General features: G+C 38.3%; 49 protein-coding genes, 2 tRNA genes and 1 pseudogene (1 of these 52 running past the window's edge). 29 read left to right on the top strand and 23 right to left on the bottom strand.

The genetic code is table 11. The features are described 5' to 3' along the window. Both CWC11_RS11965 and CWC11_RS11960 read left to right on the top strand, forming a co-directional pair. Positions 1-992, top strand: partial view of a hypothetical protein gene (locus tag CWC11_RS11965; protein ID WP_138682875.1) — the 3' portion only. 55 nt of this gene lie to the left of the window's left edge; the window shows 992 of its 1,047 coding nt (coding positions 56-1,047); its start codon lies beyond the left edge, outside the window; it ends in the stop codon at positions 990-992. Between the two features lie 104 nt (positions 993-1,096). Next, on the top strand, positions 1,097-1,486 hold the full coding sequence (locus CWC11_RS11960) for a hypothetical protein (protein ID WP_138682874.1): 390 nt from the start codon (positions 1,097-1,099) through the stop codon (positions 1,484-1,486). Positions 1,487-1,544: 58 nt separating this feature from the next. Here CWC11_RS11960 and CWC11_RS11955 read toward each other — a convergent pair. Continuing rightward, positions 1,545-1,973, bottom strand: a pseudogene (locus CWC11_RS11955) (phosphatase domain-containing putative toxin); the annotation flags it as partial. Between the two features lie 459 nt (positions 1,974-2,432). Between CWC11_RS11955 and CWC11_RS11945 the strand changes: the two are divergent. From CWC11_RS11945 to CWC11_RS11935, 3 genes are all read left to right on the top strand, one after another. After that, positions 2,433-4,631, top strand: a complete 2,199-nt coding sequence (locus tag CWC11_RS11945) for an exonuclease domain-containing protein (protein ID WP_249330736.1) — start codon at positions 2,433-2,435, stop codon at positions 4,629-4,631. A 135-nt stretch (positions 4,632-4,766) separates the two neighbouring features. Next, on the top strand, positions 4,767-5,648 hold the full coding sequence (locus CWC11_RS11940; RefSeq protein ID WP_138682873.1) for a hypothetical protein: 882 nt from the start codon (positions 4,767-4,769) through the stop codon (positions 5,646-5,648). Positions 5,649-5,705: 57 nt separating this feature from the next. Continuing rightward, a complete protein-coding gene (locus CWC11_RS11935; RefSeq protein WP_138682872.1) occupies positions 5,706-6,659 on the top strand; it encodes a hypothetical protein in 954 nt (317 codons plus the stop codon). On the opposite strand, the gene CWC11_RS11930 is transcribed toward CWC11_RS11935, so the two are convergent. After that, positions 6,643-7,989, bottom strand: coding sequence for a S8 family serine peptidase (locus CWC11_RS11930; RefSeq protein ID WP_138682871.1), 1,347 nt, complete (start codon positions 7,987-7,989; stop codon positions 6,643-6,645). The two genes, CWC11_RS11935 and CWC11_RS11930, sit on opposite strands and share 17 nt — an antisense overlap. A gap of 135 nt (positions 7,990-8,124) precedes the next feature. Between CWC11_RS11930 and CWC11_RS11925 the strand changes: the two genes are divergently transcribed. Genes CWC11_RS11925 through CWC11_RS11915 form a run of 3 tightly spaced genes read left to right on the top strand, consistent with a single transcriptional unit; the run spans position 8,125 to position 9,891 of the window. Beyond that, entirely contained in the window at positions 8,125-8,616 is a 492-nt protein-coding gene (locus tag CWC11_RS11925; protein WP_006793586.1) for an RNA polymerase sigma factor, read from the top strand. Then, complete coding sequence (locus tag CWC11_RS11920) at positions 8,613-9,353, top strand: anti-sigma factor family protein (protein ID WP_138682870.1); 741 nt, start codon at positions 8,613-8,615, stop codon at positions 9,351-9,353. The genes CWC11_RS11925 and CWC11_RS11920 overlap by 4 nt, the downstream gene beginning before the upstream one ends. 25 nt (positions 9,354-9,378) lie before the next feature. After that, on the top strand, positions 9,379-9,891 hold the full coding sequence (locus CWC11_RS11915) for a CC0125/CC1285 family lipoprotein (protein WP_138682869.1): 513 nt from the start codon (positions 9,379-9,381) through the stop codon (positions 9,889-9,891). A 30-nt stretch (positions 9,892-9,921) separates the two neighbouring features. Here the strand turns inward: CWC11_RS11915 and CWC11_RS11910 are convergent, their stop codons facing one another. Continuing rightward, entirely contained in the window at positions 9,922-10,806 is an 885-nt protein-coding gene (locus CWC11_RS11910; protein ID WP_138682868.1) for a DMT family transporter, read from the bottom strand. Positions 10,807-10,909: 103 nt separating this feature from the next. Between CWC11_RS11910 and CWC11_RS11905 the strand changes: the two genes are divergently transcribed. After that, positions 10,910-11,434, top strand: coding sequence for an SEL1-like repeat protein (locus tag CWC11_RS11905; protein ID WP_138682867.1), 525 nt, complete (start codon positions 10,910-10,912; stop codon positions 11,432-11,434). A gap of 2 nt (positions 11,435-11,436) precedes the next feature. Here the strand turns inward: CWC11_RS11905 and rsmS are convergent, their stop codons facing one another. From rsmS to CWC11_RS11870, 7 genes are all read right to left on the bottom strand, one after another. Next, positions 11,437-11,589, bottom strand: a complete 153-nt coding sequence (gene rsmS, locus CWC11_RS11900) for a pleiotropic regulatory protein RsmS (protein ID WP_138682866.1) — start codon at positions 11,587-11,589, stop codon at positions 11,437-11,439. Beyond that, positions 11,573-11,854 carry a late competence development ComFB family protein gene (locus CWC11_RS11895; protein ID WP_058548337.1) on the bottom strand — a complete coding sequence of 94 codons (282 nt, stop codon included), beginning with the start codon at positions 11,852-11,854 and terminating at the stop codon, positions 11,573-11,575. The genes rsmS and CWC11_RS11895 overlap by 17 nt, the downstream gene beginning before the upstream one ends. A 35-nt stretch (positions 11,855-11,889) precedes the next feature. Further along, positions 11,890-12,798 carry a histone deacetylase family protein gene (locus tag CWC11_RS11890; protein ID WP_138682865.1) on the bottom strand — a complete coding sequence of 303 codons (909 nt, stop codon included), beginning with the start codon at positions 12,796-12,798 and terminating at the stop codon, positions 11,890-11,892. After that, positions 12,798-13,406 (bottom strand): primosomal replication protein, encoded by a 609-nt coding sequence (locus CWC11_RS11885; RefSeq protein ID WP_058548335.1) that lies wholly within the window; start codon positions 13,404-13,406, stop codon positions 12,798-12,800. Before CWC11_RS11885 ends, CWC11_RS11890 begins: the two co-directional genes overlap by 1 nt. A 1-nt stretch (position 13,407) precedes the next feature. Beyond that, complete coding sequence (locus tag CWC11_RS11880; protein ID WP_138682864.1) at positions 13,408-14,184, bottom strand: sulfite exporter TauE/SafE family protein; 777 nt, start codon at positions 14,182-14,184, stop codon at positions 13,408-13,410. Next, a complete protein-coding gene (gene dinG / locus CWC11_RS11875) occupies positions 14,184-16,259 on the bottom strand; it encodes an ATP-dependent DNA helicase DinG (RefSeq protein WP_138682863.1) in 2,076 nt (691 codons plus the stop codon). The genes CWC11_RS11880 and dinG overlap by 1 nt, the downstream gene beginning before the upstream one ends. 84 nt (positions 16,260-16,343) lie before the next feature. After that, entirely contained in the window at positions 16,344-18,071 is a 1,728-nt protein-coding gene (locus tag CWC11_RS11870; protein WP_138682862.1) for a sulfotransferase family protein, read from the bottom strand. A gap of 60 nt (positions 18,072-18,131) precedes the next feature. On the opposite strand from CWC11_RS11870, the gene CWC11_RS11865 reads away from it, so the two are divergent. From CWC11_RS11865 to CWC11_RS11855, 3 genes are all read left to right on the top strand, one after another. Beyond that, entirely contained in the window at positions 18,132-20,474 is a 2,343-nt protein-coding gene (locus tag CWC11_RS11865; RefSeq protein ID WP_138682861.1) for a DNA polymerase II, read from the top strand. Between the two features lie 243 nt (positions 20,475-20,717). Then, positions 20,718-23,576, top strand: coding sequence for a TonB-dependent receptor domain-containing protein (locus CWC11_RS11860; RefSeq protein WP_138682860.1), 2,859 nt, complete (start codon positions 20,718-20,720; stop codon positions 23,574-23,576). 59 nt (positions 23,577-23,635) lie between these two features. After that, complete coding sequence (locus tag CWC11_RS11855) at positions 23,636-25,285, top strand: tetratricopeptide repeat-containing sulfotransferase family protein (protein WP_138682859.1); 1,650 nt, start codon at positions 23,636-23,638, stop codon at positions 25,283-25,285. A gap of 160 nt (positions 25,286-25,445) precedes the next feature. On the opposite strand, the gene CWC11_RS23610 is transcribed toward CWC11_RS11855, so the two are convergent. The 3 genes from CWC11_RS23610 to CWC11_RS11840 all read right to left on the bottom strand — a co-directional run bounded on the left by CWC11_RS23610 (position 25,446) and on the right by CWC11_RS11840 (position 28,916). Continuing rightward, the gene (locus CWC11_RS23610) at positions 25,446-25,592 is read right to left on the bottom strand and encodes a DUF547 domain-containing protein (RefSeq protein ID WP_502704799.1); all 147 of its coding nucleotides are present in this window, start codon (positions 25,590-25,592) and stop codon (positions 25,446-25,448) included. Positions 25,593-25,893: 301 nt separating this feature from the next. Further along, positions 25,894-27,681, bottom strand: a complete 1,788-nt coding sequence (locus tag CWC11_RS11845; RefSeq protein WP_138682858.1) for a putative 2OG-Fe(II) oxygenase — start codon at positions 27,679-27,681, stop codon at positions 25,894-25,896. A 56-nt stretch (positions 27,682-27,737) separates the two neighbouring features. Beyond that, positions 27,738-28,916 (bottom strand): DUF547 domain-containing protein, encoded by a 1,179-nt coding sequence (locus tag CWC11_RS11840; RefSeq protein ID WP_138682857.1) that lies wholly within the window; start codon positions 28,914-28,916, stop codon positions 27,738-27,740. A gap of 382 nt (positions 28,917-29,298) precedes the next feature. Between CWC11_RS11840 and CWC11_RS11835 the strand changes: the two genes are divergently transcribed. The 4 genes from CWC11_RS11835 to radD all read left to right on the top strand — a co-directional run bounded on the left by CWC11_RS11835 (position 29,299) and on the right by radD (position 36,589). Beyond that, entirely contained in the window at positions 29,299-31,953 is a 2,655-nt protein-coding gene (locus CWC11_RS11835; RefSeq protein ID WP_138682856.1) for a TonB-dependent receptor, read from the top strand. Positions 31,954-32,269: 316 nt separating this feature from the next. Continuing rightward, on the top strand, positions 32,270-34,210 hold the full coding sequence (locus tag CWC11_RS11830) for an alpha/beta hydrolase family protein (RefSeq protein WP_138682855.1): 1,941 nt from the start codon (positions 32,270-32,272) through the stop codon (positions 34,208-34,210). A gap of 204 nt (positions 34,211-34,414) precedes the next feature. Continuing rightward, a complete protein-coding gene (locus CWC11_RS11825) occupies positions 34,415-34,717 on the top strand; it encodes an H-NS histone family protein (RefSeq protein WP_058548324.1) in 303 nt (100 codons plus the stop codon). A 120-nt stretch (positions 34,718-34,837) separates the two neighbouring features. Then, the gene (gene radD / locus CWC11_RS11820) at positions 34,838-36,589 is read left to right on the top strand and encodes a DNA repair helicase RadD (RefSeq protein WP_138682854.1); all 1,752 of its coding nucleotides are present in this window, start codon (positions 34,838-34,840) and stop codon (positions 36,587-36,589) included. Positions 36,590-36,609: 20 nt separating this feature from the next. On the opposite strand, the gene CWC11_RS11815 is transcribed toward radD, so the two are convergent. Next, positions 36,610-36,945 (bottom strand): ribonuclease E inhibitor RraB, encoded by a 336-nt coding sequence (locus tag CWC11_RS11815; protein ID WP_138682853.1) that lies wholly within the window; start codon positions 36,943-36,945, stop codon positions 36,610-36,612. 213 nt (positions 36,946-37,158) lie between these two features. Between CWC11_RS11815 and CWC11_RS11810 the strand changes: the two genes are divergently transcribed. Genes CWC11_RS11810 through CWC11_RS11800 form a run of 3 tightly spaced genes read left to right on the top strand, consistent with a single transcriptional unit; the run spans position 37,159 to position 43,478 of the window. After that, on the top strand, positions 37,159-38,886 hold the full coding sequence (locus CWC11_RS11810; RefSeq protein WP_138682852.1) for an autotransporter assembly complex protein TamA: 1,728 nt from the start codon (positions 37,159-37,161) through the stop codon (positions 38,884-38,886). Further along, on the top strand, positions 38,886-42,575 hold the full coding sequence (gene tamB, locus CWC11_RS11805) for an autotransporter assembly complex protein TamB (protein WP_138682851.1): 3,690 nt from the start codon (positions 38,886-38,888) through the stop codon (positions 42,573-42,575). Before CWC11_RS11810 ends, tamB begins: the two co-directional genes overlap by 1 nt. Positions 42,576-42,602: 27 nt before the next feature. Beyond that, positions 42,603-43,478 carry a peptidylprolyl isomerase gene (locus CWC11_RS11800; RefSeq protein ID WP_138682850.1) on the top strand — a complete coding sequence of 292 codons (876 nt, stop codon included), beginning with the start codon at positions 42,603-42,605 and terminating at the stop codon, positions 43,476-43,478. 220 nt (positions 43,479-43,698) lie between these two features. On the opposite strand, the gene queF is transcribed toward CWC11_RS11800, so the two are convergent. Continuing rightward, positions 43,699-44,544 carry an NADPH-dependent 7-cyano-7-deazaguanine reductase QueF gene (queF, locus tag CWC11_RS11790; RefSeq protein ID WP_138682849.1) on the bottom strand — a complete coding sequence of 282 codons (846 nt, stop codon included), beginning with the start codon at positions 44,542-44,544 and terminating at the stop codon, positions 43,699-43,701. Positions 44,545-44,603: 59 nt separating this feature from the next. Here queF and syd point away from each other — a divergent pair, with 59 nt between their 5' ends. Then, positions 44,604-45,143: a SecY-interacting protein gene (gene syd, locus CWC11_RS11785; RefSeq protein ID WP_138682848.1), complete on the top strand. Its 540-nt coding sequence runs from the start codon at positions 44,604-44,606 to the stop codon at positions 45,141-45,143. A gap of 64 nt (positions 45,144-45,207) precedes the next feature. Here the strand turns inward: syd and CWC11_RS11780 are convergent, their stop codons facing one another. The 3 genes from CWC11_RS11780 to CWC11_RS11770 all read right to left on the bottom strand — a co-directional run bounded on the left by CWC11_RS11780 (position 45,208) and on the right by CWC11_RS11770 (position 46,603). Then, on the bottom strand, positions 45,208-45,981 hold the full coding sequence (locus CWC11_RS11780) for a Zn-ribbon-containing protein (protein ID WP_104642929.1): 774 nt from the start codon (positions 45,979-45,981) through the stop codon (positions 45,208-45,210). A 13-nt stretch (positions 45,982-45,994) separates the two neighbouring features. After that, positions 45,995-46,261: a hypothetical protein gene (locus CWC11_RS11775; protein ID WP_058548316.1), complete on the bottom strand. Its 267-nt coding sequence runs from the start codon at positions 46,259-46,261 to the stop codon at positions 45,995-45,997. Between the two features lie 105 nt (positions 46,262-46,366). After that, positions 46,367-46,603 (bottom strand): DUF2789 domain-containing protein, encoded by a 237-nt coding sequence (locus CWC11_RS11770; protein WP_058548315.1) that lies wholly within the window; start codon positions 46,601-46,603, stop codon positions 46,367-46,369. Between the two features lie 257 nt (positions 46,604-46,860). Between CWC11_RS11770 and CWC11_RS11765 the strand changes: the two genes are divergently transcribed. Next, the gene (locus tag CWC11_RS11765; protein WP_138682847.1) at positions 46,861-47,493 is read left to right on the top strand and encodes a GNAT family N-acetyltransferase; all 633 of its coding nucleotides are present in this window, start codon (positions 46,861-46,863) and stop codon (positions 47,491-47,493) included. Positions 47,494-48,270: 777 nt separating this feature from the next. On the opposite strand, the gene CWC11_RS11760 is transcribed toward CWC11_RS11765, so the two are convergent. Both CWC11_RS11760 and CWC11_RS11755 read right to left on the bottom strand, forming a co-directional pair. After that, positions 48,271-48,570, bottom strand: a complete 300-nt coding sequence (locus tag CWC11_RS11760; protein ID WP_138682846.1) for a DUF3301 domain-containing protein — start codon at positions 48,568-48,570, stop codon at positions 48,271-48,273. Next, entirely contained in the window at positions 48,570-49,598 is a 1,029-nt protein-coding gene (locus CWC11_RS11755) for a DUF3549 family protein (RefSeq protein ID WP_138682845.1), read from the bottom strand. The genes CWC11_RS11760 and CWC11_RS11755 overlap by 1 nt, the downstream gene beginning before the upstream one ends. A gap of 104 nt (positions 49,599-49,702) precedes the next feature. On the opposite strand from CWC11_RS11755, the gene CWC11_RS11750 reads away from it, so the two are divergent. Genes CWC11_RS11750 through CWC11_RS11740 form a run of 3 tightly spaced genes read left to right on the top strand, consistent with a single transcriptional unit; the run spans position 49,703 to position 51,229 of the window. Then, a complete protein-coding gene (locus CWC11_RS11750) occupies positions 49,703-50,023 on the top strand; it encodes a YqcC family protein (protein WP_138682844.1) in 321 nt (106 codons plus the stop codon). Next, positions 50,016-50,780, top strand: a complete 765-nt coding sequence (truC, locus tag CWC11_RS11745) for a tRNA pseudouridine(65) synthase TruC (RefSeq protein ID WP_138682843.1) — start codon at positions 50,016-50,018, stop codon at positions 50,778-50,780. Before CWC11_RS11750 ends, truC begins: the two co-directional genes overlap by 8 nt. Beyond that, a complete protein-coding gene (locus CWC11_RS11740) occupies positions 50,780-51,229 on the top strand; it encodes a flavodoxin (protein ID WP_138682842.1) in 450 nt (149 codons plus the stop codon). The genes truC and CWC11_RS11740 overlap by 1 nt, the downstream gene beginning before the upstream one ends. A gap of 143 nt (positions 51,230-51,372) precedes the next feature. Here CWC11_RS11740 and CWC11_RS11735 read toward each other — a convergent pair whose 3' ends face one another. Both CWC11_RS11735 and gloB read right to left on the bottom strand, forming a co-directional pair. Then, positions 51,373-52,953 (bottom strand): LysM peptidoglycan-binding domain-containing protein, encoded by a 1,581-nt coding sequence (locus tag CWC11_RS11735; RefSeq protein WP_138682841.1) that lies wholly within the window; start codon positions 52,951-52,953, stop codon positions 51,373-51,375. Positions 52,954-53,108: 155 nt separating this feature from the next. Continuing rightward, a complete protein-coding gene (gene gloB / locus CWC11_RS11730) occupies positions 53,109-53,882 on the bottom strand; it encodes a hydroxyacylglutathione hydrolase (protein WP_138682840.1) in 774 nt (257 codons plus the stop codon). A gap of 53 nt (positions 53,883-53,935) precedes the next feature. Here gloB and CWC11_RS11725 point away from each other — a divergent pair, with 53 nt between their 5' ends. Continuing rightward, positions 53,936-54,709: a class I SAM-dependent methyltransferase gene (locus CWC11_RS11725; RefSeq protein ID WP_058548306.1), complete on the top strand. Its 774-nt coding sequence runs from the start codon at positions 53,936-53,938 to the stop codon at positions 54,707-54,709. Here CWC11_RS11725 and rnhA read toward each other — a convergent pair. Continuing rightward, the gene (gene rnhA / locus CWC11_RS11720; RefSeq protein WP_058548305.1) at positions 54,706-55,170 is read right to left on the bottom strand and encodes a ribonuclease HI; all 465 of its coding nucleotides are present in this window, start codon (positions 55,168-55,170) and stop codon (positions 54,706-54,708) included. The genes CWC11_RS11725 and rnhA overlap by 4 nt on opposite strands. Positions 55,171-55,238: 68 nt before the next feature. Between rnhA and dnaQ the strand changes: the two genes are divergently transcribed. The 4 genes from dnaQ to CWC11_RS11700 all read left to right on the top strand — a co-directional run bounded on the left by dnaQ (position 55,239) and on the right by CWC11_RS11700 (position 57,611). Then, positions 55,239-55,952, top strand: a complete 714-nt coding sequence (gene dnaQ, locus CWC11_RS11715; protein WP_058548304.1) for a DNA polymerase III subunit epsilon — start codon at positions 55,239-55,241, stop codon at positions 55,950-55,952. Positions 55,953-55,961: 9 nt separating this feature from the next. Beyond that, entirely contained in the window at positions 55,962-57,332 is a 1,371-nt protein-coding gene (locus CWC11_RS11710) for a TIGR03503 family protein (RefSeq protein WP_138682839.1), read from the top strand. Positions 57,333-57,430: 98 nt separating this feature from the next. Next, positions 57,431-57,507 (top strand) — tRNA-Asp (locus CWC11_RS11705). 27 nt (positions 57,508-57,534) lie between these two features. Beyond that, a tRNA-Asp gene (locus CWC11_RS11700) sits at positions 57,535-57,611 on the top strand. The last annotated feature ends 60 nt before the right edge of the window (positions 57,612-57,671 follow it).

Genomic DNA, 57,671 nt, shown 5'->3' with positions numbered 1-57,671 from the left:
CGATGGGGAGGGAGCATGGCTATAAGTTATCTGTGGAAGAAGATTCCAATGATTTTATGGAAAGAATTGGTAAATCTCTAAAATCATCGCAAGAAAATCCGAATCTAATGCATGGTAAAAGGATAGAATCTCTGTTTGCTCATGTTGCAGGAGCTTTAGGGAAATGTCGCCTAATAAAACAAGAAGATAGCGGTGAGGTATTTACAACTGAAGAGAATATTCAAGCTCCAGATTATAAGGTTGTGCTTAACGATGGGAAACAGTATTTTATTGAAGTAAAAAACTGCCATTTCCCCAATGTAAAGTCACCTTACCCGTTAAACAAATCATATTTAGAAAAGCTAGAAAACTATGCTGATTTACATGCGACCCCATTATTAATTGCAATATATTTCTCTCGCAACAATAAATGGGTTTTATTATCTAAAGCATCTTTATCAGAACATAAAAAGAAATACACAATAGATTTTATAAACGCTATAGCTAAAAACGAGATGTGGTTATTAGGCGATAGGACAATTGCTACTGAGCCAGATCTGGGAATTGAATTTATTGCGGATTTATCTAAAGACGCCACAGTTACTGATGAAGGTGAAGCAAACTTTATAATTGGTGAAGTAAAATTATATTGTGCAGGACAAGAAATAACTGATGACTTAGAAAAATCTATAGCCTTCTATTTAATGCGTTTCGGTAACTGGAATGAAAATGAACCAGAGGGAATATTTGATAAAGGTATATTTGTTGGGGCACAATATACTTTCTCTCCAGATTTCCCACCTGAAGAGCAGAGGTTTTCTATGGTAGGAGAGCTAAGTTCAATGATCAGTTATTCATACTCTGAGCAAACGGTATATGAAAAAAGTGTTATTGCACTAGATACTAATTTAGACCCAAGCGTATTTGCAGTTGAAATACCAGAAGGTCACAAAGGTGACAAATTGCCATTGTGGCAATTTATTATGCAAGCAAATTACGAGTTTGAAGGCTAACAAACCTTTGCAAAGGACAAAAATACAATTGGCTGTTTTCGTTCCTCAATATTTTAGCCAACTAATTTTTTCCTCTGAATGAAGCCTTATAAGCATGGATGGATATGAGAGCACTTTATCTACTTTTTATTTTAGTTTCTATCAATGTAAGTGCTGATGCTTACTTTCCCAGTTGCTTTGAGTCCTCTACTTTTGAGAGGAATGGGAAAAAGCTATTTATTACACCAGATGACCTGTTAAACCGTCCTAATTGGGGCTTAGGTGATGGCGAACCACCAATATCAATTGGTAATGCAACAGAAAAAGTTATGTCATTTCTTCGTGATAAATACAGTGTTGAAGACGTGATATTTGCATTTGTTCACCTAAAGAGCCAAGTTTGTTTAATAGACCAGCAAATGCAAATAGTTTGGTTTTACGTTTTCGCTGCTGACACACCAATTAGTCTTGTTGGTATCTCAATGACTGGACGATTGATTGAGGCCGTAGAATGACATTTAAAAGAATATTCTTAGCACTATTTTTAGTGCTAAACCCTCCCCAGTCTCTGCCTTATATCTCGAAACTCTCAAAGTACTCTTTTTGCAGTTCTATATTGAGCGCTTTAGGGCGAATGCCTTGTACTAGGCTGTATACCTCTTCTTTTGTGTAACCTGCCGAATTTAAAATAAGTGCAGCCACCAACCCTGTGCGACCAGTGCCGCCTTTACAATGTATGGCGATGGTTTGTTTGTGTTGTATGGCTTGTAATATATCGGTTTTGTGTGTGTTCCAGCTTGATGTAAGAGGCTGTTTGGGTGCTTCATCGTCATTTATAGGTAAATGAAACCAGGTTATATCGTGCTTATTGCACTCACTATTGATGGCTTCTACGTTGTTTTTTTCAAGCTCCTTTTGCGGCATAAGCGAAAGCAGCATGTGAGTGCCAGCCGCCTTTAATGTAGCGATTGAATCCGCTAAGTTTTGTGTTTTTGTACTGGGGCCTGTTTATCTTTCGAGGTTAATTTTGTAGCAGTATGTTTGGTATTTAGGCAAGGCAGAGCTTATGTAGTGTGGTTGTTCCCCATAAATAGGCGATAACGCAGTATAAATGCTAAACATGCGCTGCCCGAAGGGTTCTGCCTAGGGGGGATTGACTCTTTGTTGCTCGGCTTTTACTTAGCCCACTAGGTTACAAGCCTCGCGCCGCGATTAAATCCCCCCCTAGATTGAACAAATTTAATCCTGAAAGGTCAGCAGGCCCTGAGCAAGGCGTAAAAATAATATTTGCGCCGTTATTAAGTGATAAAACATCGTATGGGTGCGCGCTCATGGTAAGTCCTTTATTTTTAATAAATTTACTTTTATATGCTCACTATAGCGTGTTTTAGTTACAAGTTTAAGATTGAAAAACAAGCACAAATACTAGATACTGTTTTTATATACAGTTGTGGCGATGTTATGAAAAAAGAATTACCAGCAAAATACTATTTAGCGCATTTTAGAGAGCTTGTTGAGTTTGTAACAAGTAAATGTATGCATTTACTTGAGCCCAAGCACAGCCAATTTATTAGTAAAATTAACCAGCTAGATGAGCAAAGCCAATGCATGTTGGCACGTGTGTATTCGCGCAAGCCTTATTTAGTGCAGGCGCAATCGCTCAATTATGAAGAAATAACCTCGCCGCATCAGGCTATTTATACCCTAAAAACAGCGGGTATTTTATATGAGCCAAACGCGCAGCATTACACGCTTCTTATAGCGCATTTAACTAAGCCCATGCTGGTGGAGTTACTCAGTAATTACAGTGAGCAAGTAAGCTTTAAAAAAAGCGCAGCCAAAGGAGAATTGGTCACTATTGCGTGCCAATTTTTTAGTGAGCGCGCAGATGATCTCGCCCCTTTATACAGCCAGTATGTCATTAATAACCGTGAAGATTATTACGAGTATTTTGAGTTTTTATTTGCAGGGCGCTTAAGTAGTGGCGATGTAAATCATCAAAACCGCTTTGTTATGCGAGATTTAGGATTAACCGCTACCCGCGAAGGGCACAGCGAGAGCTTGTCGCGCTTTAATACACTTGCTGAGGCGCAATCTAATTATGTTTTAAATCGTTACCGTTTAGCGTTTAAAAACATTGGCAAAACGGGTGGTAATACAAAAGCTGAAACCTTGGATGACAAAACACCTTACACCGAGCTTGCGCATTTAGTTTTAGCGCAACCGGCGCACGGTGCACAAGCGCACGATATTAAAAATAAACTGCTGGTTAGGCTGTATAAACAACTTAAAAATACCGATAGCGAACTTGCCTTTAGCTTACTTGAAGGGTGCACCGATTACGCCGAAGCCCAAGAAATTCAAATAAGAGAGCAATACCGCTTAGGTAATAAAGAATGGGTAAAAGCGCAGCTAGAGCAAATAATAGAAAACCCGCTCACCGACGATTTACTGTACTTTGCTGACGACTTTTTAATGCGTAAGTTTAATAAACAAACGCGTTCGCGCTTAAGCACTATGCTAGCCGACACCCAATGTGTACTTGAAATTGACGAAATTTACCGAGGCGATGTAGAGCAAGGCGTAAATGAGCATTACACCGCGAAAGGGTTAACGGTTTTTAATACCGAAAACTCCTTATGGCAAAGCTTATTTGGTTTAGTATTTTGGCACGAGTTGTTTATAGAGTCGCCATACCCGCCGTGTAATGAATTTGATATTTACCCGCAAGTTTTACAGCTTGGTAATTTTTATGAAGCACAAAGCACGCAAATTGATGCACGTTTAAAAAGCTGTAGCACTAATCAGGCGTTGCTTAATTTGGTATGTAAACATGCAGCGCAATACTTTGAGCAGCCCAATGGTTTATTTAGGTGGCGCAGCAATTTATTAGAGCCACTAGAGGCGCTTATTTTAAACAGCCCGCTTGAGGCGTTAATTGCGCATTTAACGGCCATGAGTAAACAGTATTTACAGTTAAAAGACGGCTACCCCGACTTAATGGTCATTAAAAATGGCCAAGTACATTTTGAAGAGGTAAAAGCCCCGGGCGATAAGCTTAGGCGCAACCAACTTACCACTATTGATAATTTAAAAAATGTAGGCTTTACGGTACATATTGCCGCAGTTAAATGGTTTGTAGACCCTAACCGTGTTTACAGCGTGGTTGATATAGAAACCACCGGCGGCTTAAAAGGTGGTAACCGCATTACCGAAATTGGCATAGTTAAAGTGCAGCACGGTAAAGTAATTGATACCTGGACGACACTTATTAACCCGCAGCGCCATATACCCGGCTTTATTACTAAGCTAACCGGCATAAGCGATGGCATGGTTTACAACGCACCTGTATTTGCCGAGATAGCACAGCCACTATTAGATAAACTCGCAGGCAGTATTTTTGTAGCCCATAACGTAAACTTTGATTACGGCTTTATAAAAAAAGAGTGCGAGGTTGCAGGGCACTTTTTTAAAATGCCAAAAATGTGCACCGTGGTTGAATCGCGCAGAGCGTTTAAAGGCTTAAAGTCGTATTCGCTTGGTAACCTTAGTGCGCATTTTAATTTAAATTTAACCAGCCATCACCGCGCATTGGCCGATGCAACTGCCACTGCTGAGCTGTTATTGCTGATACAAAATAGTGAAACGCTCACGCAGTAGCGTATTATCTTGTTTTTAAGTACATGAAATTTAAATAATAAGTAGTTTTATTATAAATTTTTAATTTATTTTGGAATAAAGTGTTTTTGTAAATCGTCTTCTTTATGTCAATCCGACAAACTAGAGGACAAAACAATGACTAAATTAAATAAAATTGTAAGCGTAATGATGTTAAGCGGTGTGTGTACTTTTACAGGTGTAGTGCACGCCGCTGATATTGAAATATCTCAGTCAACGTCGGCGCAGCAACAAACATCTACATCTATTACGCTTTCACAAAACGGTTTAACAACCAGTGGTAGCAATAACACAAACGTATCTAACGATACACAAGTAACGGCTGATGACTCGCAAGATACAGATTCAACGGCGAACAACACGCAAACTCCAGCGCAAGAAAGCAGCGAGGCCGCAGAGCCTGCAAATTCATTAGTTGCATCTGCCAGCTCATCTTTAAATAACTCATTGAACGCATCGGCTTCGTCTTTAAATGCTGCAAGTAATACCACAGTCAATACAGCGCTTGATACAACAACGCAGTTAACCTCATCGGCAGGTAATTTAACGACGGCTGTGAGTCAGTCGTCATTACTTTCTCTTACCTCTGAACAAGACGCTCAGACAGGCACTACCGATACACCAACAGATGCCTCTTTACTTTCAAATGTGAGTAGCGCTACCGATTCAGTAACGCAAGCTGATACAACAAATGCGCTTAATGCGGGAGAGCTTACAAACCTGTTAGCTATTACTAATACGGCTGCAAACTCAGTGAGTTCTGCACTGCAAGTAGGTGATGCAATTAATACCAGTAATGAAGTAGTAAGCAGCGTTCAGCAATCTTTAATTGCCAGTGTGCAAGATAGTACGGTTAGCAGTTTACAAAGCACGGTACAGCAAAGTGTTAGTGGGCAGGTGAGTGCAGCGGTCACTGATCAAATTAGTAACGATGTAGCACTTAGCACCGCAAGTGAAGTAGTAACCAACATTACTAACGATTTAGACCTAGGGCTTTAGAGCGTATTTGCACAAATGCCGAATAGGGAAAACTATTCGGCCTGTTGGAGAATAAATATGAAAGCAGTTATAACCGCCACATTGTGTGTTTTTAGTGCCCAAGCGGTCCTTGCACAAACTAACCACGTTAAAACATCTGAGCAAACTAAACCCTTTAAAAGTAGCTTTGAGCTAAATGCAGAAGCAGAAGTTGGGGTATTAAGTAACTCGGCGCTCTCTGTTCAGGAGCTTGACGATATTTCGTCGCAAAGTGACAGCGGCATAAAAACCGCAGCAGGTGTTAATGCAAAATGGCAACTAACTAAAAGCGCTAAATTAACATCAAGCTATAAGTTTGAACAACAAGACTACGATGAGTTTGATCAATACGATATAGACCTTCATCAATATGGTTTAGATGGCAGCTATAGCTTTAATAGCCATGAAATAGGGGGTCGTTACGATGGTGCAAAGGCAAATGTAGATGGCGATACATTTTTACATTTTAATCAAGCCAGTGCTTATTATGGCCATTTTTTAAACCCGCATACGTATTTGCGTATGAGCATAAAAACCAAAGCTAAACGTTTTGCTACTGCAAAAGCACGAAATGCCGACGGCGTAGGTGCCGATGTAGCGCTTTATCATTTTATAAATAATGGCCAAACCATGCTAATGGCATCGCTAAGTGCCGATAAAGAAAACGCCGACGACAACCAATACGACTTTAACGGCTACGGTTTTACTACTAAAGTTACGCACAAATTTACGGCCTTTAATGTGGCTAACAAAGTGGGGGTTGGCTGGCGTTATCAAAATAAAGATTACGATGAGCAAACAACGGATGATTTTTTTGAGCAAATACCGTCGCGAGATGAGCATCGAAATGTAGTAAATGCGTTTTATAACGTAGCTGTATTTGAGCACGTAACACTAATAGCCGAGGCTGAATATGGCGATTATCAATCAAAGCTTAGTAGTAATACCTATACGCAGTCGGTTTTATCGGCGTCAGTTAAAGTGCACTTTTAGGTGGGTAAATGGCGCCATAACCAAAGGTGGTGTCTTTGCCTTGCTCGCCTAAATCTTTGGCAAGTGATGTAAGCTCGTTAAGTGCTTTGGTTTTATTATTTCCATGCTTTACCAATAAACAACTTAATGCCGCGCTTACATGCGGCGCCGCCATTGATGTACCCGACTCCCTTCCAAATTTCCCATTGCCTTGGCTTGTAACAACATTTACACCAAAGGCTGTAAAGTCTATGTAATCACCTTTATTTGACCATCTATAAATTTGGTTTTTTGAATCAATAGCACTTACCGCTATCACGCTCTTATACGCGCCAGGGTATAACGGCTGAGACGCTGGCCCTTGGTTACCTGCAGCAGCCACAATTAACACGTTTTGCTTTATTGCAGCAGTAATACTTGCTTCTAAAATTGCGTTATTTGGCCCCGTTAGGCTCATATTTATTACGGGTATTTTATTACTAACTAGCCAGTTAAGTGCCTCTACTATGGCAAATAAAGTAGCCCCTTGTGCATATTCAGATTGCCTATAAAACACCTCTGCACTGTAGAGCTTGGCACTGCTTAAAAGCGGGCTAAGGTTTGCTCCTTTACCTGTAATTAAGCCCGCTATGGCGGTGCCGTGTAAATTTGGCGAGCTTAACCCTTTAGGTAAAAAGCTTTGTGTGATGATATTTGCGCCTTTAAAAGCACTGTGTTTGGTATTAATGGCGCTATCGATCATGCCGATTTTTACGCTTTGTGTGCAGTAGGGCGCAATAGGCTTATTTTGCGTTACTTTAATGGTAGGCTCGCCTGTTTGTGCTTGGTAAATGTGGTTTCGGTCAAATATTGCAGACTCATCTAAGTTAAGCGCTTTTAATAACTCACTTTTAGAATTAACACCTTGAGGGACGTTAAAGCGCACTAAGCTCATATTAAGTGCGTTGTAATTTTTTACCGATACAATCGTTACATTTTGCTGTTTTAGGGTATTAAGTTGTTGGCTATTTGCCATTAATAACCATTGGCGCTCTATTGCTCTAAAGCCGCTTTTTAGCTCTACTTCAACAAATGCGGTGTTTTGGCTATCTATATTAATGTTAAGCACATTAGGTAAATTGCTAATTGGCTCACTTATTTGCGCTTTTAGTTCATCAATCGATATTTGTGGAACAGGCACCGGAAGCGGCAGGCGTTGTGCACGCTCTATAGTTTGTTCAATACGCTGCTCTATTGGGTTTAGCTGCCCAAGCACCTGATCGACTTTTACTATATTGGCTGAGCTCGTTGCGCTAAATATGCAAAGCGAGGCGGCTATTATGTGTTTAACGCGGACTTTTTTCATGTTCATAGTGGGTTACTTATTTTTTATTACACTGTTAGTTAACGTTTAACACATAGAAATATTTCATTATTTAAATTATTTTGACTATTTGGGAATAAATGTTTTTTTGAATCGTCTTCTTTATAAAAGGGGTAAAAATCAATGAACGAAACATTAAAAACCTTATTGCCCATGCTTAGGCGTTTTGCCTATTCGCTAACGGGTAGTAAAGCAGATGCAGACGATGTAGTGCAAATAACAATTGAAAAACTATTAGTAAAAGGCATTCCAGATGACGTTGAGCCTGCTAAATGGGCGTTTAAAATTTGCCGCAATGTGTGGATAGACGAATACCGCTCACGCAAGGTGAGGCAAAATACGGCTCAGGCCGATATATTACCAGAGCCAATTACAAGTAATGAACATCAAACACTCGAAAACAAACAAATGCTTAAAAATGTAAATACAGCACTTGGGCAATTACCCGAAGAGCAACGCGCCATAGTATCGCTGGTGGCAGTGCAGGGCATGGCCTATAAAGAAGTCGCACATACGCTAGATATACCTATAGGCAGTGTAATGAGTAAATTATCGCGAGCACGCAGTACACTTTATAACTTAATAAAACCCGACTTTAAAAAGGAGCAAGTATGAACATTAACGACGAAACACTTAGCGCCTTTTTAGACTCAGAACTCAGCGTGCACGAAATGGAGCAAGTGCGTAAAGCCCTTGAAACCAATGATGAACTAGTAATGCGACTTGCAGAACTAAGCGAAGTAGACATGCTAGTAAAAGAGCACGCTACAAATATTGATGACGCGCCCCTTAGTGACTCATTAGCTAAAACGGTTGCAAAGCTTGATACAGCAACGACTAAAAACACGTCAAATAGCAATGTAGTAACGTTAACGCCTTGGCAAACCGTTAAGCAATCGGCTAATAAAAGCTTAGCAATAGCTGCAAGCATTGCCGTGGTATTTGGTATAGCAATGACTAGCTATTTACAGCCACATAATGCACAAAACTTAGTGGCTAGTAATATAGCCTCAGCGCTTAACACACAGCTAAGCAGTAGTGTGTTTGAGCAAAGTGATGGCTCACTATTTAGCGCGCAGCTTAGTTTTAAAAATCAGCAAGGTGAGCTTTGTAGGCAGTATGCACTAAGCTCAAACAATACAACGCAAACAAGCATTGCTTGTAAAACGCAAAGCGGTTGGCAAATTAAAGCGCAAACAGCAGCGCAGCAAAGCAATAATGGCGCGCAATATCAAACGGCGTCTAACAACAGTGAGTTAGATGCTGTTATAGATAGCATGATCAGCGGCGCACCACTAGATAGAGCGCAAGAGCAGCAAGCAATTAGCGCAAAGTGGCAGTTAAACAAATAATAATGTGTATAAAACGAGGTGAATTATGAAAACATCTATTTTAATTATCAGTATTTTACTTATGGCGGGTTGTGCATCTAAACCTGATTACCGCGCCGCGAATAATGGCTCAAAAGGTTACAGCGAGCAAAAAATTAGCGACGATCAATACCGAGTAGAGTTTAAAAGTGTGTCAAGCAATGTAGCCGATGCCGGTGATTATGCATTATTACGCGCAGCTGAGCTTACCCAAGCGCAAGGCTACGACTGGTTTGTTGTTACTAATAAAGAAACTTTTGTTGAGTCTAAATCGCAAGCCCCCACGTCATCTATTAGTGCATCACAAAGCCAGCAATATGAGCGAAGCTGCGGTTTATTAACCTGCGAAACACGCGCACGCCCAACAAGTAGTGTAGGCGTACAGGTAAGCAACAATGATAAACGCAAAGAAGTGCACACTCTGATTGATATTAAAATGGGCAAAGGCATAAAACCAAGCGACAACAGCTTTAGCGCCCAAGACTTAATTGAAAACTTAAGCAAAAAAGCACAAAAGTAAGCGCTTTGTAAAAGCACTTGATATAAGTACTTAGCTTGTTTTAGCTAAGTGCTTTTTTCGTGGTAAAAATCCAGTAACCAGCATAGTGCCCACAATAACAAATAATGCGCCTAATAACGTATTTGGCCCAATTTGCTCATCTAAAATTAAATGTCCCCAAAAAATGCCAAATAGCGGTATTAAAAACGTGACAGTGAGTGCTGAGGTTGGGCCTATATCTTCAATAAGTTTAAAAAATAAAATATAAGCAAGCGCGGTACACACTACGCCAAGGGCTAAAACGCCGAGCATAACGTTGGTGGTTGGCATTTCACGCATTGGCATAAATAAAATAAGGGGCAGTACCATAAAACTCGCTGCCCACATTGAGCCGTGTGCGTTATCGAACGGTGCAAGCTTTGGCGCATTTTTTGTGTAATGGGATGCAATGGCATAGCAAAGCGAAGCGCTCAATGCCGCTACTATGGCTATTATTGATTGACTACTTAATACAAAATGATTTTGCCCAACTAAAATTGCCACGCCTATTAAACCCAACAGCAAGCCTAAAACCATACTCTTAGTAGGCTTGGTTTTACTCCAAATAATACCCACAACAGCGCCCCAAATAGGGGTTGTTGAATTTAAAATAGATAACGTAGATGCGCTAATAGTTTGTGCGGCATAAGCAAAAAGTAAAAAAGGCAGAGCAGAGTTAAGTGCGCCAATTATAAAAAAGTGCCTTTTGTGTTGGGTAAACGCTAATCGGCGCTTTAAATACAGCGCAACTATAAATAGTGTGAGTGCCGCAAAGCCGACTCTAAACTCTATTAACACCGCGGGCCCTAAACTATTAGCAGCCATTCGCATAAATAAAAATGAGGCGCCCCAAATTGCAGCCAGAAAAAATAACCTAAGTAAACTTGCTAAGCTCATGATAGTATTTTAATTATACAAATTGAATTACAGAATAACAGGCTTTGCAAAGAGTGTAAGCCAGATTCGGTACTCGCATATAAAAATAATAAAAGGACTAGTTATGGCTAGGTGTTTACTGGTTACAGCAATTTTGGTTGTGGGTTTACTAAGTGGGTGTGGGTCGACCCCAGTTAACTTATACAGCGACAATACAATGAAGAAAAAAGAATACAATGGGATTAAAGCGTATAAAAAGGGGCTGTACGAACAAGCTTTTTATAATTTAAAAGAGCCCGCAGCACTTGGGTATAAAAGTGCTCAATATACGTTGGCGTTTATGTTTTTAAAAGGCCAATACTTAGAGCCGTCTATTAAGCTTGGAATGGGCTGGTTAGGTGTTGCAAAAGAAGCGGGGGTTGAAAATTGGTCTGCGCAATACGATGCATTTTACAGTGCAGCGACTACGCAGCAAAAACAACAAATAGACGAAACAGTGGCGTTGTATATAACGCAATTTGGCGTTAAAGCACAAAATATGACATGTCGACGCTCAACTTCGCCTAGGCGTACATTTGGCGAAGTTAAAATTGATTGCACTAAGCACGACGGTAGCGTTACCCAGCACGACATACAAACAATAGAATAGCGTTATTGCTTTTCTAGCTTTTTTTCAAAGTCGCTTTTTACAATATCGAGTGCTTTTAAAACCTCTTCTGGGGCAACGTCGTGTTGCTCCAAAAGCATAATTAAATCTACAGCAAGTTTTACATGTGTAGGGGCTTGATCAAGTGGATTGTTCATTTAGATCTTTCTTTTTAGATATTTGACTAATGGCGACATCAATAGCAGTTTGAACGCGCTCTTCCATATGAATTCGCTCACTTTGAGGCAAATAAAAGGCCATATCTACATCGTAGCGAATATAGCGAGGGGGAAGTTGATTGAGCACCGTACAACAAAAATCGGCCATAACATCTTCGTTGTAAACTTTATCTAGTTTACGTTTAAGGATTTCTTCAACCACTATTTTTTCGTAAAAGTTATGTATGTCTTCATGTAATCGCATCTTGCTTCCCTAAATATCCATTGCATTTTATGAGTTTATACTAAGGCTGGGTATAAATCGACAGCAGCTTTAAATAGTTGTTTATGAACATTAATTAACGAATTTACATTACGCTGATAGCCCCCGCCAAGTGCACACATGAGTGGGATGTTATTCATTTTACAATAATTGAGTATGTAATAGTCGCGATTGTAAACTCCCTCAAGGGATACATTAAATAGGCCAAGCTCGTCTTTTTGGTAAATATCTGCCCCTGCGTTATATAAAATAATATCGGGGCTGTGAATGCGAACGCAAAATTCGAGGGCTTGTTTAAGGGTAGTTAAGTAGTCGGCATCTGTTGTGTTGGTCGGCATTGCAAAGTCGTAATCGGATTGCTGCTTTAAGCGCGGAAAGTTTTGTTCACAATGTATAGAGCAAGTGATTATATTACTTTGGTTTTGCGTTATTTGTGCGGTGCCGTCGCCTTGATGTACATCGCAATCAAAAATTAAAACCGTGTCGGCTTGCTCTGTATTTATTAAATGTGTTGCTGCAATGGCAAGGTCGTTAAAAATACAAAAGCCGCTGCCGTAATCACTGTATGCATGATGATAGCCACCACTTAAATTAGCGCTAAAACCATGCTTTAGCGCGTGTTCGCTACCTTGAATACTTGCACCAACCGATAATAAAGTGCGCTCTACCAATTGATTTGAATAAGGAAAGCCCATTTTTTTAATGGCTTTATTACTAAGTGACCCGTTTAAAAAGTCATTAATATAAGCTTGATTATGGCAAACCGAAAGCTGAGCAGGCGTTGCTTTTATAGGCGACGTAAAATGATTAGCCGTTAAGCCTAGGCCTTCAATTTCTGCTTTGAGCAGTTGGTATTTTTGTATAGGAAAGCGATGGAGCTCAGGAAGTGTTAAAGCAGAATATAGTGGATGGTAAAAAAGCTGCATTAGCGTAATTGTTGTTTTTCGACTTGTTGAATTTTATCTTCGGTGGCCGAAATTGCTTTTCGGCATCTGCCTAATCGAGCATGTGTTGTTAAAATTTCCATATTAAGCTTTTGTGCTTGCGCTGGTGTGGCTTTTTCCATTTGCAGCTTACGCTCTTCAATCATTAATACCAGGCGGCGTTCAAATTCATGGTTTTGTTTAAGCTCGTCGTATAGCTCGTGCGACGATTGCATTATTTTTTGCACAGCTTGTTTATAAACTTTATTTTTTGGGCGTGGTTTAAAGTGGCTTTTGTTTTCTTTTGTCCAAATAGGCGTTGATTTAATAACACTAAACACGGCTTGCACTTGATTACCTATGCGCTCAAGAGCGTAAGTATATGCGTGGCGATGTTCACTTGGTGGTAGGCTTGCTATTTCATCTTCTATTTCTGTTACGTAGTCGGCAAGATTCATGCTTTTAGTACTAAATACGCCGCGATCAAACAAGCTTGGCTGCGCTTGCATATAACGGTTTTTAGAAAACAATTTAGCTTTATCAAATTGCTCGGCTTGTTGCTTCAATGTGGCAACTTGTTGGCGTAATTTATCTAACGCGTTTGCTAGCATTTTATAGGTAAGCCTCGTAAATAAGTTTTAATGCTAAAAGTATAACCATTGTATTAAATACCGGACGTATAAATTTTCCGCCAAAACGGATGGCTGAGTGTGCACCAATCCAAGCGCCGAACATTATAAATAAACCCATGATTAAGCCCAGTAAAAAGTTTACGTGGCCAAGCGCTACAAAGGTTATGAGCGATATAAAGTTAGATACAAAGTTCATTGAGCGAGCCAAACCACAATTGAGTAAAAGGCTCATTTTATATAGTAAGCTATTTGAGGCAGTCCAAAACGTACCGGCACCTGGGCCTGCTACGCCATCAAAAAAACCTAAAGCTAATCCTTGAAGCCACTGCTTAACTTTTAAAGTGGGGTTTTTTGAAGGTAGTTCGTTGCCTTGCGTGGTACTTAAGCTGCCAAATAAGCTGTAGCATGCCACCATTATAATAATGATAGGCAAAAGCTTGTTCAAAAATTCAATACTTAAATGATCAACAACGAGTGTACCAATTAAAGCGCCTATGCCTGTGGCAATAATAGAGCTTGCCCAAAACTTAGGACTAAATAGGTTTTTTTTATAATAAGTATAGCTGGCGGTTAAAGAGCCAAAGCTTGCGGCAAGTTTATTGGTACCAAGCGTTACATGCGGCGGTAAGCCTGCGGTTAATAGTGCGGGTACGGTAAGCAACCCGCCACCACCGGCTATTGCATCAATAAAACCAGCAGCAAGTGCCGCTGCACATAAAACTGCCAGTGTGGTTGGATCTAAAGCAAGTTCAAACATTAATAATCTATTTGTCTTTTAAAAGGTGGTAAGGTGTCGAGCATGGCTTTGCCGTAGCGCTTGGTAATTAAGCGCCTATCGAGAATGGTTATATAGCCTTCATCGCTCTCTTTTCGCAGCAGTCTACCACAGCTTTGTACCAATTTCTTTGCGGCATCGGGCACTGTGATAGACAAAAACGGGTTACCGCCTTTACTTTGTACAAATTCTGCTTGGGCTTCTTCTATGGGAGATGTTGGCACAGCAAAAGGTATTTTTGTAATAATTAAATTTTCTAAATATTTCCCAGGTAAATCAAGCCCTTCTGAAAGACTTTGCGTACCAAATAAAATACTGCCTTTACCGTCATCAATATTTTGAGTGTGCTTTTTAAGCAATGCTTCTCGCGACATTTCGCCTTGTACTAATAAGTTAAAACCTTTTGTTCTAAGAAACTTAGCCACATGGTCCATTTGCCAGTACGAGGCAAACAACACTAGGTTAGCTTTTTTAGTACTTAAATACTCAGGTAATGTTTGCGCTAAATGGTCGCTAAACGCTTTGTCGGTTGGTTCTATTTTACTAACCGGAATTCTAAGTGTTGCTTGTTTAGGGTAATCAAAAGGTGAAGGGACCTTAATAAATTTAACGCCTTCTTCTTTTGCTAAACCACTTTCGTAAGCAAAATGATCAAACGAGCCTAGGGCACTTAAAGTAGCAGAGCATAAAACTGCACCGGCGCATTCATTCCACAATTTATCTTTAAGGTAGTAGCCTACTTCAATTGGGCAGTCGCTTAATAAATGATCGTGATGGCTTTTATACTCTAAGCGCTTTATCCACCTAGCGTGGGGTGTGCCTTCACCTTTATTTGCATAGCTATACCAAAGTTTATTTAATTGCTCTAAGCGGTTTATGTATTGCCCGCTTTCGGCTAAAACAGGGTCAGCAACGTATGGTTTTATGTCACCATCGCTTACATCTTGGGTGAGGGTGTCGTGCATTTTGTTTAAGCAACGCAGTGCATCTAGTGTGGCATCGCTTATATCTTTAGCTTTGCTATGCAATGATTTAGGGATTTCGCCGTGCTCAAACCGGTACGTATCATCTTTTGAGTATTCAAAGTCGGCGTTATCGAGAATATCACGCACTACTTTTAAATCTTTATTGGCGTCGTTAATGCTGTCGCACAGTTTGAAGTTTTGACCAATGGCTTTTTGACCAACTAATACCTTAGACATTTTGCCACTAAATTTGGTGAGTTTATCTAGCCAGTCTATGGTGCCTTTAATAGTGGCTGCCGCTGATGAAAAGTCGCGGGTAATATGCGCAAGGTGATGCGCTTCGTCTATTACATAAATAGTATTGTCGGGCTCGGGTAATATTTTACCGCCACCTAAATCTAAATCAGCAAGTAATAAGGAATGATTAATTACAAGTACATCCATTTGCATAAGCTGATTACGAGCAAGCTGAAATGGACAAGTTTGGTGGGCTTTCATTTGGCGCTGACAGGCATGTTTATCGCATGCAATTAAGTTCCACACTCTGTCTGGGATGGTGTCAGCCCAGCTGTCTCTATCGCCTTGCCATTTTTTATTAACGTATGCATCGTATAAATCTTTGAGGCACTTGGTCTCCATATCACTCAATGGTGAGGTAAGTGTTGGCATAAACTCCATTTGCGTTTGGCTATCACCATTAACTGCGTTATGTAGTTTATGTGCACAAATGTAGCGCTGCCTACCTTTTACTAGATCAAACTTAAAGTCGAGCCCAGAATGCTTCTTAAAAAAAGGCAGCTCTTTAGCAATTAATTGTTCTTGCAATGCCACGGTAGCCGTAGAAATTACTAGCTTCTTTTTTTGTGCAAGGGCAAGCGGTAACGCACCTAAACAATAAGCAAGTGATTTACCAGTACCCGTGCCTGCTTCAATTACGCAAATGCGCTGCTTTTTATGGTATTCGCCGGCAAGCGTTTTTGCTATTTCGGCGACGAGGTAGTTTTGGCTACTACGCGGGCGATAATCAGTTAGGTTATTAGCCACATGCTGGTGTACTTGCCTAATTGTTTTTTTTAGTGACTCAGAAAGCATGGGATGATTTGCCTAAACTATGTATATAATTACAGTGCTATGGATTTTAGAGTCATAAGAGTGTAACTACAAGCAACGATGAGATTAATTTAGTAATTTAATTAATGGTTCTAGATACGGCTTAAATTTTTTCCAGTCGTTTAGGGCGTCTTTGTAGATAGGTTGCCTTACCTGTTCTGAGCTGGGTGTTAAAACAGGGCGTTTAGAATTATAAAAAGAGTAACAGCTTTCTTCTATTTCAATAGAGCAAAAACTCATTATTTCTTTTACAGTTGAGTCAAAGTTTTTAATGATTTGCTCATATTGAACGCTCAGAATATCATCTGGGTAAAGCGTCTTCCAATGCTCCATAAGCTCACAGTGCTTATTTATATATTGAGCTAGATTTTCAAAGCAATATGAGTATGTATGGCCTTCTGAAAAAATATGTTTGTATAGGCTCCATGCTGTTGCTTTGTTATCCCGTCTAACATCAATTATTTTAGCATTGGGGAATAAAGACTTTATTAACGCAATGTGTTGATAGTTAGCAGGAAGTTTATCAATAAAAATAGGCTTCTTGTTCCTTAAGGGCTCAATAAATTTAAGGTAGCGCTTTGAAAGATCTATAAGGGCTTGCTCTGTAATATTGTCTAAACCGTAAGGTGTTGTTGAAGTGTTTTTTTGCTCTAATAATTTAGCAATAGATATAATTTCGGTTAACTCATAGCTTGCATCTACCTTTGAGTGGCTAGCTAATATTTGTTCTATCAATGTAGAGCCGCTTCTTGGCATTCCAACAATAAAAACTAATTGAAAAGGTGGTGATGGAATGGTTGGTAGTTTTGTAATTAGATCTTTATTTATCGATTTTACACAGCGTGTATCAAATTTACTTTCGCGATATTTAATGTGTTTATTTTTTATTAAGTTACCGGCTTTATAATGATTAAAAGCAGTCTTACAGTCGTTTTTTTGCTCATACGCTTTGCCTAGTGCAAAGTGTATGAATGCTTTTTTTGTTGGTTGAAGTAATGAGGTTGAGAGGGCTTCTAAGTCTTTTATTTCGTTATCTGTAAATTTATAAGTTTTTAAGTTAGCTAAGTTCCAATAAGTTTCTGTATTAGTGTTATCTTTTTTTAACGCAGCTTTATATAAGTCGATTGCTTGAGCTGAATCACCAATAATTTTTTTAATATTGCCCATTCTCAGTAAGCAAATAGAAGGGTGGAAGTTTTGCTCTTCTAATACAGAGAAAAGCTCAAAAGCAAGTTCAAAGTTCATTTGCTTAACATGACATGCTGCTAAAAGGCTCGTCATGCGAGATGAAAGATCCACATTATCTAACTCTGATGTAACTTGGATAAATTCACTAAAGTGCTTTGTATTAAAAAGCGTTTCCAAATAATTGAAAGTAACAGTGATAGAGGTTGGATTACAATTAAAGTTATATTGAGATACTTTAAAATATGTTTGCAAATCACCTGCTTTAAATGCTGCTTCGCTCAACAATAGTAAGCAGCGTTTTTCGTTTGGAACTAATTTTAATAATTCCTGGATTATTTTTTGTGTGTTTTTAAAGTCACTCTTACGTAACTCTTCTTTGGCTTTCGATAATTGCTGATTAAACCATGATATCATTTCGTACTGTTTATAGGCTTCACGTTGATTACTTAACTCACCTATCTCTTCATAGCACTTTGATAAGTGAAGCCAAGCTTGGTCTAATTCTGGTTGGCTATTAGTGATAGTGGTTAATAGAGGAATAGCTTCTACATATAGTTTTTTATCAATTAAATTTAATGCTTCTTTAAGCAGTTGCTCGTTAATCATTTTTACTCTTTTATTTATTGATTTAACTTACATTTACATAAAACTTATAAAGGTTCTATCGTGTATTTAACGTCAGGTTTTGTACTTTCAGCTCAGGCTAATGATACAGCACATGGTTTACAATATGAAATTTGGTTAACCACCGATAATGGGCCAATTAAGACCGTATCTGATAGTGAAACGGCGCTGTTTTTTATAAAAAGCGAAGATACAAATATAGTTAATAATGTTTTAAATGCAGAATCGCTTAACTTTTATATAAAACCTCTTACTTTAAAAAACTTTCAGCAGCAAAAAATGAGTGCATGTTATTTTAAATCTTTAAGGCAATTTTATAGTGCAAGTAAAGCTTTAAAAAATAGTGGGATTACATTATTTGAGGATGACATAAGGCCAATTGATCGCTATTTAATGGAGCGCTTTATTAAAGGTGGTGCGTGGGTTACTGGTAATCATTTTGAGTATGACAGTTATAGTGTAATTTTAAATGCTAAATTGAAAGCTAACTCTGATTACTCTCCCTCGCTTTCTAAGTTATCACTAGATATAGAATGTAATGAGAGCGGTGTATTGTTCTCTATTGGCCTAGTTGGATGCGGGTTAGATTGTATTATTATGATAGGAGAGCCACAGCAGTTTGAACAAAGTGCTGGGGATACTATTATCTGGTGCGAGGATGAAGTTGCACTATTAAGATTGTCTGTAGAGCTAATTACAGAACATGACCCTGATATAATTATTGGTTGGAACGTTATTGAGTTTGATTTTTCTGTGCTTTATGAACGCGCGGAGGCATTAGGTTTAAAATTAGCAATAGGTAGGGGCGGGCTTCCATTATATGTTCGTAAAGGTCACTTTACCCGTGTATCTATTCCCGGACGCTGTGTTATTGATGGGATCGATACGCTAAAAAATGCCACGTATAGCTTTGAAAGTTTTTCGCTCGCTAATGTTTCAAAGGAAGTATTAGGGGAGTCAAAATTAATTGAGTCGAATAATAGTTTACAAGAAATTATTCGGCAATTTAATGAAGATAAGCTGTCACTTGCTGCATACAATAGGCAAGATTGCATACTTGTAGATAAAATTTTTGAAAAATTAAAACTCCTCGATTTTGCAGTTATTCGAACCCAGTTAACTGGGCTAGAGCTTGAAAAAAAAGGTGGCTCTGTAGCTGCCTTTATTAATATGTATTTACCACTTTTACATAGGAGTGGTTATATTGCACCTAATATGGGTGATCACGGATTAACATTTGAAAGCCCAGGTGGCTATGTAATGGAGTCTTTACCTGGACTCTATAAAAATGTAATTGTGCTCGATTTTAAAAGTCTATACCCCAGTATTATGCAAACTTTCTATATTGACCCCCTTGGATTAATAGAAGGGTTAGCTAACCCTAGTAATAGTGTAGAAGGTTATAACTTCGCTAAATTCTCTCGAGAAAATCATCACTTACCTAAACTTATACAAAGCTTAGCTTTACAGCGTCAGCTGGCAAAAGATCATAATGACCCTATGCTCTCCCAGGCAATTAAAATAATAATGAACAGTTTGTATGGGGTTTTAGGTTCAAAGGGATGCAGATTTTATGACCCAAGACTGTCAAGTTCTATCACTCTGCGTGGGCACGAAATAATGCTACAAACTAAAAAGTGGATAGAGGAGCATGGCTACAGTGTAATTTATGGAGACACAGATTCTACATTTATAAAATTAGACGATGAGTTAACTCATGATGAGTGCAATGAAATTGGAAAGTTTTTAGCTGATAAAATAAATATGGCTTGGGTTAGCGAGATTAAACAAACACATGATCTAACAAGTCATTTAGAAATAGAGTTTGAATCTCTTTATAGTCCTTTCTTTTTACCTACAATCAGAGGTAAATCAGTTGGCTCTAAAAAGCGCTATGTTGGTCAATTAATAAAACCCAATGAAACAAAACTTGTTTTTAAAGGATTAGAAACGGTAAGAAGTGACTGGACTAAATTAGCGCAGCAATTTCAATTTGATTTATTCACCCTCCTTTTTCAGCAGCCTTCTAAAATTGATACCTTAGTAAAAGAGTATATTAGTAATCTTATAAGAGGGGAATTTGATCATTTATTAGTTTTCAAAAAACGTTTGGGTCAAAATTTAAGCGATTATAGAAAAAATATCCCTCCCCACGTGCAAGCAGTAAAAAAGTTCCAGAAAAAAAATAGTGAATTTACTCTAAATAGAGGCGAATTTGTTACATTTGTTTACACAACTAATGGTGTAGAACTGTACCAAGGCTTACATAACTACGATTACCAAATATATTTAGAGAAACAAATAATCCCATTATTTGAGATGGTTTCAAGTTTTTGTAATTTAAATGTAAACTCAATATCCTCTGGTCAGTTCAATCTAATTTAATAGTACCAATTAAGCGCTTAATCCACGTCTTCTCTTTCCTGATACAAATATTTGTTATGAATCCACCCTTTCTGTACCTGCTTTATTTACATTTATACTTTTATTTTAAAAAATGATTAACATTAGTTGGCTTTTAAAGCGTTTTTGTTTAGTATTTGTATCAGTTGCAGTTAACATGCTGTAACAAAATAAATAATTAAATAATAAGTCGCTTCTAACAAGTGGTGACCCAGGGAGAATCAAATGTTAAATAATAAAGTTTCAAAAGCGGTGCGCTTAGCCCTTGCTTTTGGTGCAGCCTCTACAGCTGCTTTTTCTGCAAGTACATTCGCTGCAGAAGAAGAGTCAGCTGAAAAAGTAGAACGCATTGAAGTTACCGGTTCACGTATCAAACGCACAGATATGGAAACGGCTAGCCCAGTACAAATTACAACAGCAGAAGAAATAGCGGTTTCAGGTTTTACACGTGTAGAAGACATGTTAAACAGCTTACCTCAACTTGAAGCTTCATCTACTGCTTTCCAATCTAACGGCGCTACGGGTACTGCAACCCTAGATTTACGTGGTATGGGTTCTCAGCGTACTCTAGTTCTAATTAATGGCCGTCGTGCACAAGCAGGTGGTATTTACACTCAATCTGCTGATGTTAACCAAATTCCCGCTTCATTAATTCAGCGTGTTGAAGTATTAACCGGTGGTGGTTCATCTACCTACGGTGCAGATGCTGTTGCAGGTGTTGTTAACTTTGTAATGAACGATAAATTTGAAGGCTTTGCTGTTGATTTAGGTGCAACTGCATATCAACATGACAACGACAATGACTATATCCAAGGCCTTATGGATGACAAAGACTTTGATTACCCTACAGGTAGCTCAGGCCTAGACGGATCATCTTTTGACTTTAGTGCTACATTAGGTGGTTCTTTTGACGGTGGTAAAGGTCACGCCGTTGGTTATATTACTTACAACAAGCAAAATGAACTTCGCCAAGGCGCTCGTGATTACTCTTCATGTGCTTTAAATGCTGCAGGTACTTCATGTGGTGGTTCAGGTAATGCTGTCGTTCCAAACTTCTACGTATCCTCACCAACTGATGATGGTGCTTTTGATTGGTCTGATTACGACTACTGGACACTTGATGGTACAGGCGGTTTCGAAAATTCAGTTGGCAATCTGTACAACTACGCTCCTATAAACCACTTTATGCGCCCTGATGAACGTCATACATTTGGTTTATTTGCTGATTATGAAATAAATGATAATTTCCACCCATACGTGGAAGCTATGTTCATGCGTGACCGTACTACAGCACAAATCGCTGAATCAGGTACGTTCTTCAACGAAAACTATAATATTGACTACGACAGCCCACTTTTAACTGACCAACAACGTCAAGACTTAACTGACCGCTTTGGTTTAACATCGGGTGATCAATTTGCTACTTACATCGGTAAACGTAATGTAGAAGGTGGCCCGCGTGCCGACCAACTTGAACATAACTCTTTCCGCTTAGTACTTGGTACTGAAGGCGAAATCAATGACATGTGGTCATACGATGCATTTGTTCAGTATGGTTCTACATCTTCGTCTTCAGCTTACATTAATGACTTCTTTGGTCCACGTATAGCAACAGCTTTATCTGCAAATGGTGAAGATTGTGCAACTAGCGATGGCTGTATTCCTTATGAAGTATTTGAGTTTGAAGGTATTACATCAGAAGCGGCTGGCTCTTTAACAGGCACAGCTATTCTTAACGGTGTAACAGAGCAATTTATTGTTGGTGGTTATGTAACAGGTGAATTTGATTTTGGTTTACCAAGTTCAGATTACCCAATTGCAGCAGTATTTGGTACAGAGTACCGTGAAGAAACATTTAGCCGTACAGCTGATGAAGTATACGCACAAGGTTTATTACTAGGCCAAGGTGGTACTACTAAAAGCTTAAATGGTGAATACGACCTAACTGAGTTCTACACAGAAGTTAGTTTACCTATTCTTGAAGATGCACCTTTTGCTAAGAGTATTGCTGTTGATTTAGGTTACCGTTGGTCTGATTACAGTACTTCTGGTGCTGAGCCTACTTATAAACTAGCGCTTGATTGGAATGTAACGGACGATTGGAAAATCCGTACAAGCTATAACCGCGCAGTTCGTGCCGCAAATAATGGTGAATTATTTGCTAACCAAAGTACTGGCTTATGGGGTGGTACAGATCCTTGTGCTACTGATTCTCCTTCATTATCTGCTGCGCAGTGTGCTAATACAGGTGTTTCTGCATCTCAGTACGGTAATGTTTCTGCTAGCCCAGCATCTCAGTACAATGGTTTCTTCGGTGGTAACCCTGACTTAGACCCTGAAATTGCAGATACAATAACGTTTGGTATTGTTGCAAACCCATTTGAAGGGTTTAACTTCTCAGTTGATTACTGGGATATTGAACTTGAAGATGCGATTGGTAATATCAATCCTGAAGAGATTGTAACTAACTGTGCACTTACTGGTGATGCTGTTTTCTGTGATAACGTACAAAGAACATCTGGCAGCGGTAGCTTATGGATTGGTGATGGCCAAGTTGTAGCAACTAACGTTAACCTTGGTAAATTGCACTGGGAAGGTGTGGATTTAAGTGCAAACTATGATGTTGAAATTGCTGGTGGTATGTTAAAAGCTAACCTAATCGGTACTTACATGCTTAGTAAAGAGTACGATAACATTCCTGGTGTAAGTGAAGCTTATGACTGTGTAGGTACACTTGATAATAGCTGTTTTGCTCAACCTGAATGGCGTCATGTTTTAACTCTTAGCTACGACATGGATACTTTCTGGCGTGCAACTGCTAAATGGCGCTACTTCGGTGAAGTAAGTGATTACAGCGGTGACGATACTCTAGCTCAAGGTGGTATTAGCTCACAAAGTTACCTAGATCTTAAAGGTAGCTTCACTATTAATGAATACACTTCATTGTTAGTAGGTGTTAATAATGTTTTAGATAAAGAGCCACCTCTTTTAGGTGGAAGCTTATCAACAAATGCTAACGCTATTGCTGGTTACTACGACACGTTAGGTCGTTACTTCCATACAACTATATCATTCAAATTCTAATCATTTGTGGTATAAATAAAGCGAGCTTAGGCTCGCTTTTTTTATGGAGAAATTTAAGAATGACGCAAGTTAGCTTATCGCAAGCTTTAAAGGAGCTAAACAGTGGTCAAATCAATAAAGGAAAAGCAACACTTAATATATTAGCTGCTGATAAAAATACTGCAGAGCAGGCCCTTGTACTATTATTCAAGGTTGCAATGAGTGAAAAAAACCTTAATGAGGCTAAGCTAATTAGTGAAAGGTTAGTTTCGATTGTTCCAAACAAATTTGATTACATTAATACATTAGTTCAATTGTATTTGTCGAGTGGTGATTCTGATACTGCAATTAGCAAATTAAAAGTATTTGTAAACGTAAACTCTAAGGACGCAGGTGCTCATTTTTTACTTGGCAGCTTGGCCCGAAAATTAGGTGATGGATATTTAGCTAAACAGCACCTTTTAAAGGCTCAAGAAAATCAATTCCGAGATCTTTATTTGTTAAAATTAGAGATAGCATTAGTTTACTCTGAATTGCTAAACGATCATAAAAACGCCGTATTATGCCTAGAAGAAGCAATAAAAATTCAAAGAAACAATGTAAGCGCCTATTTTAATTTAGCTAATATATATGAGAAAATGGGTAACAAAAACAAAAGCTTATATTTTTTTCAACAAGTGCTAGTTTTAAACCCAGAGCATGGCTTAGCGCACGCGAGGCTTGCAGACATAAATACGTTTAATTGCGCTTCAGCTCTAAACTATGAAAAAACGAGTCTAAAAATTATAAAGCAAGAAAAAGATAACTCGATAGTTGCTGATTTATATTATGCCCTTGGTAAAGTATTTAATGATATTGCTGATTATAAAAAAGCTTGGGAGTATTATTTTAGTGCAAATAGAGTTAATCGTTCATATTTACCTAATTACAGTAAGAGCGATATTAAAAAACTAACAGAATTAACTTTAGAACGCGGGGGAAAGTCAGTTACTAGCAATGAAAATAGTGAGTTAACACCAATCATAATTTGTGGCATGTTCCGTTCTGGTTCTACTTTAATCGAGCAAATACTTGCTGCATCTGATTATATTAGTGCTGGTGGCGAAATTGACTATATTCACAAAAATTTATTTAACTTAATTGCTAATCCAGTTGAGCTCGCAAATACAGCCAGTACAAGTGAGTTTAAAGAGGGCTATAACCGTGAGTTAGCACTTAGAGCTAATAAGAGGGCATTCGTCACAGATAAAAGGCCTGAGAACTACCTCTACATTGACATAATCAAAAGTATTTATCCAAACGCTAAGATTATATGGACGGAGCGTGATATTCGAGATAATAGTTTATCGGCATATTTTCAACATTTAGGGCCTAGTTTAAATTATGCTACTAACCTTAGCGATACACTACATTACTATACAGCGCAGCAAAAAGTTAAAAGCCATTGGTTAAAAAAATATACCGATGATATTTTTACGGTAAACTATGATGAATTAGTTTCAAAGCCTGAAAAAGTTCTTATACCGTTGTTTGATTTTTTAGGTATTGAATATAAAGATGAAAACAGCTCATTCCATGAGAAAAAAAATATTGTAAGTACAGCGAGTGTTTGGCAAGTTAGAAAGCCCCTCTATACCTCTTCATCTGGTAGATATAAAAACTTTAGTGAGTACATAAAGCAAAGTATACCTGAAAAGGAGTTTGAAGCGTTTTATAACTTGTCGCTTTAATAGTTATATTTACAGCTCTCAGTAGAGAGCTGATATACTTTAATTCTGCGTTGGCAAATCTTTTATCTCCACAGAGGCTCTGCTTTTTTCCACTATTAACTTTGAGCTTATAAAGCTTGCTTAGAACAGTCGAACAAAATCGCGTTTGAGACTGTATGTTCTATGAAAAAGAACTTGCTAAATAGCCCCCATTAACAGCACATTGCACGGCACTATGGGAAGTCCAATCAATTAGTTTTTCAATCATGGCAATATTATATAAGTTTAACCAATAGGCGAGCTGTTCATCTAGGCTGAGATCGTTCAGAGAGGCTTGAATTGGCGCTTTTTCTAGACTTAAACGAATTTTTTAAATCCACTTTTAAGACCTGTTTCAATAACCTATTTAAAATAAAAGCTAGTAGTTTCAATGCCATACGCTTATTTCTAGTTGATCTTATTCTTGTACCTATAGACTTCATTGACTTTAAAGCCGTTCTGTCCGACATCCATCTACAACTGTTAAGACCTGGTCAAATCAGTATAATAAACCTTTATATCCCTATTTAAGCTAAAGTCAGAAAACTCTTCTGGAAGTATAAAGCCATCGGCTAATACTGGATTTTAATCTAAAGTATAGGCATAACATCGCATGGAACGGTTAAACGTGGTTGTGTACTTTTTAAAGGATATGTACCGTGCCATATATAGCTAGGAAATATAATCATTTGACCTGTCTTGGGACAAATACTTCGCGCTATCTCTTCTCTTTCTTTGAGGTTTAAACAAGTTTCCCCTAGTTTTAACCAGCCACTTTTATTAGTGTCATTTTCATTTAATTCATTAGGCAGAGAAATATAACTTGGTGCAGATAACCACCCAGCAGGGTGTATATGGTTTGCATGAAACCCTTTGTTACCTAACTTGACTGACCAACTTCCATTAACTTTAAATGCATTATTATTTCTCGAACACAGAGGGTGGCTTTGGTCTTTAGGCAGATTAGCTAAATAGCTTGTTATGCAATTATTCATAGAATGCTTAAAGTCGTTTATTAGCTTGTTACTTCTAAATAAGAGGTGCCCCTCTGTTTGGCTACCACTTCTTACACTTTGATCAAGCAATTGTGTACTGTGTGCGTGTAAATTGAGTAATAAATCAGTGAAGTTTTCAAAAAATTGTCCGCTAGTGCTATAACCTTTTGGTTTTTTAAGCTCAAAAACTTTTACGTATTGATCGTAATTCGTCAGCCAATGATATTTATCGTTAGCTGATAAGCGCCACGCGGTGCTTAAGTAAGCCCAAACTTCTTGATTAAAGTAATCGTATTTTAAAGCACTTTCTAATTGTGCAATTGCACTTATGTAGTCTCCATTCATTATGAAATAATTTGCTAAATCTATACGGTATCTGCTTTCATTTGGTGTTATTTTAACAAGCTGATTCAATAAGTTAAAAGCTTTCTCATGGTCATTCAGCTTTCCTAAGACAACGCTATGCGCATGAAGTAGTGCTTGATCATTGGGGAATAGTTTTAATGCATTGGTTGAAACATCTAAGGCAGACTCATAGCTATCAGATTTAATAAGCTGTGATATAAAAGAATGTTCAATTACAGGGTGAGGTTCGTACTTCTGCTTTACTAATTTATAGCTACTTAAAAATAATTTGTTGTTTTTCGTTGAGTAGTAAAGTTTATTAAGGCTTTCATGTGCAGGGACATAATAAGGAGCAATTGTTAAGCATTGATTTAAGTAGCGTTCACACTGCTGGTTATTATTTAAATCTTTATAAATACAGCCTATTAAATATAATACTTCTGGTGTGGTACTTTCCTTTTTTTCTATATTTAATAGTAGATCTAAAGCCTCATTAAAGCGACCCATATTTCTTAAATTACAGGCTCTTTTATAGCTTATATAAACGTTATTTTGTTGTGCTTCAGGTAGCTTATTAATAATACTTTCAATTATATCTAACTCGCCTAACGCCTCATGCAGCTCTATTTTTAACCATAAGAACCTAAACTCTAAATTAGTTGGTGTATTTATTAATTGCACTAATTTTTTAGCTTCAAGTAAGTGACCTAATTTTATTAATGCTTCTAGTTTATTTAAAGTGAGCTTAGCTGAAACGGTTGTTGCTGTTGTGTTTAATAGATTTAAACAACTTATAAAATCGCCTAATTTACAAAGTAGTCCGGTATAGTTTTCTAGTAATGAAGTACTTTTAGGGTTATTTTTTAGTGCGAATTGGTATATTTCAATGGCTTTATCATTTTTATTCAAAGCAGTTAAACTAGCTGCTTTTAGTAAATTGGCATCTAGATTTGAAAGTTTAAACTCATCAATTATATCAAGAGATTTTTGGAAGTTTTTTGTATTGTACGCAGTAAGAGCAGCTTTAAATTTCTGCATATAAATTACATCCTGTTTATTTTTTATATTAACAGGATGTAAAATACATTTGAATTTTAATTTTCGCTTTTATCAGTCGATAAGTCTTTAATATTGACTGTACCCGAATTACTTTCAGTTTTTATTTTTAATGCTTTTAATTTTTCAATTTGATCAGCAGAAAACCGACCAAAATCCATTGTTTTATTGGTGATTGAGTCAGAAATAAAGTTGAGGTTTACAGCTCCAACACCAGAGCCACTTCCATCGGCGCCCTTTGGATAAGTAGAGTTACTTACTACCGCATTAAGCATAGCTGCGTTATTAGTTGCTGAAGAGCCGCCGATAACTCTCTCAGTTCCAAATATATCTGTAATGCTCCAATCTTCAATTTTAAACCTAATCGACTTAGCATTTTTTACGTCGTATCGCATACCTGCATCTACATATTTTTCTAGGTGGTAATGCAGATCAGTCTCGAAATTTTCAAATAAAGGTTTTGTTTGCTCGAAGTATTTTGAAACGTAAAGTTTATTTTTTTTCCCAAGATATAAACCTCTGTTGGAATTAACAAATTCGTCACCATTATCTTCAAGCTGATGAAATACCTTATTGCCATAGTAGGCTTCTGCTCTTAAGTTTGGACTGCCAATATTACCTTGGTAAAAGCCATACATAACAATAGGTTTATTAGTGAATTTTTTAAAAACTATTTTTTGAATATCATTTAGAGACAATGCATGCCCTGAGACGAATAAAAACTTTTCTTCTAAAATGCTATTTTTACCAAAGAGTAACTTTTCAGTGTCTCTAACAGGGTAGTGTTTGAGTAGTTGTTCAACAACTGCGGTGTTGTAGAGGTTTAACCAATAAGCGAGCTGTTCATTTAGTGATAAGTTATTTAAAGCTATCTCATTGGGTAAGCTTTCAAGACTTACACGTATCTTATTAAATCCTTCACTTATTTCAGACTTACTAACTTCTTCAAAGAAAAACCGATTAGCTTCGTTCTTTGTATTTTTCTTTTTTGACGAACGCATTTTTGTGCCAATTAACGCTTGTGATTTAGACGCTTTTTTTCTATCCGAACGGCCAGTATCTACAACTGTTAACTTTAAAAGTTGGTCTAAATCATCATATGAAATAGTGATGTCATTATTAATACTAAAATCTGAGAACTCTTTCGCTAAGCTCTCATCTTTAGCAGTTGCTAAGTTACTTAGAACCAAGCATGTAAGCAAAATCCACTTGTACATAATTACTCTCCTTAGGTTTTTTAAAATACAATCTTAAACAAAAAACATTCAGTAAACAAATTGCACACCTTAAATAAACAAATTTAAATAATATGTTTACAACTTTCATTTTAGTCGTGATTTTCTGTTTGTTGATCTCAGGATTTTTTTCTTGGTTAAGATTGTCCTCAAATTAGCTTTGTTGATTTTTATGCAATAGTGATTAAATGGGGATGTGTTAATTTTATGTTTATGTAAGTAATTGTAAACAAACGGTTTTTTTGGTTATTGTTTTGTTGACCTTGTACTTAAAATGATATTAATATGCGCCAAGCAGTTAATTAAAAGTATTCGCTGCATACATATAAAAATAAAATTATTCGAGTATTCCAGGGAGAATCGTATGTTAAATAACAAAGTTTCAAAGGCTGTTCGCTTAGCGATTGCATTTGGCGCAGCATCTACAGTTGCATTTTCAGCAAATACAATTGCAGCAGAAGAAGGCGCAGAGAAAGTAGAGCGCATTCAAGTAACAGGTTCACGTATTAAGCAAGTTGATTTAGAGAACAGTTCTCCAGTTACTGTAATTACTGCGGCCGACATCAACCTTTCAGGTGAACCATCTGTAGGTGATGTATTAAATAACTTATCTTCAAACTCATTTGGCTCTTGGACGGGTGTATCTGGTTACGGTGCAGGTTCTTCTGCAACTTCAAGTATTAACCTTCGTGGTTTAGGTTCTGACGCAACACTTGTATTATTAGATGGTCGTCGTATGCCTGGCACAAGTACTTCTTCAGGTGCTTCTGCTGATACATCTCTTATCCCTATGGCTATCGTTGAACGTATTGAAATTTTACGTGATGGCGCATCTGCAGTATATGGTTCTGCAGCGGTTGCTGGTGTAATTAACATCATCACTAAAAAAGATTTTGATGGTTTAAATCTTAAATATGAATTCAACCAACCAAGCGTTGACGGCGGTGATAGTAGTACTTTCTCTGTATCGTCAGGTTTTACTGCTGAAAAAGGTAATATTGTTTTCACTTTCGAACACTCTGAAAGCGATGCTATTTATGATAGAGACATTTGGGCACTTGATGACGAAACATACGGTGCATACAGCTCTTACAGCCCAGTATCTAACTACTTAGATAGTACTGGCTACCATGCAAATTCAGATTTATGTGATGCAGAACCTAATACTGTAAACACTATCGATGCTGATGGTAATGGCCGTTGTACATATAGCTACGGTGAAGTGACTAAGTTTTACCCAGATACAAACAAAAACTCATTTTTAACTAACTTTACATATGAGTTATCAGACGACATTCGTTTTATTGGTCGCGCTATGGCGAGCTTCAACGAAACTGATGCACGTTATGCTGGTACTCCAGTATCTACTACACCTATCTACATGAGCGAAGATAACCAATATAATCCTTCTGATGAAGAAGTACGTATTTTCACTCGTGCAGTACCAATCGGTAACCGTGATACAACAACTGAAGTAACAACAACTGATATTTTAGTTGGCCTTGAAGGCTTTACAGATATTGGCAATGGCCTTGATTGGGAAATTAACTTTCAAAATAGCGTATCAAAAACTAACTCATTTGGTAAAAACTTAGTAAATGATGTTGCTTTCCAAGCTGCTATTGATAGCGGTGAATACGATGTATTTAATGTTTCAGGCATGAGTTACGATGACTGGAGTACAAGCATGACTGAGCTTTACCAAGAAGCAAATCATACAGGTACGTACGAAGGTCGTTATGAAAGTAAACAAATCGATGGTTTAGTTTCAACTACATTATTAGACGATGGTGAATTTATTGTCGCGGGTGTTGTTGGTGCTGAGTTTGAACAAATCGACTTCACTCAAATTAGTGATCCAGAGTCTGCAAACGGATTTATTTCTGGTGGTTCTGGTGGTGATGATGTGTATGCAGATCGTGACCGTACAGCTGCTTACTTTGAAGTACAAGCTTCTTTCCCGCACGATGTTGATTTAACTGTTGCTGGTCGATATGAAAAATATGACCAAAGTGGTACTACAAACCTTGGTGAGAAAAGCACTACGTTTGATAAGTTTGTACCTAAAGTTGGTTTAACTTGGCGTCCAACAGAGACTTTATTACTTCGTGGTTCTTGGGGTGAGTCATTCCGTGCACCAAACATGGGTGAGATGTTCCAATCTTATGCACTAAGTTTCCCAACTGTTCGTGATACAGCATGGTGTACAGCTAACCCAAATCAAGAACTTGATGGTTACTGTGCTGATGCCGGTGAGCAAGTGGCAACATGGTTTGGTGGTAACACTGAGCTACAGGCTGAAGAAGGCGACTCTACTACATTAGGTTTTGTTTGGGATGCAGTTGAAGACCTTTCAATTGAATTAACTTACTACTCAATTAACTACGATGATAAAATTGATAGTGTAGATAATGATGAGCTTCTTCGTTTAGAGTTAGAGCAAGGTGGTTTAAATGCTACACCAAGCACTATCGAGCGTAATGCAGTTACAGGTAAAATCGATTACATGTACACTGGTTATATCAACAAGAGCTCACTGTCTACTGATGGTATAGACTTCACAGCTAGATACCGTTTTGATACAGAATTTGGTAACTTCTCAAGTACATTAAACGTATCACGCGTTTTATCATTTGAAGAAAAAGCTGATGCAGATGCTGAAGTATTTGATTACGCAGGTTTACAAGACTACCCTGAGTGGAAATCAGACTTAGCTGTTAATTACGCTTATGAAGATTTCTCGGCTACATGGACTATGTTCTATGTTGGTGCACAGGATTCTGGTAACGAAGAGTATGGCGTAGATTACTATGCTGATATCCCTAGCTACTTCAAACATAATGTTCAAGTAAGCTATGTTGCACCTACAAATACTAAAATTGCTTTAGGTGTAAATAACTTGTTCGATAAAACAGCTCCAAGTATTTACGATGGGTTCCGAGATTACCGTGACTCTACATGGTCGCTATATGATCAAACAGGCCGTTCATTGTACTTACGCTTAGAACAATCGTTCTAAACATTATATAACTTAGTTATAAAAATAAGCCCTGCTGGTTAGCGGGGCTTTTTTATACCAACTCTCTTAACTAGTTAGCTATTTATGTTCAAGCTGTGTCGAGAAAAACGCAGTCTATTATTTAATTTTGTCGGTTATGACTGCTGAATATTACTACTTACTATATCTATACCGCCATAAAACTAGAGTTTTTCACTCCCTAAATTAGACATAAATTAAAGCTATAAATAAATGTTATTGAATTGGAACTATATCAAAAAGTAAGTTTTACTACATAGCTTGCAGTAGTGAGTTAAATGACTAATAAGGAAATATTATGTCAACATTATTTAAGTTAATAATAATCTCTTATTTGTGTGTTATTTCTTTTGAAATTAATGCCCAAAAACCCCAACCCACAATTGAAGATTTTTTTAAAAATCCTAAGTTCTCTAATCTACAACTTTCACCTAATGGAAAGTATTTAGCGGTACTTTCGCCAATTAACGATAGAAAAAATATTGTAATCCTTGAAACGGAGGGCTTAAAAAATGCAAAGCCAGTTACAAAATTTGATGATCAAGATATAAATAACTTTTCTTGGGCTAATGATAATGAAATCGTTTTTGACCTAGATAGTAATGGCAATGAAGCCTTTAGCCTGTACAAAATAAATGTAAATACTAAAAGGGCCAAAGTAATTGAACTAGTTGGTTCCAAAGTCGGCTCATCAGGTATTCGCTCTGCAAGCATAGTACATATGTTACCTAACGACCCAGATCACATAATTATCCAATACAATGGCAGGAATATTAAAGCTCCAGATTTATATAAATTGCCATTAAATAGTAAATGGGATCGTAAGCATGAAAGAAATTACAAAATGGATATCATTGCTAAGAACCCCGGTGGCTATCAAGGTTGGCTCTTAGATCACGACGGCGATGTCAGAGGGGCGCTCTCAATTGATGGACTAAGAGGTAAATTTTATTATAAAAATAAAGATGAAGAAAAGTTCCGAGTTTTACGAGAGTATAATATTGAAGATGAAAATATTACTCCATTAGCATTTGATTTTGATAATAAAACACTTTTTGTCTCTTCAAATATAGGTAGAGATACGTCTGCTTTATACTATTTTCATCCAGAGAAAAATGAATTGGGTGAATTAATTTTTGGCATGCCAGAGGTGGATGTTTCAAATTTAATGTTATCGATAAAACGTAAAAAGTTGTTAGGAGTGAGATACTTAGACGAGTATCCTGAGGTAGTTTATTTCGATACTGAAACAGCACAAATGATGGCCTCTCTTGAGAGCGCTTTCAAAGATAAAGTGGTCAATGTTACCAGCAGGTCGAAAGATGAAGTGCTTAATATTGTGTATGTAGGAAGCGACACTGATCCAGGGCATTATTATTTGTATGATAAGGCAAAAAACACGCTTAAATCATTAGTTTCGCCAATGGACTGGCTTGATAAAAGTCAGTTATCTCCAATGAAACCTATTAAGTTTAATAGCCGAGACGGTTTAACGATTCGAGGCTATCTTACAATACCCAAAGATAGCAACGGTAAAAGTTTGCCTTTAATTGTAAACCCTCATGGCGGCCCTTACGGTATTCGAAACTCTTGGGGCTTTAATCCTGAAACACAATTTTTTGCGAGTCGAGGTTATGCAACAGTACAAGTAAACTTTCGTGGCTCTGGTGGTTATGGCCGTAGATTTCAGCAAGCAGGATACGGCGGTAAGTGGGGATCCGAAATGCAAAATGACTTAACAGATGCTGTTAAATATTTAGTAAGTGAAGGGGTTGTAGACCCAAAAAGAGTATGTATTTATGGTTCTAGTTACGGTGGCTATGCAACTATGGCCGGACTTACTTATACACCTGAGATATATAAGTGCGGTATCAATTATGTGGGCATAACCGATGTAAGTTTACTTTTTGATTCACTTCCTAAACATTGGGAACCTCAAAGAGAGTTATTAAAAAAGCAAATAGGTGATCCTGATGATGAAGCGCTAATGAAAAAAATATCTCCGCTTTACCATGTTGATAAAATAGTGGCGCCTTTGATGATTGTACAAGGAGCTAAGGATCCTCGGGTTGTTAAAAAGCATGCTACAGATCTAAGAGATGCTTTAGAAGATCGTGGAATCGTGCTTACTGATGATGAGTGGATTATGAAAGATGATGAAGGGCATGGATTCCAAAAAGAGGAAAATAAAATAGAGCTTTATACAAAAATAGAAAAGTTTTTGAATAAGCACTTATAGACTTGGCAGGCTATATTTTACTCTTAATTAAAGTATAGCCTTTTAATTATGCTTATACTTAAGGCTTATTTTTCATTCTAATTAGTATAAAAGCATTGTTTTATATTAAGTATTCCACTTTTTAGTTTGTGGTAAAAAGCAGTTTATATGTTTATACTTGCCTTGAAACTTAAAGGTTAATACCAACAAGCAAGAGAGATATAAATGAAAGAAGTCCGATCTTTTATTAAAACAGCATCATTAACAGAGCTCGAAAAAGCACAACAAATAATTAGTGATGCAATTGCAAAATATACTGAGCAGCTACAAGCTAAACAGGAAGTGTTGGATCTTTTAAAAGAAAAAGGACTTACGTTAGAAGATTTACAAGACACATCAGCAGATAAGCGTACTAAAGTTAAAGCTAAATATCGTATAGAAGTTGACGGTGAAGTCATCGAATGGACTGGCCGTGGCCGACGTCCAAAAGCGTTTGAAGGTGTTGATTTACAAAAGCACTTAGCCTAAAAATATAAAAGAGAAGCCTAGCTTCTCTTTTTATTTTCCTGCCAATAATTCAAAAATAAAGCTGAAAAATTTCAGCCGTTATTTGCTAAAATATCCTCATTCAAATCAAATTGTTTTCCTATGAGCTATAAATTAAGACCTTATCAGCAAGAAGCAGTAGAGCGTACTGTTTTACACTTTAGAGCAACAAACGATCCTGCGGTAATTGTATTACCCACTGGTGCTGGTAAAAGCCTCGTCATAGCTGAACTCGCTCGTATTGCAAAGCAAAAGATTTTGGTACTGGCTCACGTTAAAGAACTTGTAGAGCAGAACTCACAAAAATATAAAAGTTTTGGTTTAGAGGCGAGTATATTTTCAGCAGGTTTAAAAGAAAAATCATTAAACCATCAAGTAACCTTTGCCAGTGTGCAGTCTTTATCGCGTAACTTAAATAAACTAAATGAGCATTATTCTTTACTTATTATAGATGAATGCCACAGAGTAAATGGTGATAAAAAAAGCCAATACGGTAAAGTTATAAACGCTTTAAAGGAGTATAACCCTCAGTTAAAAGTATTGGGTTTAACGGCTACGCCTTATAGATTAGGAATGGGGTGGATATACCACCATCATTACCATGGTTTTGTTAAAGGCACGAAAGAAAGCCCATTTAAAAGTTGTATATTTGAGTTACCGCTGAGGTATATGATTAAACATAATTACTTAACGCCGCCAAATGAAGTTGATGCAGCAATTAGTCATTATGACTTTTCGTCTTTAGAGGCTAATGCATTTGGGCAATACACTACTGACGATATGAATGCGCTTTTAAAAAAGAGTGAGCGCGCAACGCAAGCTATATTGAAGCAAGTAATTAAATATAGTGAAGAGCGTGAAGGTGTTATGGTTTTTGCGGCTACGGTAATGCACGCCCAAGAGATTTTAAGCTATTTACCTGCAGCACAAAGTGCACTAATAACAGGTGATACCCCAAATACTGAACGCGATAAAATTATAAAACAGTTCAAAGCAAAGCAGCTCAAATACTTGGTTAATATATCGGTGTTAACGACTGGGTTTGATGCACCTCATGTCGATTTTATTGCTATTTTAAGGCCTACAGAATCAGTTAGTTTATATCAGCAAATTGTGGGGCGAGGGCTCAGGTTATCTGAATCAAAAACGGATTGCTTAGTAATAGATTATGCCGGAAATGGTTTTAATTTATTTCATCCTGAGGTGGGCGATAAAAAAGGCGATAGTGATAACGAGCCTGTCCAAGTGCTTTGCCCTGGTTGCGGATTTGCTAATATATTTTGGGGCAAAACAGACTCAGAAGGCAAAATAACTGAGCACTTTGGTAGACGTTGCCAAGGCTTACTAGAAGATGATTCAGGTAGAAAAGAGCAATGCGACTATCGCTTTAGATTTAAAGAGTGTGAGCAATGCGGTGCACAAAACGATATTGCAGCACGAAAATGCCATGACTGCGGTGCCGTTATGGCAGACCCTGATAATAAACTGCGTAACGCATTAAATTTAAAAGATGCACTGGTACTTAGGTGTAGTGGTTTATCAGTGGTACAACTTAAAGACGATTTAATTAAATTAACGTATTTTGATGAAGATGGCGCAAGTTGCGATGAGGTATATAACCTTGCCAGTAAAGGTGGGCAGTTTATCTTTAATAAGCAGTTTGGTAAACGCGTGGGCCATGGACAAACACCGATAGACTTTAAAACGGCAAAACAAGTTATTAAAGCGCAGTTTGACTTAGTCCCTCCCGACTTTGTTATTGCACGAAAAAGTAAAAAATATGGTTGGAAAGTGGCTGATAAACTATTTGACTATAAGGGGAGCTTTAGAAAGGCAAATCAGTTAAGTCGTTAAACTTAACTGATTGTAAAACATTAGGCGGCGTCTTCGTCCATTAATCCCCAACCATCACCGTAACCGTTATAGCTGTTAGCAATACTTTCTAGGTATTGCTCAGCTTGTCCTAGCAATGTGTGCTCTGGCACCATTTGGACATGAGTAATTACTTCCCATACGCCAGTATCTTTGCATTTTACAACATCAGCGTTTTGAACTAATGCATCAGAGATTATTTCTTTGGCAAACTTTTCTGCATCTGCTTGCTGCTCAAATAAAATGAAAAAATCGATTTGGTGCATTTTGCTTAAATCAACGCCGGCAGCGGCTATTTCGGCTAAAAGTAGGCCGTTATCATCATCAGGGAATTGCATTAAAAACTCATTTAAAATTAATTTTGTGTTCGTAGGCACTATTGTAACCAAAATATTGTCTTAACGCGTACAAATTTTAATTAAGCTGATACTTATTCAAAGTTAAATTTACGCGCTAGATTGTCATTAAGTTAATGTGTTGCTCATTATGGCTATGCTAATATGCGCTTAATTGGTCGTTATGTATAAGATATTTAAAGTAAGGATATTTACTTGTTTATTAAGTTTTTACGTTGCATGTGTATTGTGGGAGTCTTAATCTCGGCAAACAGCTATGCAGCAGAAAAAGTCATTGAAGATTACGAAATTAAAGGAATTAGTGGCGATTTAGAAAATAATGTAGCGCTTTACCTTAAGCAATTAATTGGAGAAAAGCCAACTCGTACTCTGCGTCGTTATGCACAAAAACAAGTACAAAACAGTATTAAAGCGCTTGGGTATTACAGCCCAACCGTTGAAGTTGACTTTGACAAAGACGATAGCGAGTTAATTGTTAAAGTTGAGCGTGGGCCTGCTACTCGAATAGAGGCAATTAGTATTACCTTAAACGGTGAGGGTAAAAACGATACACAGCTGCAAGCACTAATAGAAAATACTAGCTTAAAGCAGGGTGATGTTTTAAACCACGGTAGGTACGACTCTGCACATAAAAAAATAGAGTCAATGCTTTTAGAGCTTGGCTACTTTGACGCTAAATGGCCTGCAAGAAAGTTAGAAGTGTCGGTGCAAAAAAATAGTGCCGTTATTACGTTTGTGATTAATACCGGTGTACGCTATCAGTTTGGTAATATTGAAATTGCGAGTAATACCCCAGCTGAAAAATACATACGTTCTTTAGCGCCATTTACTCAAGGGCAGCCGTATAAATCAACATATATAGCCGACTATAATCTTGGTTTATCAAGTACTCCTTATTTTGCAAGTGTTCGTGTTTATGCCGATATTGCCGTGCGAAAAAATAGCCAGGTACCTATCAAAGTTGATGTTCTGCCCAAACCCGCAAATAGTTACGAGATTGGTGGTGGCTTTAGCACCGACTTAGGCCCAAAGGTGCGTTTCAAGTGGAGTAAACCGTGGATCACTGAAGACGGCCATTATCTCGAAACAAATTTAAATGTAGCGCAAAAGCAGCAAGATATTTCAATGGCTTACACCATCCCTGTTGATGATCCTAATGATGACTTATGGCGTTTTTCTGTAGGTTATAAATTAGAAGATGAACTCACAAATGACACCTACAGCGAAATACTAACGGGTCAATTACAGCGCCAATGGTTAACCGAAAATAAGTGGGTGCGTACAGCTTTTTTACGCAGAGACCAAGAAACATATCGCATTGGTGATGAGCCTGAAGAAAGTACCGAAATGTTAATGCCTGGTATTAGCTACGCTCGCAAAAAATCAAAAGGCGGAACGACTCCTTATTGGGGAGAGCAGTGGCTAATTTCAGCTGAATTTGGCCTAGATGATGTTCTCTCAAGTACTAATTTGATAAGAGTCCAAATGCAACATGCATGGCTACGTACTTATTTAGATAAGCATTTAGTGTTTTTAAAAGCAAATGTAGGTGCAATGCTCGTTGATGATATAGAAAACGTACCTTACTCACTGCGCTTTTACGCCGGTGGTGACCAAAGCGTTCGTGGCTTTGCGTACCAATCAATTTCGCCAGAAAATGACGATGGCGATCTCATCGGTGGTAAATACTTATTAACCAGTACAATAGAGTACAACTATCAATTTGCTCAAAATTGGCGCGCAGCTTTATTTGTTGATGGTGGTACGGCTACAAACGATTTCTCAGATGACTTTGAAGTAGGCGCTGGTTTTGGTTTTCGTTATTTAACACCCGTTGGCCCTGTGCGTATAGACCATGCTTGGGGATTAACAAAAGAAAGTAAAAGTACACGCTTGAGTATTACTATAGGGCCAGAAATTTAATGTCAGTATTTAAAAAAATAACAGCCGCCGTTAGTGCTATATTAATCACGCTGCTTATTATCGTTTTTTGTTTATTATTTACCGCCCCGGGTAATCAGTTTATTGCCTACAGTGCAAATAAAGCAGTCGATGGGCTACATATTGAAATTAAAGATGGTCGCTTTATTTATAACGATGCTTTTAATGTTCGTTTTAAGAATAACGGTTTAGATTTTAATGCTCAGCAATTAAAAATAGATTTATTTTGGTGGCAGTGTGATGGTATCTGTATTGATAATTTAAGCGCTAAATCTATAAAATTAACCTTGCCAAAAACAGTTGAGGCACAAGAGGAAACACCCTCTGAGCCCCTTGAAAAAATTAACTCACCCTTTAATATTTCAATAAAAAATATAGCGGTTAATGATTTTATATTAAACCATCCTAGTGCCGATGTGAGTGTTAATAATTTTAAACTATCAGCTAAAGCTGAAGGTTCAAAGCTCACAGTCAAAAGCTTAAATATCCCTAGTATACTTGTTGCTTTAAAAGAGCAAGAACAACCTATCAAAGCACAAACAGCTCAAAGCAATAAAGCCGCACTTACACAATTACCAGCACTTCCTGATATTGAATTTACATCACCAATTGATTTAGCCATTGAAGCTTTTGATATTGCAAAAGTGACAATTGAACAGGGCGAGGCGCAGTATAATATCGAAAATATCTCGCTGCTATTAAGTGTAGAAAACGCAGTTATTAATTTGCAGTCGCTTTCAGCGACATATGATCAGTGGCAGCTTAATACCCAATTAGATGCAGAGCTTGCAGGTAACTTGCCTGTAAAAGGCCAAGTAACTTTGCAAAGTGATTTACATCAAGCAAACTTACAGCTAAATGGTGATTTAGCTGACTTAAATTTAAACTTACAAACGAGTGGGCAATATCCGCTCACGTTAACCGCGAACGCTAATTTAAAGCAAAAAAATTACCCATTTGAACTAAGCGGCAAAATTAGCCAATGGCTTATTGATGCACAAAGTAACGAACTTAAAGTTAAAAATGTAAGCCTTAACGCAAATGGTAATGCCGATGACTACCAACTCAATTTGCAGGCAAACAGCCAATTAGGTGCTTATCCGGCTGTTAATCTTAATACTCAGCTAACAGGTGGTTTAACTCAAGCTTCGCTTAAAACATTAAGTATAAAAGCTAACGAAAGTAGCGCGATTATAAAAGCTAATGTTGATTGGCAAAAGGGTATTAAAGCGAGTTTTAACGGCTCGCTTTCAAACCTAAAAGCGCAGTATTTTACAGATGCTGCAACTAGCGATATTTCAGGGCAATTTAAAGGTTCATTTAATGCTGCAGAAGGCTCGTGGCAATTAAAAATGGATGATACTAAGTTAAGCGGATTACTAAACGAGGTACCCCTTGAGTTTGCGTCAAACTTTCAGCTAGATGATGCATTAAAAGCCAATATCGATAGCCTTTATTTAAGTAGCGGCACTAATAAATTAGTACTCAGTGGGCAAGTTGATGATAGCTGGAAAGTTGATGGTAAAATAACACTTCAAAGTAATGAAGAGGCAAACATGCCATTTATTGCCAACGGCAACGCCAATTTAAAAGTAAGAGGCGAGAGGTTAACACCTTCTGTCGATTTAGCGTTAATACTTGATAGCTTCATTTTTAATGAAATCAATATAAATAAACTTACGGTAAAAGGGCAGTTAGATACAGCAGCTGATTGGCAAACTGACGTATCGTTAAGTGTAGGTTCGGCGCTTGTGGCTGATCAGCAAATTAATAGTGTTAAAATTGATATTAGCGGCGATAAAACAGATCACCAACTTACAGCATCAGTAGATGCCGAGCAGGGCAGTGTAGAGCTTGAAGTGAATGGCAAAATTAATAACACTACCTGGAACGGTGAGCTTAGTAATGTAACGCTCAGCGACAAAAAGCTCAGCTTTAGCAACACTAAAAATATTGCTATTATGTTTAACTCGCAAAACGGTAATTTTGATGTGAGTGCGCACTGTTGGGCTTCTCAGCAAAGCGAGCTTTGTATAGACACGCTTGCCCAAACTAAAGAGCTAGGTCAGTTAAATGCTAAGTTAAATAATTTAACCCTTGAAGAGCTTAAACACTTTTTGCCAGATAACATTCGCACACGCGGTGATATAACGGGTGACGTTGCCCTTAATTGGCATGCAGGCGCACTTAAAACACTACGTGCCAATATAAATTCTACAGATTTAACGGCTGTATTAACCTCAGAAGAAGACCGCTTTAAATTACCCGTAGAAACACTCAGTATTAGTGCTTTTTCAGACTCTCAAAAAGGTCAGCTCGAGGCTAATTTAGAATCAAGCGTATTAGGCAAAATTAATACACAAATTAATATTGATGACATACAAAATACGCAGGCGCTTAATGGCACTATTAATATTGATAAAATATTACTTTCAGACTTACAACCATTTCTTGAAACACTCGAGCAATTAAAAGGTGATATTAGCGGTAAGGTAGCACTTGCGGGTACGCTAAAAGACCCACTATTAAATGGTGAGCTTAACGTAAATGATATAAACCTTGAGGGTGAACAGCTTCCTATTGCGCTACAAAAATCTAATATAAATATATTGTTTGATAAAACGACTGCCACAATAGAGGGCAATTTAAACGACAATCAAGGTGGCAAAATAAAGCTAACAGGTGATGTTGATTGGCAAGGTGAGCAACCTAAAGTAAATGTAAATGTAGCGGGCGAGCAGTTTTTTGTACGCGCACAACAAGGCGTTACATTTAAAATATCGCCAGATTTAAAAATAGGTTTAGCCAATAATGCGCTTAAATTAGCGGGTGAAGTGGTTGTACCTTATGGCCGTATAATGATTGAAGAGCTCCCCGAAGGGGCTGTACAAGTAAGTGACGACGAAATTATTGTTGATCAACAAACAGAAGCAACTGAAAAAGTACCGTTTGATTACGACATAGACTTAAAAGTGATTGTTAAAAATGACGTAAAGGTAGAGTCGTTCGGATTAGAGTCTAAAGTGGCTGGGGATTTAGCGATTAAAATGAGCCAAGGTGCGCCGATTATTGCCACCGGCGAACTTAATTTGATTGACGGAACTTATTTAGCGTTTGGCCAAGATTTAATAATAAGTACTGGACAAGTGGGTTTTAGTGGCTCAATTGAGCAACCGTACTTAAATATTAAAGCAATTCGTAACCCTGATAACACCGCAAATGACGTAATTGCTGGGGTGACACTAACAGGCAATGTTGAACAACCAACGCTTAAAGTGTTTTCTGAGCCTGCAATGGATCAAGCGCAAGCATTAGCGTATTTACTAAATGGTCAACCTTTAGGTGACGGGGAGAGTTCCTCTAGTGATGCAATGCTCACCCAATTACTGCTTTCTCAAGGGGTTAGCCGAAGTGAAGGCGTGGTATCAAAAGTAGGTGAAACGTTTGGTCTTTCCGATGTTAGCTTAAGTTCGTCAGGTAGCGGTGATAGCACAAAAGTAGAAATATCAGGCTATGTAGCTCCAAGCTTGCAAGTAAAATATAGCGTAGGTGTATTTGATTCATTAAGCGAAGTGGCTGTACGGTATCAATTACTCTCGCAGTTATATATAGAAATAACCAGTGGGTTATACCAAAATGTAGATGTGCTATATAAGTTTGACTGGGATTAAGCCTAAACTTTGTATTATAAGGATTATATGAAAGCATTATATTTAACTGTGTTAATGACAGCATTAACTGGATGTGCTCAGCACTCCCAAACCACTCAAACTGCAGCAATAGCCGTTAGTGCAAGTGATGTAATAAAAAATGCTAAGGCACATGAATGGCAAACTGTAAGTACACAAAATATTTTAAAAATAACGCTGCCCACGGGCTCAGCTTATATTGAGCTCAATCCTGAACTTGCACCTAAACATACCGCACATATAAAAGAGCTAGCACGAGAGGGTTTTTATAAAGACACCAGTGTTTATCGTTTTGTTGAAGGTTTTGTAGCGCAGGGCGGCGACAGTTCAGGTAATAAAAAAATACAAACAGCGAATAAAACGGTACCTGCAGAGTTTTACTTAGAAACTACTCAGCCACTTAAAATTACTGAACTAAAAGGCGATGGCTACGCGCCTGTTACGGGTTTTTTAAATGGTTTTGCAGTAGCGCAAAATCAAACACATACGCAAACATGGCAAGTGCATTGTAGTGGCGTGTTTGCCATGGCGCGCGATAACGATATAAATAGTGCGAGTACGGAGTTTTTTGTAACCATAGGACAAGGGCCGCGCTACCTTGATAAAAACATTACAGTGTTTGGCCGAGTACTTGAAGGTATGGAGCATTTTAACCGCTTGCAGCGCACACCAACCGATGGTGTTGCATTTAACCCTATAACAAATGTGCAAGTATTGGCTGATGTTAAAAACGATAAAAGTGTATTTAAAGTAATGAAAACAGATTCTGTATCGTTCAAGCAACTCATTGATGCTCGTAAAAACCGTACTGAACCATGGTTTGTGCAGTCTTACAATTATGTGGATGTATGCGCGATGCCTATACCGACAAAGCGTATCGATTAGCGAAAAACCAATATTAAAAAAGGAGCCTAAGCTCCTTTTTTAATATAAACTCAAGATTTATACCAATCCGCATAATTAAGTGATCTATTTTGAGGACGGATAAACGTGTTGATAGCAAGGCAAAAAATTCGCTATTTAGTTGTTCTAAATGAGAATTTTTTAACGCAGATAGCGACACGTTTAACCCCTGAAAATGATTAAGTATTATTGCGGATTGGTATTACTGACGATTAATCTTAACGGCAAACGGTGTATCATTATAGTGCGTTGAGCGGTACGGGTTAATATCTAGTCCACCTCTGCGAGTGTAACGTGCATACACTTCAAGCTCTTTAATGTTTAGTTGTGTGGTTAAGTCGCTATAAATGCGCTCTACACATTGCTCATGAAACTCATTATGCGTTCTAAACGATATTAAATAACGCAGCAGTGATTCACGACATATTTTCTCGCCCGTGTATCTAATAATAATGCTCGCCCAATCAGGCTGAGACGTAATTAAACAGTTTGATTTAAGTAAGTGGCTGTTAAGCGTTTCGCTAACTACTTCATCGCTTTGTGCTTTTAGTGAATAGGCATCAATATCATAGTTATCTATCTCAATATCTAAATCATCAATACATTCACCAGGAAGCGCAGTGCAAGGTAGGCAGTTGTAGTCATCTGCATTATATAAAGTTACTTTTACAGGGCTATTAACAGCATACGATAAATCATCAATTAAATGCTGCTTAACCACCTCATTACTTTCAAAGCGAGTTTGATTAAAGCTATTTAAATAAAGCTTGAATGATTTAGATTCAATAATATGGCTGCTTTGACATTCAAAGGTAAATAAAGCCACTGCTACTTGCGGTTTACCTTTGGCGTTTAACCACGAAAGTTCGTAACCTGTCCAAATGTCTTGGCCTTTAAATGGCAGCTCGGCTTCATCAATATTTAAAGCATCACGATTTAGCTTGCGCGCAATAGGGAAAAGCAAGCTTGGCGTATATACATCTACATACTCAGTAGATTGCCCTAATACACTGCCTTTAAGGTCTGGAGAATTGCTGTAATCTGTCATGTTTGCTCTTAAATAGTTACAATGAGAACATTATATCTAATTTAATTGAGTTTCACAGTATGTCTGTAGCATTGCTTTTAGAACAACTTCACCATCAATTTAGCGAAAATACCCTTAAAAACACCGCTAAGTATCCACTTATAGCGCATGATGAGCAATGGCCAAGCCCGTGTGAGCTTGGAGAGGTTGATGAGCAAGGTAATATTCAATGGCAAGGCGTACGCCAGCAGCCAGCAGGCTCATTAAACGATTTAGCTAAGGCATTGGAGCTTGAATTTCCAAAAGCGCTGAGTGAGCTTTATGGTCACATGTACGGTGGAAGTATTTTAGCTGTAATTGACGGCCATCAGGTTGAGCTATTACAAGCTTGGAATAGTGATGATTTCGACATGCTACAACAAAACATAACAGGTCACGTGTTAATGAAGCGAAAGCTAAAACAACCCGAAACAGTGTTTATTGGCTTAACAGATCAAGACGATTTATTGGTAAGTGTTTTAATTCATACAGGGGAAGTTTGTTTAGAGCATGTCGGCAAAAAAACGCATCATGTACTTGCACCAAATATAGAGTCGTTTTTAAAAGCGCTTGAGATTTAAATTATAATTAATAAATCAGCTTAGCGTAATCACTAAGCTGACTTTAAAAACGCATTAGTAGTGGCTACTGAAAATCCCACGACACATTAGAGACTAAACCGCACGGCTCACATCTAAAATCAAATAGCCCAAACCAAGGCTCATCTAGTTTCCAATCACTATTACAGCTTGGGCATTTACGTTCAAGTTCAGAGGCTTTATCAACGCCGCCAACACGGTATAAATAATAGTAAACTGGCTTTTTAGTTAAAAAACTAATGCGTTTAGTTATGTCTTTTCCGCGGCGGTATAAATCACTTTGTGTACTCGATATTTCCTCAAGAGCAGGAAACTCACAGCGTGTTGCACCGTTAATTTGTATTTGATCGCATGCTTGCCAATCTTCTTGCCATTTAATTAGCGTTTTATAATCGCCATTGGCTATAGCGGGTATATTAAATAGCGGCACGGGTAAAAAGTCATCACCACAATAAAGCGGGCTACAGGTATGCACGTAAGTTGTGTACAAAATATAGCTTGATGGTTCTTTACAGCAATCAGCCCCATTTGAATGAATATCCTGGCCGATAATTTTAACTTTTGGGGCAAGCAAACCTGCACTATTAAGTAGCTCAATACTGTGTTTTACAAACGGACTGTTATTTAGAGGATGCATAGCATCCTCTGTAGGGCACATAACACGGGTGATGAAGTAACCGTCTTTTAACACGGTTGGAAATTCTTCCCCCATTATTTGGCCATTAAAACGCAGGGCATTTACTAAGCGGTTTATTGCTTGTTCGGCTTGTTCTAGGGTGGTGTCTTGGTAGCAATCAAATGTTAAATCAACAACGAACATTTATAGTCTCAAATTATTTTTGCTCTAGCATAGCGAGTAACCTATCAAGCTTTTGCTCAATTCTATCTAGTTGACTAGTTTTAGGTTCGTTATCGCTGGTTTGCTGTGGGTTTTTCATTAAGTTATGAATAGATTCAGGGTTATTTTTATATTGGCTTACTGCAGCAATTATCATTGGCATTGGCACTGATTGAGCTAAGCGGCCTTTTGTGAGCGCAACAGTGGGAGTTTTGCCTTCTTCAAGAAGGACTTTAATTGCATCAAATACAACTGAATTCATTGGGTTATAACTCTTTAATAAATAAATGCGCAGCTAGTAAAGCTGCGCGGGTGCTATGTTAGCAATAAATAGGGGAGGGCACATTAATTAATGTGCCAAATACGATTAGTTACTTTGTCTAATTCTTACATCTAGCTCATCAATTACTTCACTCCACGCGCCATCTTCTTCAAGTGACTCAGCCAAAAAGTGTTGCTGTGCTTCATCCCAAAATGGGGCGTTTTGCAGTAATGTAGTGTCCTCGAGCTCATGGTTGGCAATAAATTCATCTATTTGTTTTTCAGAGTTGGGTAAACCAAGCTGTGCAAATAGGGTGTTTATGTCGTGCTTTGTTGTATCCATAATATAGCTCCATGTAATGATAACAATTTTATTAAATATGCATAGTGCTCAGCTAGAGTCGGGGTTGACTAAGTTAAGTCGTTAGCAAATTTAATGTAATCGATATTAAATTTATCCAAAGTTAGAACACAATTATAGGCTTGGCTAGCTAAACTCTGGCTGAATTGACGCTTTTTTTACTTTAGGTATATAGTTAACCTTAGTTTAATGAGTTTTATTGCTCGGCGTATTTAAAATCAATAATAAGAGGAAACACGATGACTGTAGACACACAAACAGACACTTTTAGCGTGCAGTATTTAGCCGCAGAAGATATAAGCATTGCTGCGAGTCTTATTTATCAGGCTTATCATGACGATCCTATGTTGCAAACGTTGCTTAACTATATTGAAAATAACAAATCCGCTTATGAGAAAAAACTTCGTTCTCTTATTAGAGAAGAGCTCAGTACTTTTTGGCAAGAAAAACAGCCTTTGATAGGCTTATACCGTAATGAAAAGTTAAAAGCGGTAGCGTGTGTATTTGAGTCTAATAGTCAACTGCAAGCCCAGCGCTATTGGCATTGGCGTTTAAAACTTATGCTCAGTGCCGGTTTTTTGCAAACTAACCAATTAATAGAAAAAGAAAAGACTATACGAGATGCATTAAAAGAGCAGGGTAATTATTACTTTTTAGCATTTATAGCTGTAGATCCACACTTTCATGGCCAAGGGCTCGGTCGATATTTATTAAGAGGGTTAGATGACTTAGTAAAGTCAAATTTAAATGCAACAGGCATGGCTGTTTTTGTTACACGTAAAGAGCACTCCGAGTTTTTTAAAACCGAGGGATTTAAAGCACTAAAACAACTTACCTTTAATAAAATTGAAGGTGACTTGCTGTTTAAATAAGGGTTTAGCTGAATAGTTTGTAAGATTAATTGAATTTTTAGCTATTCATGTGTGAGTAAATACGCCAAAACGGACATTAAGCTGTGAGATATATCCTACATTGACGTGAGCGTTAATAGATAAAGGCCTGTGCTAACAGGCCTTTTTTTATTTAAGTTGTTAATATATCTAGCTTATTTTGTTTTTGCATATTTATTACACTCATTTATTTTTTGTTAAGTGCTATTACCAAGCCACTTTTGCTTTAAACTTTACTTTGTCAAGACGACATAGCTTAACGATTAAGCTACTGCCAAGGATACGGAATAGGCAACATAGCAGGCGCTAGCAGGAAGCACAAAGGACAAGTTAAAACGGATACAAGGATGAATTAGGAAGTGCAAGAGGCACTTAGTAGCTAGGAGCTACTTTAGGATATTCACGGATGACGCTACAGGAAGTAGCAGGAACGTTAGTTTACGTAGGATGGCCAAGGCGGCAAGAGGAAAATGCAGGATGCATTAAAGTGGCAGGAGCTACTTAAAAGGATTACCACGGATGATGCTACGGTATGTAGCCACGCGTTAGATTGCGCAGGTTGACCAGGAAGGTTAAGGATATTGCAGGATGCAATGGGAGGGTAAACAAGGTTGTTTGCTCGTTCAGGGGATGATAATACGGATTTATAGATAAAGGATATCTAGCAGGATGCAGTCCAATTGGGGCGTAACTTTAGTTACGCCTTAGTTTTTTGTATTAAATTTAGTTTTAAGCATTAAAAAAGCGCTTAAAATACTTTTATATTTTATGCGGCGGAACAACCACACTTTTCAAAAACTCATTTTCCATTATAAGCACACCTTGATAAGCATTCTCACCATCGCTTGAAAATTCAAATATAAATTCACTTTTAATACCTGGCTTACCGTTTTTTAAAAAACCAAAACGGCGCTTAGTGCATGCAACACTCATTAGCTGTACTTGCAATTGATCGCTTTGGCGCTTTGCATGAACGTTCGCTGCTTCAGCAACTTTTCGGTTAAGCCAAAATAAATAAATTACACTACCAATAAGTATGAACGTCCATAAGCTTGCCATTAAGAGAATAACCTTCCAATTGCTCGTGCGAGGGTTTCGCTACGATTTTCTTTTCGTAATAAACCTAATAAATGAGGGCGAATAGTGGGTATTGCAACTAAATCGGCAAACACACTAGGGAACAGCTCCGCTATTTCTTGATGTTGTGCACAATTATCCATAAATATGTGTAACCGCTCTGGATCTTCTAACTGCACAAAACAGCGCCCTGCAATGGTTAAAAGTACGTCCGAATCATTACCAAGTGATGAGCTTAATGCTGCATCAACCAGTTGTGTGCTTAGCCCTTGCGCTTGCCCTTTAGACAATGAGCGCAGTGCAGCGGTTAAAGCTATGGTATCGTTATTTTCAATTGCAGCTTGACCATATGCTAATAAAAGCTCACTCAAAGATGTGGGTATTTCAACATGTTCAAGCATTGCGCTAAGTGGTTGTAATACTTCAAGCGGTAAATGCGCCCACGCGTTTTGTAAGTTGCTTAAATTTGCTTCGTTATCTAGGCGTAGTGCAAAATCTGCAATACCTTGAAGTGCAACACTTTGCCAGTTATCAAACCCAATTTTGCCGCTAAAGTATAATTGTGCGTGTTCGTAATATTGAGAAGCCGGTTGTTTTAATAACACTTTAAGTTGTGCGTTAAACGCAGCTAACTTATTTGCATTAGGTGTAAAAACATAAGGGTTGTTATCAAGTTTACCATCAGCCTGTTCACCTGTAATTTCAGTGCCTAAGGCCTCAATAACCATATTAGCAAAATGATCGCGGCTTGCACTTACCAGTTTGCTTTGTTCATCAAGTGGAAACTTTAAAAACCACACGTATGGTTCTTTGCTTGCTTTACTATCCCAAAATTGAATAGCAAGCCATGCATGACCCCCAAGAGGGTAAGGGTACGGGGTTTGAGCTTGTTCAATGGCTAAAAACTGTTTTTTATCAAGCTTAGTTATATGTCTGCCAATATCAAAAGCACGCCACTGAGTACCTGCACCGTCTAAAAGTTGGCCTAATGTGGCTATGTGTTCGCTCATTGTATTCTCAACTGTTTTTACTGCTAAATTGCCCTAATTATACGCCATAGCGGGCTGTGTGGGAACAGGGTATAATTGCATTACATATATGAAAGAGGGTGGTTATGTACCAGCAAACCCAAGCTTATTTAAATCAGCTAACAGCTCTTTTAAAAAAGCATCAACTTTGGCAAGCTCAGCCAGTAGCCCCTGAGGCATTAAATTCCAGTGTACCATTTTGTCACGACACGATGGCGTTTGAACAATGGTTACAATTTGTATTTATAGAAAAAGTTCAGCATTTAGTGACTCATCAGCAACCATTGCCTCGTAATTTTGCAATTGCGCCTATGGCACAAATGACCCTTACTAATAAAAACGGTAGTAACGAGATTATTGAATTACTAATTCAGCTTGATGCCTTTTTAGGAGAGCCCAATGAGTGAGCGCCCAGAGCCTATTGAATACGGCGAATTGGCTATTTTGTATCAAGATGAGAACTACGTAGCCATAAATAAACCCTCGGGTTTACTAGTGCACCGCTCTTTTTTAGATAAGCACGAAACTCAGTTTGCCATGCAAATGTTACGTGATCAGTTAGGGCAGCATGTGTTTCCAGTACATAGACTAGATAGACCTACGTCGGGTGTGCTGCTATTTGCTTTAAGCTCTGAAGCCGCGCGCGATATGAATCAGTTATTCATTGAAGGTACTATCGCTAAGCGATATTTAGCGCTAGTGCGCGGGTTTGCCCCTGAATCAGTTTTTTTAGACAAACCGCTAAAAGAAGAGCTGGATAAAATAGCTGACAAGTTTGCAGATCAAGATAAAGCGCCACAAGAGGCGCAAACTCAGTTTAATTGTTTGCACCAAGCTGCATTGCCTATTCCTATCGGTAAATACCCAACAGTGCGCTACTCGTTAGTTGAGTGCTTTCCTAAAACGGGGCGTAAGCATCAAATTCGCAGACACTTAAAGCATTTATCGTTACCGATTATAGGTGATGTAAATCACGGTGATAATCAGCATAATCAGTTTTTTAGGGAGCACTTTGCACATAGGCGTTTAATGTTATTTGCAACAGAGCTTAGTTTTGTGCACCCTTACACGCATAAACCCATCACAATAAAAGCGCCACTAGGTGAAGACATGCTTAAAATATGTCAGCAACTAGGTTGGCCAGATCAAGAAAAGGATTATTAATGTCACATATTAGTATTTTTGTAGGCAGTGTTAATGGCGGCGCAGAGCGTTTGAGCGATGAAGTGGCCAATACTATTGAGCAAGCAGGCCATACTGCAAGCGTTATTAATGAGGCATCTCTTGATGATATTAAAAATGCTTCACATATTTTAGTTGTTACTTCAACCACAGGCCAAGGCGATATACCAAGCAATTTAGCGGGGCTGTACTTTGCTATGAATAGCACGTTTCCTATGCTCACCGATAAACCTTTTGGGGTCATTGCTATGGGTGATAGATGCTATGGTGACACCTTTTGTGGTGCTGGTCGCAGCTTTGATGAGCTATTACGCGACTTACAAGCAAAGCCAGTTGGTAATCGCCTAGAAATAGATGCCTGTGAAGATTTTGAGCCATGGCCCGTTACAGAGCCTTGGTTAAAAGCATGGCTTGAAAAGCTACCTGCTTAATTTAATCCTGAACTTTGAATAGTAAATTTATCTTTAACAGCTATTTTTAGCGTTGAATTTACGTGCAATAGGCCAAATTTATTAAATTTAAAGTATTAAAAAAGGAGCGCATGCGCTCCTTTTTACTTTTATAGCTCTATAAATTAGCTACTTCTTACGTCTACTTTAAGCTTTAACTTTTGGCCAGGTTGTAAATACTTTTGGCCGGCTAAGTTATTCCACTTAATAATCTCGTTAACCGTTAAATTAAACTTAGAAGCAATACGCGCAAGCGAGTCACCACGGCGTACTTTGTAGGTAATGGTACGATTAGTACTTGCGGTTGCTTGTGGTTTACTTGCTGATTTATAGACAGTTAGCTTTTGATTTAATCGCAGTACTGAGTTTTTCTTCAGTTTATTCCACGACGCAAGTTCGTCCATTGTTACATCATACTCGCGGCTTATATCCCAAAGTGTATCGCCACTTTTAACCGTGTGCGATAACTTAGTACGAGTTGCTTTATTTGCTGCTAAACGCATTTGTTTAGGTAAATGTTCGCTATTAATTGCACCATCGGTAAGCGGTACTAACAGTTCTTGGCCTACGCGAATAGTGTTTGATTTTAATTTGTTAAGCGAGCGAATTGCACTGCTACTGGTGGTAAACTTTTTAGCAATAACAGAAAGGCTATCGCCACGAGCGACAGTGTATTGTTGCCAGCGTAAGCGATCTTTTACATCAGTAAGTGCAAGTTTTTGGCTAAACTGCTCTGCTTTATCGGTAGGTAATAATAAAAAGTGCGGCCCGTTAGGATCAGTAGCCCAGCGGTTAAAGCCAGGGTTTAACCTGTAAAGCTCAGTAAGCGTCATATCAGCCATATCAGCAGCAAGCGCTAAATCAATCTGTGAGCCTACATCAACCACTTCGACTACTTGTGCATTGATCACCGGTTGCCACTTAACGTTAAAGTCGTCAGCACGCTTTAATAAATCGGCAAGTGCTAATAGCTTTGGTACATACGCTGTGGTTTCGCTAGGTAAATCTAAAGACCAAAAATCGGTTGGTAAATGTTTTTTACGATTCTTTTTAATCGCGCGCATCAAACGCCCTTCGCCCGAGTTATACGCCGCAATAGCGTTTAACCAATCGCCTTCAAGGGTTTTATGCAAATACGATAAGTAATCAAGTGCAGCACGTGTCGATTGAACAATATCGCGACGACCGTCATACCACCAGTTTTGCTTCAAATCAAAACGCTCACCTGTTGCTGGCATAAACTGCCAAATACCTGAAGCGCTTCTATTAGAGTAACCAAATGGGTCAAAAGCACTTTCAACAATAGGGAGTAATGCAATTTCTATTGGCATTTCGCGTTTTTCTACTTCTTCAACAATAAAGTGAAGGTAAGGCTCTGCACGTTTAGAAATGCGATCTAAATAAGCTTGATGGCGAGCGTAGTAATTTCGCTCGGTAACAACAGGGCGGTTTTGTGGTACGTCAATAGAAAGCTGGTAACGAATACGTTCCCACACGTCATCAAAAACGGGAGCTTCTTCGTCTTCACTATTAACTTGTTGATATTGTGCGTTTACCATCAATGCATTGTTGATATCGTTAGGGCTTGCGCCTTCAAGCTTTTGGTTTGCTTGAGTAGCGACTTGAGAGTCAGAATCTAAGGTTGTAACCGTTTGACAACCACTTAGCGCAAGCGCCAAGGCAATTAAAAGAGGAGATTTATTCATAAATACCAATACATCGGGTAAAAAACTCGGCGAATACTACCCGTTATGAGTCAACATTGCCACTTAGTGACCACTTTAAACGCGAAGAGAAAATCATGCCCTAATAATAAAGGCATGATTTTAATATAAAATATAGCTAGCTATTAGATTATGCGTTAAAAATTGTCTTTGAACTTTCTCAGACTAGCAAAGTTTTCCCAAGGTTCATTGTTTTTTGTAACCAAAAGGAATTCTTTTGGTAATAATTCAGTAATAGTGGGTAAGTCACTGCGCATAAACGGGTTTATTTTAAGCTCTTGGTCAATAGTGCTTGGTAACGTTATTTCATCTTTACTACGAAGTTCATCTACTTTTTTGCTGTACTCGAGTAGCTCAGGGTTACGTGGCTCTACTGCTTTTGCAAACGCTAAGTTAGCCTGAGTATATTCATGAGTGCAATACACCATACAGCTTTTTGGTAATTCACGCAGTTTATTGAACGAATTCCACATTTGCTCGCTTGTCCCTTCAAATAATCTACCACAGCCACCGCTAAATAAAGTATCGCCAGTAAAAGCGAGTTCGTCGTGGGTATAACAAATATGATCAAGCGTATGCCCAGGTGTGGCTACAATATTAAATGGCACATTTAGTACTTCAATATTATCGCCATCAATTAGAGTATGAGTAATACCATCAAAAGGACTATTGGCGGGGCCGTAAACAGGGATATTTGCAAATTGCTTAACTAGATCAGCTACGCCACCGGTGTGGTCGCTATGATGATGGGTTATCAAAATGCCAGCTAATGATAAGTTATGTTCAGCTAAATGCGTAATTACAGGCCTTGCGTCACCTGGGTCTACTACCCATGCTTGGTTACTATTATGAGTGGTTAAACACCAAATATAATTATCAGAAAAGGCTTTAATTGCTTTGACTTGCACCATGTTACATTGCTCTATAAAGTGACAGTTAACACATAGTATAACGAGCTCATAAAATGAAACCAGCCCTTAGTTTTCAAGAAGGACCTAAACCGCTGTCATGGCAGCAGTTCCCTCATGGTGACTATTTACGATCTGACATAGAACGCAAAATGGATCAATGGTTACCGCGTATGTTTGGCTATCACATGCTAAAACTAGGTAATTTAAGTGGTGAAATTAACACAAGTGTTAGCACCATTAAGCACCAAGTTTGCGTTGCAGAGCCTGGCCCCTATACAGGTGTTGTGGCCGATATCGACGAATTACCTTTTTACGAGCACAGTGTTGATGCGTGTATTTTAAGCCACTGCTTAGAGTACCATTCAGATCCGCACCATATTTTACGCGAGGCACACCGCACGCTAATACCTGGTGGTTATATTGTTATTACCGGTTTTAACCCATTTAGCTTATGTGGGCTTGCTCAAATGCTGCCGTTTAGTGGTCAAAAACTTCCATGGACAGGGCGCTTTTTTACACCTGCCCGTGTTAAAGATTGGCTTAACTTATTAGGATTTGAAATAGTGAGTGATGAGCGATTTATTTACTCATCGCTAGCGAGAGGTAACAGGTTGTCGCGTTTTGAATTTTGGCGCAGTTTTGCTAAACAATATTTAAAACCTATGGGGAGTGTGTATATGCTGGTGGCAAGAAAACGAGTAGCACCGCTTACACCTATAAAGCCTAAGTGGCATGCAAGGCCGCAGTTTGCGCCAGTAAAAGGGGCAGGGCTCAGGCAAACCTCAAAGCAGCACTTTAAGCGCTGCGATGAAAAAAATAACAATTAAGGCTGATAACCCACATCTTCAAGTAAATCTTTACTGCCTGCGGCATCGCGAGCTAAATCGTCAACTATTTCGTTGTACTTATGGCCACTATGCCCTTTAACCCACTTCCATGTAACATTGTGTTCGCTACAGGCTTTATCTAGACGTTTCCATAAATCTACGTTTTTAACCGGTTTTTTTGCAGAGGTTAACCAACCGCGCTTTTTCCAATTAGCTATCCACGATTCAATGCCTTGCTTAACATATTGGCTATCGGTTGTGAGATTTACCTCGCATTCACGCGTAAGTGATTCTAAGGCTACAATCGCTGCGAGCATTTCCATGCGGTTATTAGTTGTTAATTTATAACCTTGGCTTAATTTTTTTTCGTGACCGTTATAAATCATAAAAATACCATAACCACCAGGGCCCGGATTACCTAAACATGAGCCATCGGTATAAATCTCTACGGTTTTTTGCACTGTTTTACCTTGATATTATGTACAATAAAGTGATTATAGAAAGATACCAGAGTCAGGCTAAATTCGATATGGCACGTAGACAAATAGTTTTAGATACAGAAACCACCGGCATCGACCCTAAACAGGGTCACCGCATTATAGAAATTGGTTGTGTAGAGTTAGTAAACAGGCGCTTAACCGGCAACAATTTTCACGTTTATATAAATCCACAACGTAGTATTGAAGAAGAAGCGATAGATGTTCATGGTATTACCAACGAATTTTTACGTGATAAACCCCTTTACCGTGACATAGCGCAAGAGTTTTTTGACTATATAAAAGGGGCTGAGCTCGTTATTCATAACGCACCGTTCGATGTGGGTCATATGGATAACGAATTTGCGCTGCTTAATCAGGGTTACCCTAATACCCACGATTACTGCCAAGTTCTCGACACCCTTAAAATGGCGCGTGACTTGCATCCTGGTCAAAAGAATAATCTTGATGCTTTGTGCCGTCGCTACGATATAGATAACGCAAAACGTACATTGCACGGCGCTTTACTGGATTCTGAAATTTTAGCGGATGTTTACCTTGCCATGACAGGTGGGCAAACAAAGCTAAACTTAAATCAAAATAAAGATGATGGCAGCGAGCAACAAAAAGGCGGCATAAGACGTTTAAACCCAAATAGGGCACCTTTAGTTGTTTTACGTGCAAACGACGCTGAGCAAAGCGCACACGAAGCACGACTCGATCTTGTCAATAAAGAAGGCGGCCAATGTTTATGGCGCGCTGAATAAGGCTACCCAATGAAAACGATGTATTTTGTTAGTGCGTTATGCGCCGCCAGTTTGTTTACTGGCAGTGCTTATGGCGTTAAGCAAGTAGAAGTGCTCAAACGTGACGGGCATCAAAATGAAATTCCCTTATTAGAAAATCGTTTTCGTATAGATAGTAAAATTGAAGAAATAACCCTGCTGTTTTTTAGAAAGCCTGGCGCACCGGCTGTTATTTTAGTTAGGCCAGATGGCAGTAAATACTTTGCAACTGAAGCCGTAAGAAATCCCGACCTCGATTGGTTTGACGAGTTAACCTACGATTTGGTTACAATAAAAAATCCTATGGCCGGTCCATGGCAGGTTATTGGCAGTATTTTACCAAACAGCCGAATTGTAGTGCTTGGTGAAGTATCTTTAGAGGCGCAGCCACTCCCTCCTATGTTATTTAGAGGGGAGACAATTAAAATTACCGGTAAAATTCTTAACGACGGTGAGCCAATAGACGCTGAGCTATTTAGGGATGTAGTAAGCCTTAATGTAGATTTTGTAAGTACCAATAACGAAAACTTTGCTAATTTTGGTTCAGGGATACAAGAAGTCGCCGAATTTAAAGATGATGGGCGCGGATTTGACGAACGCGCTAAAGATGGCATTTTTACCGGAGAGTTTACGTTAGACTTTCCTGCTGGTGAATGGACGCCTGAGCTTTACGTTGCAACGCCTCTATTGCAGCGCCGTATTGTACAAGACACAATAGAAGTGCACGAACCTCCCTTTTCAACAAACGTTACCCTTGCAGAGCAAGAGACTGACGAGCATAAACTTACAATAACGATTGACACAAGCGTTGTTAAGCCAGAAACCGTCATTATTCAGGGCAAAATTTATTACCCTAATAACGAAGAGCAAATGTTTACCATAGAAGCTGCTCCAAATGACTCACGCCAACTTAACGTTAAAAATTATGATTGGGGTCGATACAGTGTTGAGTTATCTGTTTTTGGCACAAATATAAACGGCCGTGAGTTTATGGCGACGCTACCAACCTATAAATTTGAAATAGAACGTCCTATAGTTGCTGTGCCTGAAATTGATCCGGCAACGATTATTACGCCTGAACAAATGAAAGCGAGTGAGCCTGTAGATGAAAAAATGGCCACTTCAACAATTATTAGCTTAATAATAGGCTGTAATATTCTTATTTTATTACTCGGTTGGTTAGCAATTCGTATATTTGTTCAGAAAAAACCAATCAAATTTAAAGTTAAGCTGCCTTTTTTAAATAAAAAGAAAGCAGCTGATGGTGAAGTTACCAACACAGAAAAAAATCAAGTTGGCAAAAATGGTTCAAAAAATGACAAATCAGGTGAAATTTTAAACCTTTCGATGTCAGATGACTAAAAAACCTATAAAAAAACAAAAAAGCCCTTGACGAAATAGGGGCTGGTTCGTATTATTCACGCCGCTGTCAGGGGAGACTCAGACAGCAACGAAAATGTGGAGTGGTAGTTCAGTTGGTTAGAATACCGGCCTGTCACGCCGGGGGTCGCGGGTTCGAGTCCCGTCCACTCCGCCAATTTTCGACAATTTGTAAGTAGATGCTGGAGTGGTAGTTCAGTTGGTTAGAATACCGGCCTGTCACGCCGGGGGTCGCGGGTTCGAGTCCCGTCCACTCCGCCAACACTTACACAACATATGGTTGTAAAACATATTCTTATTATGGAGTGGTAGTTCAGTTGG

The organism is Pseudoalteromonas sp. S3178 (genome assembly GCF_005886985.1).
GTDB lineage: Bacteria > Pseudomonadota > Gammaproteobacteria > Enterobacterales > Alteromonadaceae > Pseudoalteromonas > Pseudoalteromonas carrageenovora.
The sequence above is the reverse complement of the archived record's forward strand: the minus strand, read 5'-3'. Positions and strand labels throughout refer to the sequence as shown.

Bases quoted from the DNA above. Each gene is read 5' to 3' on its own strand.
- CWC11_RS11830 (WP_138682855.1), top strand. From the start codon at position 32,270: ATGTCAACATTATTTAAGTTAATAATAATCTCTTATTTGTGTGTTATT.
- CWC11_RS11940 (WP_138682873.1), top strand. From the start codon at position 4,767: ATGACTAAATTAAATAAAATTGTAAGCGTAATGATGTTAAGCGGTGTG.
- CWC11_RS11750 (WP_138682844.1), top strand. From the start codon at position 49,703: ATGTACCAGCAAACCCAAGCTTATTTAAATCAGCTAACAGCTCTTTTA.
- CWC11_RS11815 (WP_138682853.1), bottom strand. From the start codon at position 36,945: ATGCAATTCCCTGATGATGATAACGGCCTACTTTTAGCCGAAATAGCC.
- tamB (WP_138682851.1), top strand. From the start codon at position 38,886: ATGTCAGTATTTAAAAAAATAACAGCCGCCGTTAGTGCTATATTAATC.
- CWC11_RS11840 (WP_138682857.1), bottom strand. From the start codon at position 28,916: ATGTACAAGTGGATTTTGCTTACATGCTTGGTTCTAAGTAACTTAGCA.
- CWC11_RS11845 (WP_138682858.1), bottom strand. From the start codon at position 27,681: ATGCAGAAATTTAAAGCTGCTCTTACTGCGTACAATACAAAAAACTTC.
- CWC11_RS11930 (WP_138682871.1), bottom strand. From the start codon at position 7,989: ATGAACATGAAAAAAGTCCGCGTTAAACACATAATAGCCGCCTCGCTT.
- CWC11_RS11760 (WP_138682846.1), bottom strand. From the start codon at position 48,570: ATGGCAAGCTTATGGACGTTCATACTTATTGGTAGTGTAATTTATTTA.
- CWC11_RS11960 (WP_138682874.1), top strand. From the start codon at position 1,097: ATGAGAGCACTTTATCTACTTTTTATTTTAGTTTCTATCAATGTAAGT.
- CWC11_RS11880 (WP_138682864.1), bottom strand. From the start codon at position 14,184: ATGTTTGAACTTGCTTTAGATCCAACCACACTGGCAGTTTTATGTGCA.
- CWC11_RS11915 (WP_138682869.1), top strand. From the start codon at position 9,379: ATGAAAACATCTATTTTAATTATCAGTATTTTACTTATGGCGGGTTGT.
- CWC11_RS11780 (WP_104642929.1), bottom strand. From the start codon at position 45,981: ATGTTCGTTGTTGATTTAACATTTGATTGCTACCAAGACACCACCCTA.
- CWC11_RS11770 (WP_058548315.1), bottom strand. From the start codon at position 46,603: ATGGATACAACAAAGCACGACATAAACACCCTATTTGCACAGCTTGGT.
- CWC11_RS11710 (WP_138682839.1), top strand. From the start codon at position 55,962: ATGAAAACGATGTATTTTGTTAGTGCGTTATGCGCCGCCAGTTTGTTT.
- syd (WP_138682848.1), top strand. From the start codon at position 44,604: ATGTCTGTAGCATTGCTTTTAGAACAACTTCACCATCAATTTAGCGAA.
- rsmS (WP_138682866.1), bottom strand. From the start codon at position 11,589: ATGAACAATCCACTTGATCAAGCCCCTACACATGTAAAACTTGCTGTA.
- CWC11_RS11890 (WP_138682865.1), bottom strand. From the start codon at position 12,798: ATGCAGCTTTTTTACCATCCACTATATTCTGCTTTAACACTTCCTGAG.
- CWC11_RS11725 (WP_058548306.1), top strand. From the start codon at position 53,936: ATGAAACCAGCCCTTAGTTTTCAAGAAGGACCTAAACCGCTGTCATGG.
- radD (WP_138682854.1), top strand. From the start codon at position 34,838: ATGAGCTATAAATTAAGACCTTATCAGCAAGAAGCAGTAGAGCGTACT.
- dinG (WP_138682863.1), bottom strand. From the start codon at position 16,259: ATGCTTTCTGAGTCACTAAAAAAAACAATTAGGCAAGTACACCAGCAT.
- CWC11_RS11920 (WP_138682870.1), top strand. From the start codon at position 8,613: ATGAACATTAACGACGAAACACTTAGCGCCTTTTTAGACTCAGAACTC.
- CWC11_RS11855 (WP_138682859.1), top strand. From the start codon at position 23,636: ATGACGCAAGTTAGCTTATCGCAAGCTTTAAAGGAGCTAAACAGTGGT.
- CWC11_RS11885 (WP_058548335.1), bottom strand. From the start codon at position 13,406: ATGCTAGCAAACGCGTTAGATAAATTACGCCAACAAGTTGCCACATTG.
- CWC11_RS11740 (WP_138682842.1), top strand. From the start codon at position 50,780: ATGTCACATATTAGTATTTTTGTAGGCAGTGTTAATGGCGGCGCAGAG.
- CWC11_RS11775 (WP_058548316.1), bottom strand. From the start codon at position 46,261: ATGAATTCAGTTGTATTTGATGCAATTAAAGTCCTTCTTGAAGAAGGC.
- CWC11_RS11935 (WP_138682872.1), top strand. From the start codon at position 5,706: ATGAAAGCAGTTATAACCGCCACATTGTGTGTTTTTAGTGCCCAAGCG.
- truC (WP_138682843.1), top strand. From the start codon at position 50,016: ATGAGTGAGCGCCCAGAGCCTATTGAATACGGCGAATTGGCTATTTTG.
- CWC11_RS11860 (WP_138682860.1), top strand. From the start codon at position 20,718: ATGTTAAATAATAAAGTTTCAAAAGCGGTGCGCTTAGCCCTTGCTTTT.
- dnaQ (WP_058548304.1), top strand. From the start codon at position 55,239: ATGGCACGTAGACAAATAGTTTTAGATACAGAAACCACCGGCATCGAC.
- CWC11_RS11905 (WP_138682867.1), top strand. From the start codon at position 10,910: ATGGCTAGGTGTTTACTGGTTACAGCAATTTTGGTTGTGGGTTTACTA.
- CWC11_RS11735 (WP_138682841.1), bottom strand. From the start codon at position 52,953: ATGAATAAATCTCCTCTTTTAATTGCCTTGGCGCTTGCGCTAAGTGGT.
- CWC11_RS11925 (WP_006793586.1), top strand. From the start codon at position 8,125: ATGAACGAAACATTAAAAACCTTATTGCCCATGCTTAGGCGTTTTGCC.
- CWC11_RS11765 (WP_138682847.1), top strand. From the start codon at position 46,861: ATGACTGTAGACACACAAACAGACACTTTTAGCGTGCAGTATTTAGCC.
- gloB (WP_138682840.1), bottom strand. From the start codon at position 53,882: ATGGTGCAAGTCAAAGCAATTAAAGCCTTTTCTGATAATTATATTTGG.
- CWC11_RS11800 (WP_138682850.1), top strand. From the start codon at position 42,603: ATGAAAGCATTATATTTAACTGTGTTAATGACAGCATTAACTGGATGT.
- CWC11_RS11910 (WP_138682868.1), bottom strand. From the start codon at position 10,806: ATGAGCTTAGCAAGTTTACTTAGGTTATTTTTTCTGGCTGCAATTTGG.
- CWC11_RS11945 (WP_249330736.1), top strand. From the start codon at position 2,433: ATGAAAAAAGAATTACCAGCAAAATACTATTTAGCGCATTTTAGAGAG.
- CWC11_RS11870 (WP_138682862.1), bottom strand. From the start codon at position 18,071: ATGATTAACGAGCAACTGCTTAAAGAAGCATTAAATTTAATTGATAAA.
- CWC11_RS11825 (WP_058548324.1), top strand. From the start codon at position 34,415: ATGAAAGAAGTCCGATCTTTTATTAAAACAGCATCATTAACAGAGCTC.
- CWC11_RS11755 (WP_138682845.1), bottom strand. From the start codon at position 49,598: ATGAGCGAACACATAGCCACATTAGGCCAACTTTTAGACGGTGCAGGT.
- CWC11_RS11835 (WP_138682856.1), top strand. From the start codon at position 29,299: ATGTTAAATAACAAAGTTTCAAAGGCTGTTCGCTTAGCGATTGCATTT.
- queF (WP_138682849.1), bottom strand. From the start codon at position 44,544: ATGACAGATTACAGCAATTCTCCAGACCTTAAAGGCAGTGTATTAGGG.
- CWC11_RS11895 (WP_058548337.1), bottom strand. From the start codon at position 11,854: ATGCGATTACATGAAGACATACATAACTTTTACGAAAAAATAGTGGTT.